The following is a 44378-nucleotide window of genomic DNA, read 5'->3' on the forward strand; positions in this document are numbered from 1 at the left end:
AAGTGCCATATTTTCAAGTAATGTATAATCGATTTTATCTTCACTCACTTTTGGATAGGTAGCCAGATGAACACTTTCAGCAGCAGTTTTTAGAGGTTTTGTGAGATTTTTCCATGTGATTTCAGAGAAAAATGGTACAAAAGGAGCGGTAAGCCTTGAAAGATTAATAAGGCATTCATATAAAGTCCAATATGCATCCGCTTTTTGTTCTGACCAGCCACTTTCCCAAAAACGAGGTCTGCTCCTGCGAACATACCAGTTAGATAGTCCCTCAATAAAATCAAAAATTGCCTTTGCAGAAGGATACGTTTCATAGTTATCCAAAGCATTTCGTACCTGAACGACAGTTTTATATAATTCATTTAGAATCCACCTATCCAATTCACAACGTTCCTCAATAGGACGGTAAGATTGAATGAATTCACTCGGTTGGGAACATTGGTCTTCAGTCACCGTATCTGGAGTTGAAGAAACATCTTTAAGAAGTTTCAATGGGGCACCTTCAGCGGTAAAACCATCCAAATTAGCATATATTACAAAAAAACTGTAGACGTTATACCAGCGAATAAGTAAATCACTTTGAAGTTCTTCAATTAACTTTTCTTGGAATCTGGTTGTCGTCGTAGGCGGATTTTTAGCTACAAAGCTCCAACGTAGGGCATCTGCACTATATTTATCAAATATATATTGTGGTTCTTTATAATTTTTCAGTCGTTTTGATAGTTTATAACCATCTTCACCCTGTATATGTCCCAAACAGACACATGTTTTGAAAGGGTGTGGGTAGGACTTTTTATCACCAAATATAATAGTGCTAATGGCTAATAATGCGTAAAACCAGCCTCTGGTTTGGTCTATTGCTTCGCTAATAAAATCTGCGGGAAAGTTTTGAGTAAATTTTTCTTCTGAACCTTCAACATGAGGATACCCCCATTGAGCAAAGGGCATACAACCTGCGTCAAACCAGCAATCAATAACCTCTGGAACCCGTCTCATTCGTGCGGATGGGTCTTTTGGACTTTGATATGTAATAGCGTCAATATAAGGCTTATGTACTTTTAAGTTGTCGTTAAGTTGTGGATTTTCCTTTTTAGCCTTTTCCCATACATCGAGTCCTTGAACGTCAGGTTTAGAAAGTAGTTCTTGATATGAAGAGATACATTCCATATATCCAGTTTTTTCACAAACCCAAATTGGAAGGGGAGTCCCCCAGAATCGTTCTCTGGAAAGTGCCCAATCGACATTTGTAGCTAAAAAATTACCAAAACGGCCTTCCCGTATATGTTCGGGTTGCCAGTAAATTTTTTGGTTGTTCTTTAAAAATTCTTCAATAAATGCAGATGTCCGAATAAACCAACTCTGTCTCGCATATTGGATTAGTGGGTCATCTTCAGCACGTGGACAGAAAGGATAAGCATGACGGAATTGTTCTTGCTTAAATAACAAACCACGCTCTTTTAGTATGCGGATAATAGATTTATCCCCATCCTTACAAAACATGCCCGCCAATGGTTTTCCTGTATATAAATCCTTATCGGTAACTCGCTCATCGAATGTGCCATCCGATTTTATAAAACAAAGAAAACCAACATTTTGCTCTTTACATACCTTATAGTCATCTTCACCAAACGCTGGTGCTATATGAACCAGTCCTGTTCCTGTCTCAATATCTACAAAATCACCTGGAATTATAAGCCAATACTTATCCGCTGTGCCTTGTCCTTCTATTTTCTGTGGAATATCATACTTAAACAAAGGCTCGTAAGTTAATCCTAATAAATCAGTCCCTTTATATAATTTTATAACTTCAATATCCTCACCCAAAATAGATTTTGCTACAGCACTTGCTATAATGAAATATTCTGAAATCTCATTCTTCTCCATTTTAACCAATGCATACTCAATATCTGGTCCCACACATACTGCACAATTACTTAAAAGTGTCCATGGTGTGGTTGTCCAGATTAAAAAACTGATTTTGTCATTTTCTTTAAATCCTAACTTGCTTTTACTTTCCATTGTGAGGGGAAAACGAACGGTTATTGACGGGTCATCTGTCTCACGGTAACCTTCACCAACTTCACCAGCAGAAAGAGCAGTTCCACCCTGTGCCCACCACCATACTACCTTATAACCACGGTAAAGCAAGCCCCTATCAAAAAGCTGTTTTAATGCCCACCACACACTTTCCACATAAGATTGATGATATGTTACATATGCCTGTTCAAGGTCTACCCAGAAAGCAATACGTTCTGTCATCTCCTCCCATTCTTTCTGATAACGAAAAACAGAGTCTATACAAGCCTTATTAAATGCCTCTATTCCATACGATTCAATTGCAGATTTACCACCATCAAAAATTCCCAACGATTTACAAACTTCTATCTCAACAGGAAGTCCATGAGTATCCCAACCCGCCTTTCGTTCACAGTAATAACCATCCATAGTCTTATATCTCGGGAAAATATCTTTTATTGTCCTTGTGAGACAGTGTCCTGGATGGGGTAATCCGTTTGCCGTAGGGGGACCTTCGTAAAATACAAATCGAGGGGCATTCTTCCTTTGTTCTAAACTTTTATGATATATCTTTCTATCTTTCCAAAATTGAATAATTTCCTGTTCTGCTTTTGAAAAATTAAATTGTGAAGATGGAACAACATTATCAAATGCTTGTTTTTTCATTTTTTCACTCCATAAAAAAATACACTTATATTTATTGTTACTTTTCAGGAAAACTCGGAAATGATATTTATAATACCAAAAAAAATAAATATATATCTATTACATTACATAGGATAATCCAGAAAATATTTATGGAAAATTCAATATACTCGACTATTAGATGCCTTTTTCTTAGTTTCCTTCCTCCTGATACTTTTTGTAAAGTGGGAATATTTCAGGAGGAATTTCTTTTTTCAACTGCTGAATTTCAGGGAGAGAAGGATTTAAATATTCAGCGGTATCGATATAACAAACAGCTGGTTTCCATAACTTTTGATAAATAAAATAACGTGCCTCCTGTATATAAATAGGTGCTAATTGTTGTCTAATATTTGGTTTGTCAAAATGATAAACACCACATAGGTTATACTTTCTAAAAAGTGGTAAAAATTCTGCACGTAACGTTTTGGGGTCAATAAAATCGTTCTCAGTTCCCCAAAGGTCTGTGTAATATAATTTGCCATTATAGCCTGAACTTAAAGCATACCAACCAAGGTTTTTCCAACGTGCGATATTATGCCATCTTTTATTAGTATAGACAGGAAATAATGTCAGAACTACATAAACAACTACGAAAATAATTATAGTAAATATTTTTAAATAATTTTTTACATCTAAAAGTAGTCTATTCTCTTGTTGTTTAAGGTAAAAATTAAACATTCCTAATATAGAGCACCAGAATAACATATTTGTTGTAATATACCTTGATGATAATGCCTGTCCTAATCCTAACCCCGACCTTCCAAATGCGAGAAGAACACCACTTAAAATGGAGAATAAAGCAAGACTTTTCCAAAAAAAGTATTCTTCAATGTTCTGTTTGAGTTCTTGTTTAGTCATTAATTTTTGGATATTATTTTCAAATATACAAAACCTTTTTCTAATAATAATTGTCTTTCTAATCTTAAAAAATAAAAACATCCATAATAAGAGTCCTGCAATACCAAAGAGGTAAGAGCCAATATTGACTTTTACCATATTTATACCATGCCAGGGTGGTATAAAAAATAATCCTGATATCGGACTACCTATATAAAGAATAAAATATAAACATCTTTCTAATACGCTTACTTGTTTTTCAATACTTGTAATTCCTGGCCTATGATAATTGGAGAAGTAAAAAGCTAAAACTCCAACACCAGATAGTATCCAAATTAAAATAAGGAAAGGGTTCTTTTTCTCTTGATTAAAATATTTGTAGATTAAAAGAGGTAGAGCAGTAACCCATATTAGTAGACCATTAGCAAAAGAAAAAGAGGCAAAAATGGCAATTATTATAGAGATGCATAGTGTCAAGAGGTTTAATTTATATATAGTCAAAATACTAAGTAAACAGATATAAAGGAAATTAGTCAAAAACATCATAAGTTGAAGTCCCCAAACCCAATTTTCCATTTGTACCCATGAAAACATTAATAATGAAATAAGAGAAGCAGAAAACACCTGTAAAAGACGAGAAAAGTCACCTGGCTTCCTATTATCCTCACCGTTATAATGTATCCCTTGTTTTTGTGGAAGGATGATGATATAAAAGAGGATTAAAAACGAAAGAATAACAAGGAAAACATTAAAGTATAAGATAGACAACTCGTTCCATGAAGTAATTTTGGCTAAAAATAAGGTAATAATACGAGGTAAGAAAGGTCGATGGTCATTTTGTTGAGCAAATAACTCCCAGAATTTCAATGTTCCTTGGTTTAATTTGTCAAATAACGACAAATATAAAATTTCATCCCAATAAGGAAATCGATACCCATATTTCCAGATGAGAAAACATAAAACTACAATGGGAAATATTACTAATAAAAACAAAATATTGATTTTATTGATTTTCATAAAAGTTGTTTTTAGTTTAAGTTATTCAATGAAATTAATATAGTTTTACTTTCCAAATCAAAACAACCATTATCAGATTATAAAATTAAGTGTTATCGGAATTCCATTATTTGCACTATTTTTTTGTGCTTTGTTATTATTTTTATGCGTTAAAATAATGAATGAAAAAGTAAAATCTTGCCAAGGAGTAAAAAAACTAATGAATGTACATATCACTTGTAAACACATGGAGTCTTCAGAAGCATTAAAATCATACACAGAAAATGCTCTAAAAAAGTTAGAACATTATTTTGACAAAATTATAGAGGCAAACGTAATTATGGATGTGGAGAAACACCGTCATATTTGCGAAATTAATTTAAATGCTAACGGTGTCCGTATTCATAGTAAAGAATCTTCCCCCGATATGTATGCCTCAGTAGATGCTGTTATTGAAAAGTTAGAACGTCAAATACGTAAATTTAAGGAGAAAATAAAAAATCACAAACCACGGAATATAAACGAGACACGAAAATATAAACATGTCATACTCGAACTTAAGGAAGAAACCCCTCAAAAAGAAGAAACTGAAGAAGAACCTGTTATCCCTCATGAAATAGTACATAGAGAACACATCACGTTAAAACCCATGACAGTTGACGAAGCCTTAATGCAAATACAACTTTTAGAGGAGCCTTTCTTAGTATTTATAAATGTAGATACCTCTCAGGTCAACGTACTATATCCGAGGGGAAATAGCACGTATGGATTAATTGAACCTCAATTTTGATTATTATTTTCAAATAATCAAAAGAGGGGTTAAAAATATAATTGTGAGTTAAATAAATGTGGGAAACTGATTTAGAAATAAATTTTCGAAAAAAAACGTCAATACCTGTTGCTTCGTTGTTTCAGGAACCTATTCGTTCCGAATTGGGATTAAAGATTATAGCAGGGTATCAAGGAATAAGGAGAGAAGTATTTACTCCGGATGTTAATCGTCCAGGATTGGCCTTAACAGGTTACCTTGAATATTTTGCAAATGATAGAGTTCAGGTATTAGGAAACACCGAGATTCATTATCTTGAAAGGCTAACCCCATCTGAAATTGAAAATCGTCTACTTTATATGTTTTCCTTTGAAATTCCAGCATTTCTTTTGTCCCGTTCCTTAATCCCTCCACAGGTATTTTTAGACTTGTGCAATCGTCACGGTGTTCCCGTAATACAATCCAGCCTAACAACAGACCAAGTTATCAGTAAAGTTATTTTATTTTTTGCTGAAAAATTTGCACCAGAAACAACAATCCACGGAACGGTTGTCGATTGTTATGGTATTGGTGTAGTAATTGTAGGTGCATCGGGAATAGGAAAAAGTGAAACAGCGTTAGAACTTGTGGAACGTGGACATCGCCTTATCGTAGACGATGTGGTTCTTTTAAGAAAAGGTATTGAGGATATTATTATTGCAGAAAGTGACCCACAAATCGAGCATAACATTCATATACGAGGAATAGGAATGGTAGATGTATTATCCGTTTATGGTGCAGGCAGAATAAGGAGAAGAAAACAAGTAGGATTAATTATAGAATTAGTAACCACAATGGATGATGATATCGACATGCTAATTAATGTCTGGCCTAAAAAGCAAATATTAGGCGTAAACGTTCCATATCTTAAAGTTCCTGTTGGTCCTGGTAGAAATCTTGCAGTTATTGTTGAAGCGGCTGCATTAAAATGCCGTATGATGGAATTGGGTATTGATATAGACCAACAGTTCTCAGAACGTACCAAACAGGCAACAACAAAAAATCTTTATCAAATTAGGTAGGAAGTTGTAATGAAATCCCTAAACCTAATTTTTGCTTTACATTCTCATCAACCCGTTGGAAACTTCGAGTTCGTTTTTGAAGAAGCATATCAAAAAGCATATTTACCTTTTCTCAAAGTTCTTCAACAATTTCCGAACATTAAAGTCACATTACATATAACAGGACCCCTTTGGGATTGGTTTGATGTCAAACATCCTGAATTTTACGAACTTATAAATACGTTAATACAGCGGAAACAAGTAGAACTAATGGGAGGTGCTTTTTACGAACCGTTGGTTTGTGCAATTCCAGAGGAAGATGCTTATGAACAAATTTTATATATGCAAGATTTTATAAAACAAAGGTTTGGGGTAAAACCACGAGGAATGTGGATAGCGGAAAGAGTTTGGGAACCATATTTTCCAAGAATATTAGCCAATGCAGGTATCGAATATACAACCCTTGATGATACCCATTTTCTCAGTGCTGGACTGGATAGAGAAGAACTATTTGGATATTATTTAACTGAACATGAAGGATTTAATATCAAAATATTCCCTATTCTTGAGAAATTGAGATATACAATACCTTTTCGTCCAATAAAAGAAACGTTAGAATTTTTGCGAAAAGTACATGAAACCCATAGTGGTGCATGTGCTGTTTTTCATGATGACGGTGAAAAATTTGGGATTTGGCCTGGGACACACCACAGTGTTTATGAAGAAAAATGGCTTTTTAATTTCTTCACAAGTATCACAGAAGAGCAAGAATGGTTAAGGACAACAACGTATTCTGAGTATCTTGACGAAAATCCACCATTAGGTCGAGTTTACTTACCCTGTGCTTCTTATCATGAAATGATGGAATGGGTATTACCAGTAAACTCGCAGAAAGAATACTTAACCATAAAAAAAGAACTTCAAGAAAACCCAAAAACATGGGAAAGAATATCAATATATTTAAGAGGTGGATTTTGGCGTGGTTTCCTTTCTAAGTATGAAGAAGCAAATAACATGCAAAAAAGAATGCTAAAAACAAGTCGACGGCTTAATACCTTAATAAAGAAAAATAAAAAAAATAATCTGCTGAAAGAGGCACAAAAAAAATTATTTCAAAGTCAATGCAATTGTGCATACTGGCATGGTGTTTTTGGTGGTCTTTACTTAAATCATTTAAGAACTGCGGTGTATTCTAATATTATCGAATGCGAAAAATTAATAGATAATTATGAACACTTTTTTGAGCATTGGAGAAATAACGAAGTCGAAGATTTTAATTGTGATGGAAATGATGAGATTATCTTAAACACAAAGTTAGGGACTTTCATCTTATCCCCGCATGATGGAGGGACATTAATTGAATTAGATTACAAACCTAAGGCATTTAACTGTTTAAATATATTATCAAGAAGGGAAGAAGCCTATCACCAAGATTTATTTAAAGAAAGTATATCCCACGAAATCAATGAATCGGGCCATAAGAGCATACACGAATTAGTAAAAGCAAAAGAGAAAGGATTGGAAAAACTGTTAATTTATGACCCTTATGTACGTTATTCAATGAGGGACCATTTTTTACCATTAAATATTTCAATAAATGCATTACAATCAAATCAATATCAAGAATGGTGGTCTCATTTTAATAAAGAGTATTCATATAAACTTATGGAGAATGAAATTATTCTGGAAGGAATTGGGACAGTCGAAATCTCTCCTTTTTGTTGGAATGTAAATATAGTAAAGTATATGTTATTAAATAGCGAAAAAAGTGAAAATATGCTCTCATTTTTAGTAAAATATGATATTACAAACATGACCAATGGGGAATTTGAAGGCTACTTTGGCTCGGAGTGGTGTTTCAATCTCCTGACAGGTTCTTCAGATGACCGTTTTATATATTCAAAAAATAAAAAACTCTCAATGAGAAAACTTGGTGATGCTGGTGATGAATCGGGTCTCACTCATTTTGCATTGAGAGATGATTGGCAAAAATTAGAAATTGAATTTCAGCTAAATAAAGAAGCTCGATTATTTAATTTTCCAATCGAGACCGTTAGCCAATCAGAAAACGGCCAAGAAAGGGTATATCAGGGAAATGTTTTAATTCCCTGTTGGAAAGGAATATTTAGACATAACGAAGTAGTAAGTATTGAAATGAAAATAAATATCAAATCACTTTGATGTAATACAGAAAATGAACAATAACAAAATAGAAAAAATAATTAAAGTTGTAAACAAATTAGGTGTTCATGCAAGACCTGCAGGTAAGATAGCCCGTGAGATGCAGAAATACGATGCTCACATTTATCTTATCTATAACGGGAACCAACGAAATGCAAAAAGTGTTATACAAATTTTGAGTTTAGGTGCCCCTAAAGATGCAGAAATATTAGCAGTAGCAGAAGGGAAGGATGCACAATCTGCCATTGATGAATTAGAAGAAATATTTAAAACAGGTTTCGGAGAACCATAATGGAACAATCCTTTAGTGGAATACCTGTGTCTCCGGGAATAGTATGGGGGGAAGCATTGGTATATGACCCTGGACCAATTAACATCCCACGATTTAAGATAAAAAATCCGAAAGAAGAATTACAACGGGTAAAAACTGCAATAAATACCACCAGAGAAGAACTTACTGTTCTTCATAAAAAAACATTAGATAATTTTGGTAAAAAACATGCCAGTATTTTCGATGTGCATTTAATGTTATTAGACGATGATACAATTCTAACAGAGTTAGAAAAAAGAATTAGAGACGAGTTAATAAATGCAGAATCGGTATTGTTTGATATTGCACATAAATATACAAAAGAAATAAAGGATTCAGGTAATACTTTTATTGAAGAGAGAAATGCTGATATTGTCGATGTTATTGACCGTATTGTCCGCAATTTAATGGAGCAAAAAAGACCAGACCTCGAAAATATAAAGAAGCCTTGTATTTTACTTTCCAGTGATTTGCCCCCTTCCGAAACAGCACGTTTGCACCCAGAGAAAGTTAGAGCTATTGTCCTTGAAAAGGGAAGTCCTACCTCGCATGTGGCAATTTTAGCACGGTCACTAAAAATACCCACGATTGTCGGCGTTGGAAATCTTTTTGATGTTTATACTCATCCTATTAAAGGGTCTGCTGTAGACGCTATTGATGGAAAAGTATTTATCAATCCTTCATCCGAAACAATACGAAAACTTAGATTAAAGAAAATACAACTTTCAAGAAAATATCATCTTTATGAACAAAAAATTATTTCGCATCCATCTCAAACAAAAGATGGAAAAAATATTTCTGTCCTTGCCAATATTGAACTTCCAAATGAAGTTGATGATAATGTAAAACATGTTTCCGCTGGAATAGGTTTATATAGAACAGAATACCTCTTTCTGAATAAACCAGAACCACCAACTGAAGAAGAACAATATAATGAATATCTTTCAGTTGCCAAGAAAATTTATCCTTTGCCTGTAGTACTAAGAACAATTGACATAGGCGGTGACAAATTAGCAAATTATGCATCATTCTTTAAAGAACAAAATCCACAGTTAGGCTGTCGAGCAGTTCGTTTTTGTCTCGTTCATAAAGACTTTTTTAAAGTACAATTACGAGCTATGTTACGTGCCACATTACAAGGAAACATCAAGATAATGTTTCCAATGATTAGTAGTGTTGAAGAGCTAAACGAGGTTAAAAAAATACTTGGCGAAGTAGAAAATGAACTCACTATAAAAAACATACCCCATAAAAAAAGTCCTGAAATAGGGATTATGGTGGAAGTCCCTTCTGCAGTAATGATGGCTGATGAATTGGCAAAAGAATGTAGTTTTTTTAGCATAGGGACAAATGACTTAATACAATACTCGCTCGCAGTAGACCGCAATAATGAACATATCGCACATCTATATGAACCAGCACATCCTGCCATTTTAAAAATGCTAAAGATGACTATAACGTCTGCGAAAAAAGCAGGAATTCCTTGCAGTATCTGTGGTGAAATGGCAAGTGACCCTCTGTTTACAGAATTACTAATCGGTTTGGGTTTAGATGCGTTTAGTATGTCAAGTGTCTCAATTCCGCAGATACGTGCTTTAATCACAAGCATTAACTCAAAAGATGCTGAAACATTCGCAGAAAATGTATTAAAGTGCAGAACCGCAAAAGAAGTTAAACATATTCTTAAAGAGAACATCAGGTCTAAGTATAAGAATATCATCTCAATTAAATAATAACCCTTATGAAAGAAAAAAAAGAAATAAACACTATTAAAAAGATTACACTTTTGGGCTCAACAGGCTCAATTGGACAGAATGCATTAGATGTTATCCGTTCATTTAAAGATTCTTTTTCTGTTGTGGGTTTAGCAGCACATTCAAATATTGAATTATTAAAAAAACAAATTAATGAGTTTAAGCCTAAATATGTAGCAGTTTATGATGTTACTTTTGCAAATAAGTTAAAGAAAGAATTTAAAGATTTGACTATTTTTGTTGGTAAAGAAGGATTAAAAGAAATTACATCAATCAAGGTAGATATAATCCTTTCCGCCATAGTAGGGGCTGTTGGTTTGGAACCTCTGTTGGCAGGGATTGCACATTGTAATACAGTCGCCATTGCAAATAAAGAACCTTTGGTTATGGCTGGTGGCATTATTGTTGACAAAGCTAAAAAGGAATCCGTTGAACTTATTCCTGTGGATAGTGAGCATAGCGCAATATTCCAGTGTTTGCTTGGCCAAAAACCAGAGACAATAGAAAAAATATATCTAACTGCATCAGGTGGGCCATTTTACAAAAGCACATTTACTGAACTTGATTCTGTAACACCTGACGATGCAATAAAACATCCGACATGGAACATGGGGAAAAAAATAAGTGTTGACTCGGCAACGTTAATGAACAAAGGCTTGGAAATTATCGAGGCAATGTGGTTGTTTCATTTAGATGTAGAAAAAATAGACGTTGTAATCCATCCACAAAGTATCATCCATGGACTTGTTGAATTCACAGATGGAAACATATTGGCTCATCTTGGACCAACAGACATGAAATTACCAATTTTATTTTCATTTACATACCCAGAACGAGCGAAAAAGCATATTAAACGGCTTAATCTTTTTGAATTATCACATTTGAGTTTTGATGTGCCCGATACTAAAAAATTTCCATGTCTTGACCTTGCAAGGACATCTGCAAAACAAGGTGGAGTAATTCCAGCAGTTCTAAATGCTGCCAATGAAGTTGCAGTTCATGCGTTTTGTAATAAAAAAATCACATTTAAACAAATTCCTCTTGTTATAGAAAAGACCCTTAACAGAATGAGTCATCAGAATAGACCTTATACATTAGAATCGATACTCCAAACAGATGAAGAAACTCGCATCAAAACAAATGAAATTATAAATCAATTAACTTAAATTAGGAATGAAAAATGATTTTTAGCATAGTAGTCTTTGTAATTGTATTAAGTATACTCGTTTTTGTTCATGAATTAGGGCATTTCATATCAGCAAAATTATGTAATGTTTACGTTGACCAATTTAGTATTGGTATGCCACCCAGAGTTATCGGAGTAAAAATAGGGGAGACGGATTATTGTATCGGTGCTCTTCCTATTGGCGGATATGTAAAAATGGCTGGACAAGAAGATGTGCCATTAGACGAAAAAGAAAGAGAAGAAACTTATGGTCACGTCCCACAGGAACGTTGGTTTAAATTCAGACCTCTTTGGCAAAGATACATTATTATCGTAAGTGGACCGCTAATGAATTTTGTTTTGGCTATATTTATATATATTATTCTCGTGTCAAAAGGTACACTGGTTCCTGAGATGGAGGTAGATTCAAAGATAGGTAAAGTGGAGGAGAAAAGCCCAGCACAATCCGCACCACTTTACATCTATGATGAACATAAAAATGAAAAGAAGGATTATCCCGAAACACCAGACACTATTGGTTGGCAAACAGGTGACCGCATTTTATCGATTAACGGTACCAAGGTTCATAAATTTAGCGATTTATTTGTTAATGCAACATTAGGAGGTTCATCCGAAGAACATAAAGTGATTCTTGAAAGAACTGAATTAGACGGTTCCATTAAGAAATACATCTCATTTGTAAAACCCCAGGTTATTGAAGGTAGCGAACTTCCAAGGTATGGCGTAGCACCATTTTCATCAGCTCTTATTAAGGAAGTAATCAAGGACATGCCCGCTGAAAAAGCGGGGTTAAAGGAAGGAGATATTATTTTATCTGCAAACGGGAAATGGGTAGACAGAACTACTTTTGTGGAATTTACAGAAAAGACACAAAAAGACGAACCTATAACCTTAATGATCAATAGAAATGAAGAAAAGCAAACTATTCAGGTATACCCAACAACTGTTGGAAGATTAAGGGGAATGACATTAACCGAAACAGGTCTAAAGGATAAACAAAAAGGATTATTAGTTGTTGATATTGAGCCCGAAATACAGGAAAAAACAGGATTACGAAGGAAAGACATTATTACAAAGATTAATGGAGAAGAATTTACCCTCGAAAGATTATACAAGTACGAGAGAGAGCATCCAGGTGAAGAAATAGAAGTTGATGTTTATCGACCTCCTGTCCTCATGGGATTATTAGAAAAGTCCGCAACACTGAAATTAAAAGTAACATTGGACTCTGTTCAGGCAATAGGGGTCGCTTTAGGAGAACGACAAATTAAAGTGAAATATCCACCACACCAGTGGCTAACAGAAGCATTAAAAAAGAGTTATAGTGACCTCCGACAAACTGTACTTGTCCTTAAAGGTTTAATTATGGGTGCAGTTAGCCCTAAAGTCTTAGGTGGTCCTATTATGATTTTTGATGCAACATCAAAAGCGGCAAGCATGGGCATCGATTGGCTTTTAGGTCTAATGGCATTAGTAAGTGTTAACCTCGCTGTGGTTAATCTTTTGCCTATTCCTATTTTAGATGGAAGTTTAGTATTTATTTTAACAGTAGAAGCATTAAGAAAAAAACCACTAAGCCCAAAATTTCAAGAACGTTTCCAGCAAGTGGGACTTGTTATAATCCTATTACTTCTAATTTTAGTAAGCTGGAACGATATCAGACGAATACTTATAGATATAATTCCATAAATAAATTAATTTCTATTTTAACGCAATATTAACAAAGGAGACATGGTATGGGTGCAATTACATGTAAATTTGGTGGAACCTCACTCGCTGATGCCAATTGTATTAAGAAAGTAGCAGAAATTATTTATTCATCACATGATAGAAAATATATCGTCCCTTCTGCCCCAGGAAAAAGAACTGCAAACGATAAGAAAATTACAGACCTTCTATACTTATGGTATAACATCGCCCGAGAAGGATTAGACCCATCAGAACCCGAAAAAATTATCAGAGAACGTTTTTCAACTATAGTCTCGGAATTAGGTCTTAAATTAAATATAAACTCAGAGATAGATAATATTGCAAAAAATGCAGACAAATATGACACCCCTGATTATATGGCTTCACGTGGTGAATATCTCAACGGTAAGATTATTGCAGAATATCTAAATGCAACATTTGTTGACCCAGCCAGTTATATATTCTTTGACGAAACAGGTTCTTTAGATACAAAAACATACAATATCTTAGGAGAGAGATTACAAGGTTCAGGATTATTTGTTGTTCCAGGATTTTATGGGTCAATGCCCGACGGAACCATTAAAACATTTCCTCGAGGAGGAAGTGATATTACAGGTGCCATTGTTGCACGTGCTACTAAATCAATTCTATACGAGAACTGGACCGATGTCGATGGCTTTTGTATGGCTGACCCGAGAATTGTTCCCAATGCAAAAAGAATCGAAGAAATCACATATCAGGAGTTAAGGGAATTATCGTATATGGGTGCAACTGTTTTGCACGACGAATCAATTTACCCTGTACTGGAACCAGGAATTCCAATTCATATTAAAAACACAAAAAATCCCGATAACCCAGGAACATTAATAGTCCGAAGTAGAGTTCCGAAAGGACCTGTTTGTGGGGTTGCTGGCTTGGCGGGGTTCAGTATGATTAATATCGAAAAAACATTCATGAATAAAGAAAGGGGATTTGGATTAAAAGTACTATCAGTACTCGATGAATATGATATTCGTTGGGAACATATGCCCACAGGTATAGACACAATGTCTATCATCATACGAAACAGTGAATTAGGGAATAAAGGACCATTAATTGTTGAGGCAATAAAAAAACGGTGTGAAACAGATGATGTCACCTTAACCAAAGGACTTGCTATGATTGCCACAGTGGGCATGGGTATGAATCATCATATTGGGGTAGCCGCAAGGTTATGCACTGCATTAGCAAACGCCAAAGTAAATATCAGGGTTATTGACCAAGGTTCATCAGAAATGAATATCCTTGTCGGTGTTAACGAAAATGACCTGAACACTGCTATCGAAGCAATTTATAAAGCATTCGAAAATTGGGATTAAGCAAAGGTATTACCCATTTAATTTCAATAAAGATTAAAAAGGAAAAATCTTCTATGCGTGGAACAAAAATAATTTGCACCATGGGACCTGCAATAGAGAACAAAGAGATGATTCAGTCCTTAATCTCAGCAGGAATGGATATTGCCCGTCTCAACTTCTCCCATGGAACCCATGAAAGTCATAAAAATATGTTCCATGCCATACGAGAAGTAAGTAATACATTAGATAAAAAAATTGGAATCATTATTGACTTACAAGGTCCTAAAATTAGAACTGGTTTGCTTGAAAATCATAAATTGATTGAATTAATTAGGGGTAAATATATAACAATAACCACGGAGAACGTTGTAGGGAATTCAAACATAATATCAACTGATTATAAATTTCTTCCCGAAGAAATCCATATTGGGGATCGGATACTTCTTGCTGATGGGACAATGGAATTAAAAGTCGTTGAAATAACCCCACCAGAAGTTAAATGCGAAATTATCCGTGGAGGACTTTTAGGTGAACGGAAGGGAATGAACCTACCAGATATACCCATTAAAATTCCGTCTATGACAGAGAAAGATTGGGATGATCTTGATTTCGGGATATCTTTGGGTACTGATTATTTTGCACTATCTTTTGTTCGCTCTGCTAATGATATTTTACAAGTTAAAAAAAGACTCCAAGACAAAAGTAGTTCTGCAAAAATAATAGCCAAAATAGAACGTCCAGAAGCCTTAAAATGCATCGATGAAATCATAGAAGTTACAGACGCCTTACTTATTGCAAGAGGCGACCTTGCAGTTGAAACAACACTTGAAGAAGTACCTTTAGTTCAAAAAAGAATCATTCGAAAATGTAATCAGGCTGGAATTCCTGTTATAACTGCTACACAAATGTTGGAATCTATGACTGAACATCCTATCCCAACACGAGCAGAGATGACAGACGTTGCGAATGCAGTTCTTGATGGAACAGATGCAGTAATGCTATCTGCTGAAACAGCCACAGGCAAAAATCCAATTACAGTGGTAGAAGTTATGTCGAAAATAATCCAATGCGTCGAAAATGACCAAAAATATTTTGAATGCCCTTTTGATAACTTATGCAAATCATTTTCAGAACGAACAAAAATTTCACCAGAAATTCAAAAAATTGAAGATAGCGCCTCTGCTGTTGGTAAAGCAGTAAAACAACTCACCAATATATTAAATATCAAAGGAATTGCCTGCTTCACATTTTCAGGTTATTCAGCATTAGCCATATCAAATACAAAACCAAAAGTACCTATATATGCTTTAACACCAAATGATAATGTAGCAAGACAATGTTCCCTTTATTGGGGGGTTCAAGCAATTCTGATACCACCCGTCCAAACAATTGAGGAGATGTTACATATGGTTGAAAAGACATTAATTACACAAAAATATGTTGAACGAGGTGATATAATAGTCATTGTGGCTGGGTACCCTTTGTCTGTTGCTTGTCCAACAAATTTTATCAAGGTTCATGTTGTATAACATGGATAAAAAACAAAACACAGATTGGTATATTCAGGCTTTCGATAAATGGTATCCCATTGTTTATCAACAGCGGAACGAACAAGAAGCAAAAGAACAAGTCAATTTTGTGCTTTCCGAATTAGATTTATCTCCACATCACAAGGTCTTAGACCTATGTTGTGGTTATGGAAGACATATTCAATATATAAAAGAAAAAATACCCACTACCATAGGAATTGACATTTCTACATATCTCCTAAGAAAGGCACAGGAATCATTAAAAAATACAGTGATTATAGTTAGGGGTGACATTCGTTGTCTTCCCTTCAAACACAACACTTTCGATGCAGTGCTAAGTTTCTTTACAAGCTTCGGCTACTTTGCTAATGAAAAGGATAATATTAAACAAATAAAAAATGTATATAATGTATTAAAAGGAAATGGACTTTTCTTCCTCGATTATTTAAACCCTGAACAAGCAATAAATATTAAAATGAATAGAACAAAAAGAATTATTAATAACTACACTGTTATTGAAACACGTTGGTATGATGACAAAACAAAAATACTAAAGAAAAAAGTAGAAATATTTTCAGATGAAAATACAATAATGACAACTTATGTTGAACATGTTCGTATCTACATGTGTAGTGAATTAGAAACCATGTTAAAACAAAATAATTTTGCCATTATGAAAACATTTGGTGATTACAAAAAGAATAAATACACAGAACTCAGCCCAAGATTAATAATAGTTAGCAAAAAAAATGAATAAACTATACTTCGATTATTTAAATGGAAAAAATGATTTAAGAGAATTTTATTCTTGGCTCCCTGGTGATTCCATTGAAAACTTCCTTAATCAATACCTTAATCAAAGGGAAAAAGTGAGAGGAAATGAAAAAGAGGAAAACAAACAACATATCAATATCATTTCTGGACAACAACCTGCACTTTTAGGTGGTCCTTTTTATACCTTTTACAAGTTAGCTACATTAATAAACATATCAAATCACTATGGGAAAATAGTTGACCACCACTTAAAACCTATCTTCTGGGTTCATTCTTGGGATCATGATTGGGAAGAAGCATGTAATATCCATTTCCTAACGTATGATTATCAAATATATAAAATGAATTACAAAATTGAGGAAGAACAAAAAGGAAAATCACTTTATAAAATAGATATAAACGCAGAAAATATAATAAATGAGATAGAAACATTAATCTCAAAAGTAAAAGGTTCAGAATATACAAAAGAGATAAAGGAATTCCTATGCACATCTGTTGTGAAAAATAAAAACATTGCAGACTGGTCAACCGATATTTTGAAAGAATTTTTTAATGATGAAGAAATAATATGGTTTGAGCCACATAAAATAACAGAACATACAAAATTACAAAATGTAATTAACACTGCAATCGAAAATCATGAGGAACTACACGACTGCTTCCAAAGAACAAATGAAAAATTAAAACAATTAGGCTATAAACTTCAGGTTCATAAGCTCCCTATAGATGTCTTTTTTTTCCTTGAAGAAAATGGATATAGAAGAAAATTAATATATGATAAAAAAGAATTTTTATCCGTTGCTTCAGGACATAGATATACAATAAAAGAATTAAAGGAAATATTAAAATACGAACCTGAACGATTCTCTCCAAACCTTATATTACGGTGTCTCTTTCAACAATTATTATTCCCCTGTGTAATGTATATAGGCGGTCCCGCTGAAATAGCATATTGGGCACAACTAAAAGATTTGTTTACTTATTTTAACCTTTCGCTACCAATAATATATCCAAGGAAAAGATCAATTATAGTACCACCAAAAATAAAAAAATGGATGGACGAGTTTGGAATTTATTCTCAACTTAAAGAGAACAAAAGTCTCAAAATTAAAAAAGATAGTTATATTAATTTAAATGTAGAAACGGAAATAGAAATCGTAAAAAATGAGTTGATACAATCAATTCATTTATACGCAAATAAAATGAAAAAAACATTTCATACAGATATCGAGATATTCCAAAATCAAGAAGTACAATTCCTTAAAAAGATTGAATATGAGATAGAACGATACAAAAACGAACTTATAAAAATGTATATCAATAAAAACAAACAGATGCAAAACCGCATTAACGCTATTGAAAATACTATTTTACCCTTAGAAAAAGAGCAAGAACGAGTATTCTCACCTATATCTTTCATTTCTGAATATGGAAAACAATTCGTAATAAATATATTAAAAAATATAAATATTAGCTCATTTGACATAGAGGTAATTGAATTATGAATAAAATAGATGTTTTAGCTTTTGGTGCACATCCAGATGACGTTGAATTGGGGATAGGTGGGACATTGGCAAAACTTATAAAACAAGGGCTTAATGTTGGCATCATTGACCTTACAAGAGGGGAGATGGGCTCCCGTGGAACCGTTGAAGAACGATTAGAAGAGGCAAAAAATTCTGCGTCTATTTTAGGTGTATCTATACGTGAGACCTTAGCATTACCAGATACAGATATTCGGATAAACAAAGAGCAAAAACTTCCACTCATCAAAATAATCAGAAAGTACAAGCCAAAGATGATACTTGCCACAATGCCCGATGACAGACATCCAGACCATCATAATGCTCACTTTCTTATTCGTGAAGCTAATTATTTTGCTGGGGTACATAGTATCAATACGGCTCAACAACCATACCGATGTCCTTTACTATTATATTACTATCCTTACTATGAAATAAATACCCCTGATTTTATAATTGACATATCAGATTACTATGAAACAAAAATTGAGGCTTTAAATGCATACCGTTCTCAGTTCTTTAATCCCAACTATGTAGGTCCTGAAACCTTTATTTCCACAGAACGTTTTTTGAAAAGTATTCAAGACCGCTGTCTCTATTGGGGAAGCAAAATTAATGTGATGTACGGAGAAACCCTCTATAAGAAAGAACCTATACCAATAAATTTAGAATATTTGCTAAAATAAAACAATGAGAAAAAAAACACAAAAACTCAAAATAGGAATCAGTTGCTACGCATCCACAGGAGGAAGTGGCATTGTCGCAACCGAATTGGGTTTAGCGCTTGCCCAAAGAGGTCACGAAGTACACTTTGTTGTTGAACAAATCCCATTCCGATTAAGAGATAATTCTGAAGGTGTATTTTGTCATGTCGTTGAACCTATTAACTATCCAGTTCTTAAACAACCCCCATCATTTTTAACAATGGCTTCTCGAATTGCAGAAGTTGTTGAAGAAAATTCAATACAATTATGGCATGCCCATTATGCAATTCCCCATGCAAGTATTGCACTCCTCGCTAAAGAAATGCTACCACCGCCATTAAGATTTTGTCTCATAACAACCCTACATGGAACAGATATTACCATTGTAGGTGCAGACCCATCTTTATACAGGGTAACAAAACATGCAATGGAGAATAGTTGTGCAATTACTGCGGTCTCCGATTGGCTCAAAAAAGAGACTGAACGCGAATTTAACCTTTCCAAACCCATCCACAGAATTTATAATTTCATCAAACCTTCACGTTTTCAAAAAATAAAAAAAATAAACACTCCATGGCTTGATAAAAACAAAAAAACAATTATGCACATTTCTAATTTTCGAGCCGTAAAAAGAGTAACTGATGTAATCCGTGTTTTTGCTAAAGTCGTTGAACGAATAGATGCACAATTAGTCATGGTTGGTGAAGGTCCCGAACGAATTTCTTCTGTTGGCGTTGCCCGTCAATTAGGTATATTAAATAAAATAAAATATATTGGGAATTATCCACGCATAGAAGAACTACTTACCTCTGCTGATTTAGTAATTCAGCCGAGCGAACATGAAAGTTTTGGCATGGTCGCACTGGAAGCAATGTCAGCAGGTGTCCCAGTAATTGCAACTCGAAGCGGAGGAATACAAGAATTGATAGTCGATGGTGTTACAGGGTTTTTATGTGAAGTAGGGGATATTGAAACCATGGCAGATTGGGCTATACAAATTTTATTTGATGATAAATTAAAAAAAGAGATGGGCAAACATGCAAAACAAAGAGTACGAGAACAATTTAGCGATGATAAAATAATACCTCAATATGAAGAACTATATATAAACACATTAAACAAATATAAATCATAAGAAGAATAACTATGAACAAAAAAGACATAATAAGAATTGGCATTTTTTACGATGGTAATTTCTTTTTCCACGTGAGTTCATATTACCGTTACGTTCACCCTCCTAAAAAACGAATTTCTATAAGTGGATTGCATAATTTCATAAAAAATAAAATTGCAGAGTTTGAAAAGGTTGAATCTAACCTTGTTCATATAGTTACATCCCATTTCTTCCGTGGCAGATTATCTGCAAAAGATGCAGAGCTTGAAGATAGACTTTATTCCGAGCGTGTTTTTGAAGATATATTAATGAACGAAGGTGTAATAACCCATTACCTGCCAATAAAAGTAAAGAGCGACAAAAGACATGAGAGAGGCATAGATGTATGGCTTGCATTAGAAGCATACGATACTGTTATTCAGAAAAAACTCGATGTACTCGTGCTTATCACTGGTGATGCCGATTTTATTCCATTAGTAAAAAAAGCTCAATCAGCCAATGCAAAGGTAATGCTCTTAGGATGGGACTTTAAATATACAGATGAGTCAGGAGTAGATTGTTCCACAATTACCTCTGCAGAGTTATTAGAGTCCTCTACATATCCATTAAATATGCACAACTTGATTGAAAAAGGACTACAAGAGGAAGACAATGACATATTAAATCTGTTCTATGATATTAAGGAAGAACAACAAGAATCACAAACCAAAATAAAAGAATATTTTCAAGGTAAAATACACTCCTTAAAAGAAGGTTATGGTTTTATTTCATGCCAGAAATTTCCAAAAAATGTTTTCTTCCATTATTCCGCCTTAAAAAATCAAAACTTTCAAGATTTAGTAGTTGGTCAAAAAGTTGAATTTTTAGTTCATGAAGCTGACAAAGGTATTGTTGCTCAACCCGTAATTGTTATAAATAATCCAACAAATAATGATTAATTAAAATTACATTTATTAATACATTTGATTTACTCTTTAGGAAGTTCGTTGTACCAGGGCAATTCCTCTTTTTTCTCTATCTGAACACCTTTTTCAGGATACCATCTCTTATTATCAGGTGTAATTGAGACCCATTCATATTCACCTGTATCTGGATATAAGGCATATAACTTCCCTCCTTTAGGAACAAAATCACTTCCATAACCACCTAATCCTGTGGCTCTTCCATATATAAGGTCCACACCCTCAATAATGCCCGAATAATCATTTACATGGTCATGACCACATATACACGCTTTTAACCCTGGTATCTTCTTAAGATAGGCAAGCGATTCACCACGTTCTGCTTCATAACATACATTCTCAAATTTAACACCAGAAGCCACTTTACTTTCCCAAATAGTATGATATTGATATATTGGAATATGGCACACCATAAAAGTAGGAATGGAAATGTTTGCGTTGGCTTCAGCCCATTGTGAAACCCATTGTCGCTGTTCGTCTCGCAAACCAACATTATTTGAATTGAGACAAACAAATCTCCAGAGACTCTCGCCACTTGTTTTTGCAACAATTACCTCGTAATTACCCTCTGCTATCCCTCCGCGATACATCGAATTCTTCCCTTTTGCCAGAATGTCATGCCCCTTCGTATAATCTGACAATTTATCATGATTACCCCAAGTATACAACCATGGCACTCCAAGCGACCCAAAAAATTCAACAGCTGTTTCAAGATATGAAAGCCCCCTACCAAAAGCATTCTCATTCCAAACATCGCCTGTTATAGCAATTAAATGAGGTTGTGTAAGGTCAATCAGTTTTTTAATTATCTCTTCTGTCGTTTTATCTATGTTCTTATCTTTTCTATATGGATTAAAATGAATATCCGTAAATTGAAGCAATTTGATACTCTTCTCATTACCAGATATAGTTAATGTATACTTATTTTCACTAACCGTATTTGATTTTTCCATCCCGACAGGTGATTTTGAAGTTTCATTTCTTGCAGATGCTTTGGAACTACTCACTATTGCAGTACCAGCTGACACTGAACTTACAATAAAAAAACGTCGTGTTATCTTCATACTACTCATAGCAAAACTTCCTTCTTGTTTGTAATTATTGAATAAAGTTTAACAAAATATAGAACTAAATATGGAATTGTAAAAAACAATAAATTAACAATGAAACAACACTTCTTAAAAGTTGATTCAAATATAAGACTATCAATTTACGACTTTGGTGGCATAGGACCTCCATTAATTTTCTGCCATTTCACAGGTGGATTAGGAATGCTATGGCAACCAATTGCAGAAAAACTGCTCACCAAATTTCATTGTTTTGCTTATGATGCAAGAGGCCATGGAAATTCCAGTAAACCCGATAATATTAACTTTTACGATTGGAATAAACACTTAAGAGACCTAATCGCTATAACTGAATATATCAAAAATACAACAAATAAACATCACTTTTATGGTGTAGGTCATTCATTTGGTGCTGCCTGTCTAAGTCAGGCAACCTTATTTAATAAGAATATTCAATGGAAAAAAATAATTCTTATTGAACCTATTATTGGTCCCGATATATTTGATTTTAGACAAGAAATAATGTCTGAAATAGCCAGAAAACGGCGACCTATGTTTAGCAAAGAACAATTAGATAATCAGTTAAGGAACAAACATCCTTACAAAAGCTGGGACATGAACATGTGGGAGATATATAAAAAACATGGATTCATAGTAAATGAAAATAATGATTATTTATTAAAGTGCAGTCCAGAAATAGAGTCATATCAGTATTTATTTGGAAACCCTAAAGGATGGTTTAATAAACTGAAGAAAATCCATGTACCTACCTTAATCATCTACGGCGAAAAAAGTGAACTATTACCCATCGCATATTATCAATTAGAACAAATACCAAAGGCATTTCTTGTAAAAATTCCTAAGGCAACTCATTTTATCACACAAGAACATCCCCAGACCATAGTTAACTGGATAAAAAACTGGTTCTAAAAATTTGACTCCAACTATTAAAATATGTAGAATATAGATAATTATTTACACTTCTAATAAAAACAATAAATATAATTAAATTTTTTTATATGTTTAAGATTAATTGTTTACAAAAATACAATATAATATTAATTGTTTTATTTCTTGTCGGAATATCTATTACCTCAACTACTTCTTCAGAAGAAATAAAAGAGGAACAACCCAAAAATCTTCGAATTCGTTTAGGCTTTGAAAATATGTTCCATGCAGGGGAAGCATCAGACAAAGCAGATGAAATATTTTTCAATCCTACAATTGATATTGAGAAAAAGGTTTCGCCAAGAACAGCACTTTCATTAAGATGTATCCCTGCATTTTTTTATATTCAAGATAAAAATATAGAGGAAGTGTTTGGAGCAGGCGTTGGGGGCACAATAAGAATTTATATCAAAAAAGAAGAACGTGGTTTTTTCTCAGAAATCCATGAAGTTATTTTGTTTCATAAGAACAAATTTGAAGGTAATAGCTCAAATATAAATTTTTATTCATCATTAGGTATTGGCTATCAATTCAATAAAGAATGGGATATCCTTTTTCAATTAGGACACATTTCAAACGCTGATCTAAAAGAGAACAATAAAGGCACCGACCTGATGGGGATAGGTATCGGCTATACTTTCTAACACTTAATTAAATACGCATTGTATGAAGGTTGGAAATGAACTCATTTAGCATATTAACGCTATGTGTATAAGGAAATGTTCCAGAATACCCTGGCTTCAGATTTACCGTCTTAGAATTTATATCTTCAACAAGAATATAGATAGGGGTTTCATTTGGACTCTGTAAAAAATACCGAAATTCAAACACATCATCTGTTGATAACTTAAACGTTTTTTCATAATCAATAAGAACAACATCAACGTTATTTTTTAATAATGTCTCTCTCAAAAGGTCTATATCATTTAAAAGAATTACCTCATGCCCCAAAGCTTCTATTTCATGTATTATTGGATAGACCTTGAAGCTATCACTTACAATTAAAATTTTTAACATGTTTTCTGCCTAACATTCTATTACATTATACAACTTTATAATAGAAATATAACACTTTTGACAATGAATATATTTCATATATAAAATATAATTAATGAAGTACTTCATAAAAAGGAGTTTTATATGACATTTAGATTATTTACTATTCTTAGTTTATTTATTTGTCTTTCACACTCAAATATGAGTTTATATGCACAGGATAAAACTGAAGATAACTCCGTCGAGAAAAATCAGGAAGTTACTCCAGACCAACAAGAAAATATATCTCCACCACAAAATGAAGAAGACATTAACATTCCAGGCGATGTTATTTATTTGAAATCAGGTAAAAAGATGAAAGGGGTACAAGTATTAAGAGAACTTCCAGATAAAATTGAAGTGCAAATAAGTGAAAATATCGAGCCTCTCATTCTCCCGAGAAGACTTGTTCAAAGTATCGAATATGACAATATAGACCCCTTGAAAGAAAAGAGACTCAAAGAAGAATTAGCAAAGACACAGTCAAATACAGAAAATATTATTCCAGGAGAAGAGTTATCAAAGGAATTTAACCAAAAAATGATAGCACCACTTTCTGACCAACCTATTGTATATGAAAATGAAGGTTTGTTAAAAATCTTGAATGATTTGACTAATAAAATAGGGGTTAAACTTGAAGTTGATGAATCTATCAAAACAATACCTTTAGAGCAAAGAAAAAAAAGTTTTAATATTTCTCCAGGAACTTCATTATATAAATTTTTACAGACTGATTTTGCTACTGCCTATCCTATGATTTCCGTAATATATAAATATGATAAAGTCAATATATCATTAAAGACCGCTCCTACCCTTTCACAACCACCAACTGAAACCGCACCACCTCAACAATAAATCTATTACAATTTTCGCTATTTTTGCATAGATAATTGAAAGTTATATTTACCACTTAGAATTTTAAAATGAATGTTATTGTCAATAATTTTTATCTCTTTAATATCGCTACATGTATCTAACTCGTTATTATCGATTAATATTTTTTCAAACTGTTTTGGAACAATTACTGTCCCTTCACAATTGGGTGGTAACAACAATTCCCATGAAATACAGCCATCATGCTTCACCCAAACAGAAAGGTACTTACCACGGGCACTTTCATAACTACAATTCACCTTTTCAATAGGAAGTAAAAACATAGGGTTCAAAATAACTTTATTAAAAGCACAAGCATCGGGTGTCGGTCTTATACCACCTAAATACTTATAAAACCACTCACTCACAGAACCAAACATAGGATGATTATGTGAAAAAGTATTGTCACTAAAATCCCAATGCTCCCAAAGTGTTGTTGCACCATTTTCAATCATATGAACCCAACCTGGAAATTCTTTCTGTTCTACTATGCCAAGAGCAAGTTCTGATTTTCCTAAATCAGACAAAACTCCCAATAGATATTTTGTTCCAAATATACCAGTTGTAAGCTTTTGACCTCTAAAAACAACATCATCAACTAATATTTTCCCTGCCTGTTGTAACTGGTTGGTATCGCCCATACAAAACGCTATATACAATGCTTGATTTGCTTGTGAACCAATACCAATTTTACCATCGCTGGCATAGAATTTCTCGTTAAATTTTTGTTTAATTTGTTGTGATAATAATTCATAATATTTTATATCTTCTTCTATACCTAAAATACCCGCCAATTTCTGCATTATAACTGCATTTAAATAATAATAGGCAGTAGCAGTTACTTCTTCTTGTTTCGGTACTATGCTTTCATGGTCACCGATACACTGTGTTTGAATACCATCCTTCGCACTTTTAACTAATAACTCAAGCCATTTCTTCGCATGCGGGTATTGTTCGTCGATAAGAGCGTTATCTCCATAATATTGGTATAAATTCCAAAGTAGAAATGGGTGTACTGTTCCCCATGCAATAGGACCAGAACCATCACCTAATCCCATATCTGCAATTCCAACAAATGGCGCTGTTTCGGTAAAACCACCATTAGGTCTTATCTCATCAGCAAAGTCACGCACCACTTTGCGATAAAAAGCACTCATATCATAATTAAACATGGCATACTCACTGGCAGAAACAATATCGCCTCCATAACCAAATTTTTCACGATGCGGACAGTCTGTTTCTACGCTATGTAAATTACTTAGAAGCGTCTCTGTGCATAACTTTTGGATCTGATTAATATAGGTTTCCGATGTCTCCAATGAACCAACATTCTCAACAGCGGTATGAAGCCTTTCTGACCAGATATTATTTTCTGTTATCTTTTCCAATCCCTCTATCTCAATATAACGAAAACCATGGTATGTAAAATGAGTTGTTAATTCCTCATTATCCACTCCTTTTAATATAAATACATCTTTTTGCTCAGCAGTAAATGGCCTATCACTTACTTCTGGCACATCATGATTTTTAATTTGCCCACAAACAGAGGTCATGGGATTTAAACTCCCATCTGGATATAACAATTCACCATACCTAACCTGAATTTTTTGCCCACGTGTTCCTGTTGTAATGATATGTATCCTACACGCACTATTTTGCCCAAAATCAACGAGCCACTTTTGCTTATCAATTTCTTTTATACTGACTGGTCGATATTTCTTCCCTACCTTTATAGGTGGAATAGGTTGAGCAATCATATTCCCTAAGTTAGGTTTTAAATTAACAATTGCATTAAACCAACCAGATTCATCAATATTAGGATTATCGTTCCACCCTTCTATATCTTTTGTCCCATCATATTCTTCACCCAAATATATATTGTTTTTGACAATAGGGGATAAGGTCACTTTCCATGTTTCATCTGTGCCAATAATTGTTTTTGTTCCATCCTTGTATGAAATTTCTATATCCGTTCTTAATTTTGGTATGCCAATGGTTAAATGTTCCCTGAGATTGTATCTTTTCCACATTTTTAATGGGAGTGGATTATACCAGCCAGAACCTACGTATGCACCAATAATATTTATATCTTTTTTTAAATAATCAGTTATATCATAAACACTATAAAATACTTTTTTGGAATAATTAGTCCATCCAGGGTCCAATTCATGGTCACCTACTTTCTTACCATTGATAAAACATTCATAATAACCTAAACCACTTATATACATTCTTGCTTCTTCTATTTCTTTTTCGACAGGTAATGTCTTTCGGAAAATTAATGCTGGATTGAAGTGATATATCTCTTTATCACTCATATTCCGTGGATATAGAGTTTCTGGTGGCTCTATCCATTCACCCTTCCAATTTTCATTTTCAAGCAAACCTGTTTCCCACCATGAAGGCTCACTATAATTAGATACCCTTCCTTTCTGGTCCCAAATTCTAACCTTCCACCATATTTTTGTCTTAGGAAGCAACGGTTTCCCTTCATACTTTACCTGAAAATTATCGCTATCTACCTTCCCCGTATCCCATAAATCACCAATATCATTTTTAATATCATCAAATGTCGATGAAACTAAAATTTGATATGACTTTTGAAATAAGCCTCTTTCATTCGTGATAGCCTCTAATTTCCATGTTAAACATGGATTTTTCACATCCAGCCCTAATGGACATTCTAAATATTCACATCGAAGGTCATAAATGTGGATAGGGGAGAGGCTATCTGCTCTTGCCTGAATAAATAAGGAAACACAAATAATCATCTCAAATAAAAATATTCTAAACATAAGTATCCCTTTCCTTTCTATTTTTAATGTTTATTCTAAGTGCCAATTGCTGAGCTAAGAGTTAGCATCGGTAAAAGCATAGCAATAACTAAAAAACCAATGATAACGCCCATAATAACAATTAATAAAGGTTCGAACAAAGTAACCATCGCTTTCACTGCCCGATCTACCTCAATATCATAAGCATCAGCAATCCTTTTAGCAATAATACCGATTCTACCACTCTCTTCACCTACAGCGAACATACTTATAACAATAGGTGGAAAATGTGGACATCGCTTCAAACTATCGCTTATACTTTCCCCTTCCTTTACCGAATCATGTGTGGTTGCTACTTCTCCTTTAACTATTTCATTAGTCATCGTATCTGCGGTAATCTTCAATGCTGTTAATACAGGAACTCCGTTATCCATAAGAGTTCCAAAAGTTCGGGCAAACTTCGCCATTTCATAACGTTGAATAACACCCCCAATAACAGGAAATCCCAATAAAAAACGGTCTTTTTGTTTCCTCCCTTCTGGTGTCCGAAAGAAATACGAATACATCACTGTAAAAAATAAAATAAACCCTAAAATTACAGCCCACCACCAATCACCCATAAAACCACAAAATTTCATTACAATAACAGTTGGCAAGGGAAGTTGTGCATTAAAATCTTCAAACACAGCTATAAATTTAGGAAACACAAATGAAACAAGTATAAATATTGCAATGCTACCAACAATAAGCAAGAATAACGGATATATAAGTGCCGATATAACCTTGCCCCTTAATTCTTCTTCTTGCTCGCTAAATGCTACAATTCTCCACAATACCTCATCTAACATGCCTCCCGTTTCACCTGCCCGTATCATACTACAATACATTGGCGAAAAAATCTTAGGATGCTTTTCAAACGCATCCGCAAGGTTACTCCCTTTCTGGACATCATCATAAATCTGTTCAATAACTTTAGCCATCGCTTTATTTGGTGTTTGCTCAATAATTGTCCTGAGTGCACGAGTTAACACCATCCCAGACTCAAATAAATTAGCTAATTGTCTCAAAAATATATTTCTATCTTTTAGGCGAATACGTTCCCATTGAGGAAATTTTATTTTGTATTTAGACTTTTTATCATCAGATGCACCTACACTTGTTTCTTCTACCCTTAATGGAAAATATCCTAATTCCCGTAGACGACTTATAACAGCCTTCTTAGATTCCGCTTCCATTTTGCCCTTAATAATCTCTGAAGGTCCCTTTTTTACCTCATATTCAAATACTGGCATGCATACCCTCCATTATTTCAGCATCCGCTGTAACACGAAGTACCTCTTCTATAGTAGTTAAACCCTCGCATATCCTTTGCCAGCCAGAAGCACGTAATGTTTTCATCCCTTCACTTATAGCCTGCTTTTTAATTGCCACAGATGTTGCCCTTTGAACAGTCATCTCTTTAATTGTTGGGGTGAAAGGCATAATCTCACAAATAGCCATTCTTCCACGGTATCCCGTATATCTACAATGTTCACAGCCTTTCCCTTTATAAAACACTCGATTCTGTTCATCCCTTTTCACACCAAACTCCGCCTCTAAAAGATATGCATCAGGTGTATCTTCTATTTTGCATTCAACACATATTTTACGTACAAGTCGTTGAGCCATTGATGCTATCATCGTACTTGAAATTAAAAAGGGTTCTATACCCATATCAATAAGTCGCGTAACCGCACCAGGAGCATCGTTCGTATGAAGTGTACTTAAAACGAGGTGCCCTGTTAGACTTGAACGTATAGCCATTTCTGCTGTTTCATAATCACGAATCTCACCTACTAACATAATATCAGGGTCATGACGTAACATCGAACGGAGTCCAGTAGCAAAATCAAAACCGATTCGTGGGTGCACCTGCATCTGCGTAATACCAGGCATTTGGTATTCAATCGGGTCTTCAATAGTTATGATTTTACGGTCTGTCTTATTTAATTTATCCAGAGCAGCATAAAGAGTTGTTGTTTTTCCACTACCTGTTGGACCTGTAACCAAAATAATGCCGTATGGTTTTGTGATAAAAGAATTAAATAATTTTATATCATCAGAAGAAAATCCCAATTTGTCCAATGATAAAAACATCGAAGTCCGTGATAGTATTCGTATATTGATAGTCTCACCATGTGGAGTAGGTAATATAGATACACGAAGGTCATATTTCCCATCTCCTAAATTAGCAAGTATTTTCCCATCTTGAGGCAACCTTTTTTCGGCAATATTAAGATTTGCCATGATTTTTATTCGTGAGACAATTGAAGAGTGGAAATTGCGAATTGAAGGAGGAACTGGAACTGGATGTAAGATACCATCTATACGAAATCGAACACGAAGATAATCGTCAAATGGTTCTATATGAATATCTGTTGCCTCTGCACGAATGGCCTCTGCAATTAACTCATTTACGAATTTAATAATCGAAGCATCAATTGTCTCATCACCTAAATTTGCACTTACGGATACCGCCTCTAAACTAACCTCTTCAACCTGATGCTCTTCACTAACCAGAATCCGTTCAACTGTATCTGCACCAACTCCATAATAATCTTTAATTGCTTTTTGTATTTCTTTCGGCGTCGTAACAACTGGCTCTATTTTCCGCTTTAATACGAGCCGTATATCATCAAGCAAACTTGCATTTAACGGGTCTGATATTGCAATCACCAACGTGTTATTCTTTTCTTTGATAGGTATAAATTCATAATGTGTAGCAAAACGTGCAGGAATTGATTTTATTAAATCTTTAGGTATTTCTATTTTCGAAACAATAACAAAATTTAATCCACAATAATTTGCAAGAACAGTATATATATTTTCTTCTGAGACAAATCCCTTTTGGATTAGAATCTGACTAATAGAAATACCTTTTTCATTTGCCTCTTCACGAACTTTTTTTGCCTGTTCTTCCGTAATAATACCTTCTTTTACGAAAAACTTTTCAAAGCCTTTAGGCTCTATCATAAATAATTTTATCCTTTATATGAATATCCAAAAAATATAGATATATTATAAACAAATGACAATATAAGATTGCATTGGTGGGCTATTCAGAATAGGATACTAATTGGGTTAGTGCATCGTATGCAAGATTATGAAGAGGTCTGGATTCAGAATGGGCTACAGATTGAAAATAGGTTTTTGCCTTCTCCACATCTCTCATCTGATTCCAGTAAATATTCCCTATGGCATAATTTAATTGTGCTACTGCAGATGGTTCTGTTAAATATCCTCGAAGATTCTCAAGTGCTCGAATTTGCTTTTCTGGTGTCTGATTTGTAGGCTCAATAACACAATCTATCATGGATGCTATTGCTAAATTGGCAACCATAGTTCCTGGATATTTGGATACAATCATTTCTAATTCACGAATAGGATTTTCCTTGTTAGAAAGCGCTGAGTTCAATGCATACAGAGGTTTAAAGTTTTCATTCTTCGTCTCTTCTAATAAATTATAACGATAAATTGCTTCTTGCGATGAGGAAAAGATACGAGGATAATTTTGCCGTAACTGAGAGTAAAGACGATGTGCTTCATCATAACGTTCAGAAGAAGTATATTCAAGGTCTGCCAACATGAGAAGTGCTTGTCCAGCAATTGTTTCACCTGGATGTGATTTGATAATCTCCTTCAATTTCTCTTTTTGATTTTCTAATGGACCCTCATAACTCATATTTTTTGCATTCTCATTTCCAATATGCAATGCAACATTGTTGTTTCTTATATTTGAAATTTCATAAAGAAAATACGAACCAAGCACAACTGTTGCCATAACTATTATTACTGCCATACCCAACGCTAAACTTCTTGCTGGACGAAATGTAATAAGAACATTACTCTTTGAATCAGTAACTTTGCTCATCACTTGTGGCAAAAGATTTATATTATTTACATCAATTTCACCATACAATACCTCTTGGATTTGCATTATTTGGTTTGCAAAACCGATCATTTGGTGATACTGTTCTTTACATCTCTGACATTTACCAATGTGCGTTTGAAGTTTCTTTTTCTCTACATCATCAATCTCTTCATAACAAGCAGTAATAATTAACTTTTCGTAATAACTGCATGAATGAAAAAGGCAGTAAAACCATGAAGATAAATCTTTAATCATAAGTCAATATTCCCTAATTCTTTACGAAGTTTTTGCAATGCTCTAAAAAGATGAACTTTTACACTACCGACGGTGCATCCTAAATGCTCCGCTATTTCATTCAATGAATATCCTTGATAATGCCTTAACATAAATACAGTTTGTTGAGTTTTTGATAATCGGGTTAGTGCCATACGAATTCGCTCATCAATTTCTTTGGCACGTGCTAAATCTAAAGGACTTTCAGGAGAAGGTATATGCCTAATTTCATCTTCGCTAACTCTGGCAATATTTTCATTCAGACTTTCATGGTCTGTTCTTTTTCTCTTCCGCAAATAATCTATCGAGCGATTTACTGCTAACCTTAACAACCACGGGAGAAATGTGCCTCGTGGTTCCCATTGATTTATCTTTTCGTATGCTTTTAATAAGACCTCTTGCGTCACATCTAAAGCGTCCTCTCGGTTACCAGTTACTCGATATGCAGTTGCATAAACTTTTCCTTGATACCTACGAACAATTTCTTCAAAGGCTTGTAAATTGCCTTCTTTCCAAAGAATTGCTAAGTCTTCATCACTGCAATTATTAAAATTTATGTTATTTTCTTTACTTTTCATTTATTAAACGCTTTTTTCTTACTTAATGTTAACTATGATTTTTCAAATTATTTATCTTTATATTTATATCCTTTAAATCCTTTGCGGTTCTATAAATCGACATTATTTTCAAAGGGTCAATCTCCGCAAGGATATTATGAATCGCACAAAAAACATAACCACTATCTTCTGCTAATATTGGAACTACTTCAGAAACCTGTGTTTTTACATCATCTACCGTACCTAACGGCAATACCTTCTGGGTATCTATTCCACCTCCCCAAAGTACTAATTTCCCTTTACATTTCTCTTTCCACTCACGAACACTATAGTTGCCCGCTGTCCACTGGACAGGGTTCAGCACATCAAATTCTGATTCAATAACCAAGTCTATTATATCGTAAATAGCCCCACAACTATGAAAAAAGGTTTTTATCCCTGACGATATACTGTGAATATACCTATTAAATTCTCGATAATAAGGGAGAAACAACTTTTTAAATATATCTGGCGAAGCAATAAGATTATTCTGTGTCCCCCAATCATCAGCATTACACATATATACATGTATATACGGTGCTACCTTTGGTAGAAATCGTTCCAATTCAGAAATTGCATGATTTAGCATCAACTCATGTAGTTCCTTTACCTTTTCCTCATCCACAAGACAAAGCAAAGGGAAATAACCTAATCCTCCAAAATTCCCTATTCCAATCCCTAACATAGGTCCATTAAGGAACAAAGCCCTATCAGTTTCTTTATAAACCTTTTCGCAGATATTTATTGTCTTTTGAATAATCTCATCCGAAAATCTATTAGCCAATAAGTCTTCTTTTATTTTTCCTAAATCCAATTCAGGTAACTCTCCCTCAAAGTATACAGGCTGTCCACCATGCTCAGAGTCAAACACATAGGAATTTTTAGGCATTCTTAAATGATAGTCTGGCTGAGTAACAGTTCCATCTTCAAGAACATAAAACCGTTTAGCATTAATAACTTTTGCATCCAAACGACCACCAAAATCATAATTTTCCCATGTAACATCATTAGTGTACCCATTAGCAAACCCCATTCTTACTGTAATAACATCACAATCCAAAGAATTAAGCACATCCAAGTCTGGTAAAGCAAGCATTTGGTTTGTATCATGGACATAAGGTAATCTTGGAGATAAACTCAAACTCTGAACTAATTTCGGGTATGCAAAAGCACTTATTCCTGTGGAGTCCATCCCCCCTAAATCCATAGGAACTCGATCAACATCCTGAAAATTTAATGCACGAATTACCCGTTCTCTGTGTGTCATTATTATTGCCTCTTATAAATAAATTATTTAATAAATGAAAACCAATAATAACAGATTCTTGCTTAGATTTTCATAGAACAAAGATTGCAGTAAAAATGAGTTAGATGGGTTTGTTATTTTCATCAACATGGACAATCACAGGTTTCCAACTTTTTGCCTGTTCCTCATCAACCTGTATAAATGCAACAATAATCAGCAAATCTCCACGTTGACCTAATCGTGCTGCAGCTCCATTTAAACAAATATCACCACTCCCCCTTTTCCCTTCTATTGCATACGTAACAAAACGGTCACCTGTATTAATATTAAAAACATGAACCGCCTCATAAGGAAGAATACCTGCCTTTGACATTAAGTCAGGGTCAATCGTAATGCTCCCTTCATAATTAAGATTAGCATCTGTTATCTTGGCTCGATGAATTTTGCTTTTTAACATTGTTAAAAACATTTTTTAACCTCCATTCAACTATATCTGAACTTTAATGTTATCAATTAACCGTGCCCTTCCTACCCACACAGCAACAGCAATTAACACATTACCAGAAAGCTCATTCAATGGTTCCATGGTATCTCCATTCACTATTTCTATGTAATCAATATCCAATTCCGACATCTCAGAAGATAGTACATCCTTAATTTTATCAATAGAACGTTCTCCTTGTTTTATCATGTCATTTACTTTAAACAAACCACGGGAGATACAAAGAGCTTGTTTTCTTTGGGTTGGTGTTAAATATTGATTTCGCGAACTCATTGCCAAACCATCTTCTTCACGAACAATAGGCATCTCTACAATTTCAATTCCCATATCCAAATCACGAACCATTCTTTTAATAACAGCACATTGTTGGGCATCTTTTTGCCCAAAATAAGCACGGTCTGGTAAAACCGCATTAAATAATTTTGTAACCACTGTTGCTACACCACGGAAAAAATGAGGCCGTGACTTACCACACAACCCCTCAGACACGTTCTCAACCACCACATAAGTTGAAAAATCGTTCGGATACATCATTTCTGCAGTTGGATTATAGATAACGTCTACACCTACTGAAAAACACATTTTCCTGTCCTTTTCAAATGAGCGTGGATACGACTCATAATCTTCGTTCGGTGCAAATTGAGTAGGATTGACAAAGATGCTAACAACCGTTACATCATTTTCCGCAACAGAGGCTCGCATTAGGCTTAAATGTCCTTCATGAAGTGCCCCCATAGTCGGAACAAAACCTATCGTTTTCCCCTCTTTCTTTTGAATAAGCGACCAATTACGCATCTCGGCAGGAGTTGTAATAATTTCCATAATGACATCTCCTTTTTAGGTATAACTATGTTTGTCTTCTGGATACTTTTTCGTTTTTACCTCTGTAACAAAACTCTCAAATGCCTTCTTCATTTCATCACGCACATCCGAATAGGTTTTCGCAAATCGTGCCTTTCCCCAGCCCAATATGTCATAACACACAAGTATTTGACCATCACAGTCAGGACCAGCACCAATTCCAATCGTTGGTATGTCCAAATTTTCTGTAATTTCCTTAGCCAAATCCATAGGAATACATTCAAGAACAATAGAAAAACATCCTACGTCCTGTAATTCTTTGGCTTCACGCTTTAACCGTTTCCTACATGCCTCAGAGCGTCCTTGAACTTTGTAACCACCTAATTCAAGAACAGACTGAGGTGTTAATCCGATATGTCCCATCACTGGAATGCCTGTCTTGATAATTTTTTCAATGGCAGACCCATATTTTCCAACAGGTCCTTCTAATTTAACTGCATGGACCCCTCCTTCTGAGACAAGCCTACCTGCATTTCTCAAAGCTTCTTCTGGCGATATTTGGTACGACAAAAATGGCATATCCGCAATAACCAGAGTATTTTTTACAGCACGGGAAACAATAGAGGTATGATATAGCATTATATCCATCGAGACACTCAGGGTATTTTCTCTGCCCATAACTACCATACCCAGAGAATCACCAACCAAAATACCATCAACCCCAGCCTCTTCTTCTAACTGCGCAATTAAAAAATCATACGCCGTCAATAAGACTAACTTTTCATTTTTTTTCTTTTGTTCTAAGAAATGAACTACTGTATTTTTACTCATCTTTGCCTCCTGAACCGTGACTTCATCATACTGAATCCGTCCCGGTCCCGTTTGGGCTCCAAGCGGAGCGGTTCAAGGAGTTACCATTAAGTTTGTTCTTACCACTTTACCTTCGACGTCTGGGCTTAACAAAAGTTCTTCAATTGTCTTACCCGTAATTGGGTCAATTTTACTGCCACATAAATCTGCAAGAGGTTGCAATACGAAACGTCGTTTACGGAACTCTGCATGTGGAAGAACCAATTGCTTATCATTGATACATACATCATCATAAAAAATAATGTCAATATCAATTACGCGTGGTCCCCATCGTTCTTGGGAAGTCCTTCCTAATTCATATTCAATTTTCTTAATTTCACGTAGGAGTTCAAGCGGATTTAACTCCGTCTCAATCTCCACAGCGATATTCAGAAATATAGGTTGATATACATTACCTACTGGCTCCGTTTCATATATATCCGAAGCCCTTTTTATCTTCGTATTTAAGATTGTACCTAACTTTTTTAAGGCTTCGGCGATATTATCAAGCCGGTTGCCTAAATTACTACCAATACTTAAATACACTATCATATCTAACTCTCTAAATCATATTATACCATTTTAGAAAATATAAATAAAATCAACATAACTCGATGTTTGATTTTACATTCGCTTTTATCATATCGTATTTCAATCACCTAAAACATATATGAAGGAGACCAAATATGAGCAAAATCTATCAAACAACATTCTTTTATTTCATCGTAACTATATTTACAATTACAATACTCTCGTTAACAGCGATAGCACAAGATTACACAAAAGAATCCAAAGAACAAAAAGACCAGAGAATGAAATGGTGGAGAGAAGCACGGTTTGGCTTATTCATTCACTGGGGATTGTATGCCATACCCGCTGGAAAATGGGGAGACAAAACACATTATGGTGAATGGATTCGACATGAAGCACAAATTCCTTTACCCGAGTATGAAAAACTGCTTACTCAATTTAACCCTGTCAAATTCAATGCTAAGGAATGGGTGAAAATGGCAAAAAATGCAGGCATGAAATATATTGTTATTACCTCAAAACATCACGATGGTTTTTGTCTATTCGATTCCAAAGTAACTGATTGGGATGTTATGTCAACACCATTTAAAAGAGATATCTTAAAAGAATTATCTGATGCATGCAAAGAAGAAGGTATTAAAATGTGCTTTTATTACTCGATTATGGATTGGCACCATCCAGATTACCTTCCACGAAGAGAATGGGAAAAGGAACAACGACCAGAAGGAGATGCCAATTACGACCGTTATGTTGAATATATGAAAGCACAATTGAAAGAACTCGTAAATAATTACGGCCCTTTAGGTATTTTATGGTTTGACGGAGAATGGGAAAATACTTGGACATTTGAGAGAGGTGTAGATATGTACAACTATGTCCGTTCTTTACAGCCAGATATTATTATTAATAATCGTGTTGACGGAAGTCGTTCAGGTATGGCTGGCTTGTCCGAAGGTAAAAGTGTCGGGGACTACGGAACACCCGAACAGGAAGTACCTGCTAAAGGTTTACCTGGTGTAGACTGGGAAACATGCATGACTATGAATAAACATTGGGGCTACAACGAATATGATAAATTCTTTAAAACAACAAAAACATTAGTCCAATTATTAGTGGATATAGTTTCTAAAGGTGGAAATTTCCTATTGAATGTAGGTCCAATGGCAAATGGTGAATTTCCACCCGAATCGGTAGAAAGACTAAAAGAAATAGGAGAATGGATGAAAGTTAATAGTGAATCAATCTACGGTACTGTAGCGAGTCCATTTGACAAACCATCTTGGGGTAGATATACACAAAAAAAGGCAGAAAATGGTAATACTATCCTGTATGCTCATGTGTTTCAGTATGAACCTAAAAGTAAAATTAAAATTCCAACAGATAAAAAACCTCTCAAAGTATGGTTATTAAAGAACCCTTCCGAGACGGTTAAAACCACAAATAAGAAGGGAAATCTTATCGTTCATCTACCTCAAATAGAACCTGACCCCAATGATACAGTTATTGGATTAGAGTTTGAAGGAAACCTATAAATAAACATAAAAATGGCGCGCCTGGTGCGACTCGAACGCACGACCCACGGCTTAGAAGGCCGTTGCTCTATCCACCTGAGCTACAGGCGCGCTTCTTCATTAAATTATACGAAAAAAAGCCGATAAATTAAAAATTGGGGGTCTGCTCAAAGGTATGATGTGATTTTATACCTATAAATACATCCATATTCTTTTTGAGATTTAGTTGATGATACTCATCTATAGAAATAAAGGCTAATAAAGAATTCCCTTTTGTATCCATTAGTTCTATCTTTACCATAGGTCCCGCTGTGTTAATATATTGAACTGTCGCAGGTATAGGATTCTCTTTGGATAGGTTTAGTGCTATAGAAATTTGATTAGGCCTCACAAAAACTCGTTTCTCTACTCCTCTTGATTCATCAGGTAAAAACACAATTTCCCCATTGCTCAACTCACGAGCATGAAATAGATTAACATCACCTAAAAATTGAAAAACAAACGGCGTTTTAGGAGAAAAATATACCTCTTCAGGTGAACCTATCTGTTCAATTTTGCCTTGATTCATAATCACAACACGGTCCGAAACTTCAAGGGCTTCTTCCTGGTCATGAGTAACAAAAACACTTGTAACATGTATTTCATCATGTAATTTTCGAAGCCATCTCCGCAACTCCTTACGCACACGGGCATCTAATGAACCAAAAGGCTCATCCAAAAGTAAAATAGACGGTTGAATTGCCAAAGCCCGTGCCAATGCTACTCTCTGTCTTTGACCACCAGAAAGTTGCATGGGATAGTGATTGGCTAAAAAGTCCAACTGTACCAGCGAAAGCAAATCCATCACCCTCTTTCGTATTTCTGGTTCATTAGGTCTGATTCTACGAGGTTTTACCCGCAATCCAAATGCCACATTTTCAAATACGGTCATGTGTCGGAAAAGAGCATAATGTTGAAATACAAAACCAATACCTCTATCCCGTGGGTCTTCCTTTGTAACATCTCTGCCCTCTAAAATAACATTTCCCGAATCTGCTCGCTCCAATCCCGCAATTATTCGCAAAATAGTCGTCTTACCTGAACCAGAGGGACCTAATAATGCTAATAATTCGCCTCGATTTATGGAAAAACTTACATTATCTACAGCCACAAAAGAACCAAATTTCTTCGAAACGCCAATTAGTTCAATACTCATTTTGGTATTCAATCTCCATATTTGTGAGTTTTCATATATAGATAAATGGGGTCTCTTTTCTCTATCCATTTACGGAAAATTAAACTGATAATACCAACTATACAGAGCAAACTCGCTACACAAAAAGCCCCCACAAGGTTATATTCGTTATACAAAATCTCAACTTCAAGAGGAACCGTTATTGTCTTACCTCGTATGTGTCCTGAAACAACAGATACCGCCCCAAATTCTCCTACACAACGGGCAGAACATAAAACCATCCCATAAAATAAAGCCCACCGAATATTAGGCAACGTAATCTTTAATAGAATTTGCCATGTATTTGCACCTAACATTCTTCCTGCTTCTTCCATTTCTTGCCCCTGCTCTTCCATTATAGGTATTAGTTCTCTTGCGACAAACGGAAATGTAACAAACAAAGTTGCAAGAACCATCCCAGGAAACGCAAATATTATCTGGATATCCCATCTCTCTATAAACGTGCCCAACAAACCGTTTACAGAAAATAAAAGAATAAAAACAGTGCCCGCAACCACAGGAGACACAGTAAAAGGCAAATCTAAAAAGGTAAGCAATATCTTTTTACCTCTAAATGTATATCTGGTAACATACCATCCACAGGCAATTCCAAAAATCGTATTCACAGGCAAAACAATACATAATATTTTTATAGTTAATAATATAGATTCGAGTGTTTCCTTCCGTGTGATATTATTTGCATAAACGAATAACCCCTGACTAAACGCATTATAAAAAACCACAAATAAAGGAATAACAAGAAACAAAAGTAGAAAACAAAACGCAATTATTGTTAACAAAAAACGAAAACAGAATATAAACACTTTCCTTGATTTCATAAACTAAAAAGTACCTGTATAACGTTTATTCCAGAATTGAAGAAAATTCAAACATAAAAGCAATATAAATGATACAGTTAAAAGAAATACCGCTATAGATGCAGAACCATAATAATCATATTCCTCTAACCGCATTACTATCAGTAATGGAGCTATTTCTGTTTTTAATGGCTGATTCCCTGCAATAAAAATAACCGAACCATACTCACCCATTGCTCGGGCAAAACTTAATGTAAAACCTGTTAACATGGAAGGCAGAAGAGTAGGAAATATAATTTTCAGAAAAATATTCCAGCGGGAAGCACCTAAACAACGGGCTGATTCTTCAACCTCAGGGTCTAAATCTCGTAATACAGGCTCAATTGTCCTCACTGCAAATGGAAAACTAACAAAAATCATTGCAATAGCAATACCAATAGGCGTAAAAACAACCTTAAATCCATGTGCCTCTAAAAATGAACCTATCCAACCTCGTGGTCCATACAACCATGTCAGTGAAATACCTGCAACTGCAGTTGGCAACGCAAAAGGCAAATCAATTAACGCATCCCAAAACCCCTTAAACGGTAGTTTATATCGCACTATTACCCATGCAACAAGAAACCCAAATATAGAATTAACACAGGCAGATAATAAGGACAAACCAAAAGATATTTGATACGCCCTTATTGCCCTAACCGAAAAAACTGCAGAAATAAAATCATTTAATGAACCACTAAATACCTTTATATACAGTGTAGATAAAGGAAGAAGAACAATAAAACTTAAATACAACCATGTTATACCCAATGAGAGCCCATATCCAGGTAAAATAAATTTTCGTTTAAATATCTTTTCCATTATCATTACTTTCTTTCTAACATAATCTGGTCAAAAATACCCCCATCTGAAAAATGAATCTTATGAGCCTCGTCCCAGCCTCCAGGATATAACTCTTCAAGTCGAAATAATTTAACCTCAGGAAACTGGTCTTTATACTTATCAAATATCGTGGAATTGCTACAACGGTAGTAATGTTTAACAATTATATTTTGAGCCTCATCAGAATAAAGAAATTCAAGGTATGCACGAGCAACATCTTTCGTTTTATGTTTTTCTGCATATTTATCAACCACAGCAACAGGGGGTTCCGCTAATATACTCTCACCAGGCGAGATAAGTTCAAGGCTATTTTGTGTCTCCTTTATAGCAAGAAAAGCCTCATTCTCCCAACTTAAAAGAACATCTCCTATCCCTTGAAGAAACGTATTTGTAGAACCTCTTGCACCTGTATCTAATACAGGAACATTCTTATATACCCTCTTAACAAATTCACGTGCTTTTTCTAAACCACCTCTCCGATATGCATACCCCCAACATGCTAAATAACACCAACGTGCACCACCTGAAGTTTTAGGATTGGAGGTTATAACCTGAACATCAGGACGGATTAAATCTTCCCAACTCCTAATATTCTTAGGATTCCCTTTTCGAACAAGAAACACAATTGTCGAAGTATAAGGACAACTATTATTCGGTAATCGTTTTTGCCAATCCTGAGGCAAAAAACCTCTTATTTTTGAAATCATATCAATGTCATAAGCCAACGCTAACGTTACTACATCCGCTTCTAAGCCTTCCATTACTGACCTTGCTTGTTTCCCCGAACCTCCATGTGACATCTGGATATTAATAATATCTCCATGTTCTCTACTCCATTTTTCAATAAATATTTTATTAATATCTTTATACAATTCTCGGGTCGGGTCGTATGAAACATTCGTCAAATTTATAGTCTCTGCAAAACAAGTAAATAAACAGAAAAATAATACAAATAACAGTAATAAATATGTTTTCATAACTACAGAATCTCCTTATATTTATTTAAATTGGATAGCAATTAAAATGCCATATATAAGAACATAAAATCTTATCATAAAAACCAAGAAAATACAGACGTTTTACTTACTATTATAAAAATGATATAATAACTTCTGAAATATATATCAATTTAATCACGATATATCGTGGAGAAATAAGATGAATAAAGAAATGTTATTCCAAATTTGGAAAGAAGTGGCAAACCATAACCGATTAGACTACTTCCTGCTACATACTGTTACTGATATAAAAAAAATGTTACCTTCCTTAGAGTTTATTGATATTTGTATTTTCAATAAACACTTGAAAACGATAGAGATATTAACAACCCCAGATAATAATATACCCCATCGAACCAATCACATTAAATCAAATGATGACTTATTAAAAACAGTTCATAAATGTTTTGAACATAAAAAAGTAATAAACGCTATAAATAAACAAATAAAAATACATATAAATAAAATGTTGATGGAATTCTATGAAGAAGATATCTTTCCTTATATTTTTTTAGGTCCTCTCTATTATGAAAAATCTTTAGAAGGTATATTAATTGCAATATTCAGAAAAAACTATCCAATTGAACCAAGAGCGGAATTCATCCTTGAACAATTATTAGAGCCATTTTCCGTAGCATTAGCAAACCATAACAGGATTATTGAGTTAGATACATATAAAAGAGCGGAAGAAGCCGAAAAAATAAAACTATTACGTAAATTAGGAAGGGATATTTTTATCGACCGTATTATTGGTGAAGACACTGGACTAAAAGTAGTTATGGAACGTGTAAATATTGTAGCCAAATCCGATTTGCCTGTGTTATTGTTAGGTGAAACAGGAACTGGAAAAGAACTCATAGCAAGAGCCATTCACCAAAGGTCAAATCGAGTTCAGGGTCCAATTATTCGCGTTAATTGTGGTGCCATTCCCCCAGAGTTAATCGACTCACAGCTTTTTGGCCACGAAAAAGGTGCCTTTACTGGAGCAATAGAACGACACATAGGTTGGTTCGAACGGGCAGATGGTGGAACATTGTTTTTAGATGAGATTGGTGAGCTACCAATGCACGCTCAGGTTCGCTTACTACGCATTTTACAAGATGGTTGGTTAGAACGAATTGGCGGAAAAGAGCCTATTCATGTGGATGTCAGATTAATTACCGCAACCAATAGCGATTTATCACAAAAAGTAGCAAAAAAAGAATTTCGGGAAGACCTCTTCTATCGCATTGCCACCTTCCCAATAGTTCTACCACCACTTCGTGAAAGGAAAGAGGATATCGATGAAATGGCAAGATACTTCTCAGAAAAATCCGCTCAACGTTTCAGTTTACCAATTGTTTACCCATCCGAAGAAGACATCAATTTATTAAAACAATACTCCTGGCCTGGCAACGTTCGCGAATTAGGTGCCGTGATTGACCGTGCAGTTATCCTCGGAAACGGTAAAAAATTAGAAATAGCCCGTGCATTAGGCTTATCAAACATCGAATATCCCACACAAATCCCAACAGATAATACTACTAACTCAGAGATATTACCATTAAACGATTACATAAAAAAATACATAGAAGCTGTGCTAATTAGAACTAAAGGCAAAATCGACGGTAAAGATGGCTGTGCAGAAATCCTGAAAATAAATTCCAACACACTACGTGCTAAAATGAAAAAACTCGGTATAAACTGGAAACAATACAAAAACAAATAACTTATCTAAAACGGCTCCATACTATTAATAATAAGAATATCGCTAAATCGGTATATTAATTTAAATAAACATTAATCTTAATATAACCAGTACATTCCTCTTAAACTACTTACTTCTGAAAAATAGAAGCAGACTACCTATCCGTCTATCCAAAAGAATGAACATATATGACGTTCGAATCCCTGCTCCCGAACAGATAGACTATTTCTTCAACAGATGAAAAAGATTTAACCACAGAGGACACGGAGATAGAGGAGGGAATGATAAGAATTGGCTCTGTGGTTCTCTGTGTACTCTGTGGTTAGATTTTCTTTACCGTATGTAATTGCGAAGTAAAAGACACAGGTAGGAGTGGCTGGGATGCTATAAATATTTTTTTATGAGGTTGAAAAAAATTAATTAAAAAAGATGATATTAAAGTTGAATTTCAATTTT

General features: G+C 34.5%; 37 protein-coding genes and 1 tRNA gene (1 of these 38 cut by a window edge). 19 read left to right on the top strand and 19 right to left on the bottom strand.

Annotation, left to right across the window (positions count from 1 at the left end; genetic code table 11):
- Nucleotides 1–2682: the 5' portion of an isoleucine--tRNA ligase gene (gene ileS / locus PLJ10_01145; protein HOK08248.1), read on the bottom strand. It extends 726 nt beyond the left edge of the window; the window shows 2682 of its 3408 coding nt (coding positions 1–2682); its start codon is at nt 2680–2682; the stop codon falls past the left edge of the window.
- A gap of 171 nt (nt 2683–2853) precedes the next feature.
- Complete coding sequence (locus PLJ10_01150) at nt 2854–4557, bottom strand: hypothetical protein (protein ID HOK08249.1); 1704 nt, start codon at nt 4555–4557, stop codon at nt 2854–2856.
- A 199-nt stretch (nt 4558–4756) separates the two neighbouring features.
- Between PLJ10_01150 and raiA the strand changes: the two genes are divergently transcribed.
- The 14 genes from raiA to PLJ10_01220 are packed head-to-tail and all read left to right on the top strand — an operon-like array spanning nt 4757 to nt 21384.
- Nucleotides 4757–5326: a ribosome-associated translation inhibitor RaiA gene (gene raiA, locus PLJ10_01155; GenBank protein HOK08250.1), complete on the top strand. Its 570-nt coding sequence runs from the start codon at nt 4757–4759 to the stop codon at nt 5324–5326.
- 56 nt (nt 5327–5382) lie between these two features.
- Nucleotides 5383–6366, top strand: a complete 984-nt coding sequence (gene hprK, locus PLJ10_01160) for an HPr(Ser) kinase/phosphatase (protein ID HOK08251.1) — start codon at nt 5383–5385, stop codon at nt 6364–6366.
- 9 nt (nt 6367–6375) lie between these two features.
- Nucleotides 6376–8526, top strand: coding sequence for a DUF1926 domain-containing protein (locus tag PLJ10_01165; protein HOK08252.1), 2151 nt, complete (start codon nt 6376–6378; stop codon nt 8524–8526).
- 13 nt (nt 8527–8539) lie between these two features.
- Entirely contained in the window at nt 8540–8818 is a 279-nt protein-coding gene (locus PLJ10_01170; protein HOK08253.1) for an HPr family phosphocarrier protein, read from the top strand.
- Nucleotides 8818–10569 carry a phosphoenolpyruvate--protein phosphotransferase gene (gene ptsP, locus PLJ10_01175; GenBank protein ID HOK08254.1) on the top strand — a complete coding sequence of 584 codons (1752 nt, stop codon included), beginning with the start codon at nt 8818–8820 and terminating at the stop codon, nt 10567–10569. Before PLJ10_01170 ends, ptsP begins: the two co-directional genes overlap by 1 nt.
- Nucleotides 10570–10577: 8 nt before the next feature.
- Complete coding sequence (locus tag PLJ10_01180) at nt 10578–11756, top strand: 1-deoxy-D-xylulose-5-phosphate reductoisomerase (protein HOK08255.1); 1179 nt, start codon at nt 10578–10580, stop codon at nt 11754–11756.
- A gap of 14 nt (nt 11757–11770) precedes the next feature.
- Entirely contained in the window at nt 11771–13465 is a 1695-nt protein-coding gene (locus PLJ10_01185; GenBank protein ID HOK08256.1) for a site-2 protease family protein, read from the top strand.
- A gap of 47 nt (nt 13466–13512) precedes the next feature.
- A complete protein-coding gene (locus PLJ10_01190; protein ID HOK08257.1) occupies nt 13513–14823 on the top strand; it encodes an aspartate kinase in 1311 nt (436 codons plus the stop codon).
- 53 nt (nt 14824–14876) lie between these two features.
- Nucleotides 14877–16331 carry a pyruvate kinase gene (gene pyk / locus PLJ10_01195; GenBank protein HOK08258.1) on the top strand — a complete coding sequence of 485 codons (1455 nt, stop codon included), beginning with the start codon at nt 14877–14879 and terminating at the stop codon, nt 16329–16331.
- A gap of 1 nt (nt 16332) precedes the next feature.
- On the top strand, nt 16333–17088 hold the full coding sequence (locus tag PLJ10_01200) for a class I SAM-dependent methyltransferase (GenBank protein ID HOK08259.1): 756 nt from the start codon (nt 16333–16335) through the stop codon (nt 17086–17088).
- A complete protein-coding gene (gene bshC / locus PLJ10_01205; protein HOK08260.1) occupies nt 17081–18610 on the top strand; it encodes a bacillithiol biosynthesis cysteine-adding enzyme BshC in 1530 nt (509 codons plus the stop codon). The genes PLJ10_01200 and bshC overlap by 8 nt, the downstream gene beginning before the upstream one ends.
- Nucleotides 18607–19314 (top strand): bacillithiol biosynthesis deacetylase BshB1, encoded by a 708-nt coding sequence (gene bshB1, locus PLJ10_01210; GenBank protein ID HOK08261.1) that lies wholly within the window; start codon nt 18607–18609, stop codon nt 19312–19314. Before bshC ends, bshB1 begins: the two co-directional genes overlap by 4 nt.
- 4 nt (nt 19315–19318) lie before the next feature.
- Nucleotides 19319–20467, top strand: a complete 1149-nt coding sequence (gene bshA, locus PLJ10_01215; protein ID HOK08262.1) for an N-acetyl-alpha-D-glucosaminyl L-malate synthase BshA — start codon at nt 19319–19321, stop codon at nt 20465–20467.
- 11 nt (nt 20468–20478) lie between these two features.
- Nucleotides 20479–21384 (top strand): NYN domain-containing protein, encoded by a 906-nt coding sequence (locus PLJ10_01220; GenBank protein ID HOK08263.1) that lies wholly within the window; start codon nt 20479–20481, stop codon nt 21382–21384.
- A gap of 29 nt (nt 21385–21413) precedes the next feature.
- Here the strand turns inward: PLJ10_01220 and PLJ10_01225 are convergent, their stop codons facing one another.
- Nucleotides 21414–22481 (bottom strand): metallophosphoesterase, encoded by a 1068-nt coding sequence (locus PLJ10_01225; protein ID HOK08264.1) that lies wholly within the window; start codon nt 22479–22481, stop codon nt 21414–21416.
- A gap of 90 nt (nt 22482–22571) precedes the next feature.
- Between PLJ10_01225 and PLJ10_01230 the strand changes: the two genes are divergently transcribed.
- A complete protein-coding gene (locus PLJ10_01230; GenBank protein HOK08265.1) occupies nt 22572–23405 on the top strand; it encodes an alpha/beta hydrolase in 834 nt (277 codons plus the stop codon).
- 89 nt (nt 23406–23494) lie between these two features.
- A complete protein-coding gene (locus PLJ10_01235) occupies nt 23495–24067 on the top strand; it encodes an acyloxyacyl hydrolase (protein HOK08266.1) in 573 nt (190 codons plus the stop codon).
- A 7-nt stretch (nt 24068–24074) separates the two neighbouring features.
- On the opposite strand, the gene PLJ10_01240 is transcribed toward PLJ10_01235, so the two are convergent.
- Nucleotides 24075–24440 (bottom strand): hypothetical protein, encoded by a 366-nt coding sequence (locus tag PLJ10_01240; protein ID HOK08267.1) that lies wholly within the window; start codon nt 24438–24440, stop codon nt 24075–24077.
- A 123-nt stretch (nt 24441–24563) separates the two neighbouring features.
- On the opposite strand from PLJ10_01240, the gene PLJ10_01245 reads away from it, so the two are divergent.
- Nucleotides 24564–25313 (top strand): hypothetical protein, encoded by a 750-nt coding sequence (locus PLJ10_01245; protein ID HOK08268.1) that lies wholly within the window; start codon nt 24564–24566, stop codon nt 25311–25313.
- A 17-nt stretch (nt 25314–25330) separates the two neighbouring features.
- Here the strand turns inward: PLJ10_01245 and PLJ10_01250 are convergent, their stop codons facing one another.
- From PLJ10_01250 to folK, 10 genes are all read right to left on the bottom strand, one after another.
- The gene (locus PLJ10_01250) at nt 25331–28126 is read right to left on the bottom strand and encodes a family 78 glycoside hydrolase catalytic domain (protein HOK08269.1); all 2796 of its coding nucleotides are present in this window, start codon (nt 28124–28126) and stop codon (nt 25331–25333) included.
- A 35-nt stretch (nt 28127–28161) separates the two neighbouring features.
- The gene (locus PLJ10_01255) at nt 28162–29397 is read right to left on the bottom strand and encodes a type II secretion system F family protein (protein ID HOK08270.1); all 1236 of its coding nucleotides are present in this window, start codon (nt 29395–29397) and stop codon (nt 28162–28164) included.
- On the bottom strand, nt 29384–31117 hold the full coding sequence (locus PLJ10_01260) for a GspE/PulE family protein (protein ID HOK08271.1): 1734 nt from the start codon (nt 31115–31117) through the stop codon (nt 29384–29386). Before PLJ10_01260 ends, PLJ10_01255 begins: the two co-directional genes overlap by 14 nt.
- Nucleotides 31118–31199: 82 nt before the next feature.
- Nucleotides 31200–32270, bottom strand: a complete 1071-nt coding sequence (locus PLJ10_01265; GenBank protein HOK08272.1) for a hypothetical protein — start codon at nt 32268–32270, stop codon at nt 31200–31202.
- Nucleotides 32267–32866 (bottom strand): RNA polymerase sigma factor, encoded by a 600-nt coding sequence (locus PLJ10_01270; GenBank protein HOK08273.1) that lies wholly within the window; start codon nt 32864–32866, stop codon nt 32267–32269. Before PLJ10_01270 ends, PLJ10_01265 begins: the two co-directional genes overlap by 4 nt.
- Nucleotides 32867–32894: 28 nt before the next feature.
- Entirely contained in the window at nt 32895–34151 is a 1257-nt protein-coding gene (locus PLJ10_01275) for a uroporphyrinogen decarboxylase family protein (protein HOK08274.1), read from the bottom strand.
- 100 nt (nt 34152–34251) lie between these two features.
- Nucleotides 34252–34599, bottom strand: coding sequence for an aspartate 1-decarboxylase (locus tag PLJ10_01280; GenBank protein HOK08275.1), 348 nt, complete (start codon nt 34597–34599; stop codon nt 34252–34254).
- A gap of 18 nt (nt 34600–34617) precedes the next feature.
- The gene (gene panC / locus PLJ10_01285) at nt 34618–35454 is read right to left on the bottom strand and encodes a pantoate--beta-alanine ligase (GenBank protein HOK08276.1); all 837 of its coding nucleotides are present in this window, start codon (nt 35452–35454) and stop codon (nt 34618–34620) included.
- A gap of 15 nt (nt 35455–35469) precedes the next feature.
- Nucleotides 35470–36264 carry a 3-methyl-2-oxobutanoate hydroxymethyltransferase gene (gene panB, locus PLJ10_01290; GenBank protein HOK08277.1) on the bottom strand — a complete coding sequence of 265 codons (795 nt, stop codon included), beginning with the start codon at nt 36262–36264 and terminating at the stop codon, nt 35470–35472.
- Between the two features lie 72 nt (nt 36265–36336).
- Complete coding sequence (gene folK / locus PLJ10_01295) at nt 36337–36834, bottom strand: 2-amino-4-hydroxy-6-hydroxymethyldihydropteridine diphosphokinase (protein ID HOK08278.1); 498 nt, start codon at nt 36832–36834, stop codon at nt 36337–36339.
- Nucleotides 36835–36968: 134 nt separating this feature from the next.
- On the opposite strand from folK, the gene PLJ10_01300 reads away from it, so the two are divergent.
- On the top strand, nt 36969–38345 hold the full coding sequence (locus PLJ10_01300) for an alpha-L-fucosidase (protein ID HOK08279.1): 1377 nt from the start codon (nt 36969–36971) through the stop codon (nt 38343–38345).
- 13 nt (nt 38346–38358) lie between these two features.
- On the opposite strand, the gene PLJ10_01305 is transcribed toward PLJ10_01300, so the two are convergent.
- From PLJ10_01305 to PLJ10_01325, 5 genes are all read right to left on the bottom strand, one after another.
- Nucleotides 38359–38435 (bottom strand) — tRNA-Arg (locus PLJ10_01305).
- A 37-nt stretch (nt 38436–38472) separates the two neighbouring features.
- Nucleotides 38473–39519 carry a sulfate ABC transporter ATP-binding protein gene (gene cysA, locus PLJ10_01310; protein ID HOK08280.1) on the bottom strand — a complete coding sequence of 349 codons (1047 nt, stop codon included), beginning with the start codon at nt 39517–39519 and terminating at the stop codon, nt 38473–38475.
- Between the two features lie 8 nt (nt 39520–39527).
- Nucleotides 39528–40376 (bottom strand): sulfate ABC transporter permease subunit CysW, encoded by an 849-nt coding sequence (gene cysW, locus PLJ10_01315; GenBank protein ID HOK08281.1) that lies wholly within the window; start codon nt 40374–40376, stop codon nt 39528–39530.
- A gap of 3 nt (nt 40377–40379) precedes the next feature.
- Nucleotides 40380–41216: a sulfate ABC transporter permease subunit CysT gene (gene cysT, locus PLJ10_01320; GenBank protein HOK08282.1), complete on the bottom strand. Its 837-nt coding sequence runs from the start codon at nt 41214–41216 to the stop codon at nt 40380–40382.
- A 5-nt stretch (nt 41217–41221) separates the two neighbouring features.
- The gene (locus PLJ10_01325) at nt 41222–42214 is read right to left on the bottom strand and encodes a sulfate ABC transporter substrate-binding protein (GenBank protein ID HOK08283.1); all 993 of its coding nucleotides are present in this window, start codon (nt 42212–42214) and stop codon (nt 41222–41224) included.
- A 181-nt stretch (nt 42215–42395) separates the two neighbouring features.
- On the opposite strand from PLJ10_01325, the gene PLJ10_01330 reads away from it, so the two are divergent.
- On the top strand, nt 42396–43943 hold the full coding sequence (locus PLJ10_01330; protein HOK08284.1) for a sigma-54 dependent transcriptional regulator: 1548 nt from the start codon (nt 42396–42398) through the stop codon (nt 43941–43943).
- Nucleotides 43944–44378: the final 435 nt, after the last annotated feature.

The organism is Candidatus Hydrogenedens sp. (assembly GCA_035361075.1).
Classification (GTDB): domain Bacteria; phylum Hydrogenedentota; class Hydrogenedentia; order Hydrogenedentales; family Hydrogenedentaceae; genus Hydrogenedens.

Bases quoted from the DNA above. Each gene is read 5' to 3' on its own strand.
- PLJ10_01235 (HOK08266.1), top strand. From the start codon at position 23,495: ATGTTTAAGATTAATTGTTTACAAAAATACAATATAATATTAATTGTT.
- cysT (HOK08282.1), bottom strand. From the start codon at position 41,216: ATGGAAAAGATATTTAAACGAAAATTTATTTTACCTGGATATGGGCTC.
- cysW (HOK08281.1), bottom strand. From the start codon at position 40,376: ATGAAATCAAGGAAAGTGTTTATATTCTGTTTTCGTTTTTTGTTAACA.
- PLJ10_01270 (HOK08273.1), bottom strand. From the start codon at position 32,866: ATGAAAAGTAAAGAAAATAACATAAATTTTAATAATTGCAGTGATGAA.
- PLJ10_01150 (HOK08249.1), bottom strand. From the start codon at position 4,557: ATGAAAATCAATAAAATCAATATTTTGTTTTTATTAGTAATATTTCCC.
- pyk (HOK08258.1), top strand. From the start codon at position 14,877: ATGCGTGGAACAAAAATAATTTGCACCATGGGACCTGCAATAGAGAAC.
- PLJ10_01185 (HOK08256.1), top strand. From the start codon at position 11,771: ATGATTTTTAGCATAGTAGTCTTTGTAATTGTATTAAGTATACTCGTT.
- PLJ10_01200 (HOK08259.1), top strand. From the start codon at position 16,333: ATGGATAAAAAACAAAACACAGATTGGTATATTCAGGCTTTCGATAAA.
- folK (HOK08278.1), bottom strand. From the start codon at position 36,834: ATGATAGTGTATTTAAGTATTGGTAGTAATTTAGGCAACCGGCTTGAT.
- PLJ10_01255 (HOK08270.1), bottom strand. From the start codon at position 29,397: ATGCCAGTATTTGAATATGAGGTAAAAAAGGGACCTTCAGAGATTATT.
- PLJ10_01220 (HOK08263.1), top strand. From the start codon at position 20,479: ATGAACAAAAAAGACATAATAAGAATTGGCATTTTTTACGATGGTAAT.
- bshC (HOK08260.1), top strand. From the start codon at position 17,081: ATGAATAAACTATACTTCGATTATTTAAATGGAAAAAATGATTTAAGA.
- PLJ10_01190 (HOK08257.1), top strand. From the start codon at position 13,513: ATGGGTGCAATTACATGTAAATTTGGTGGAACCTCACTCGCTGATGCC.
- raiA (HOK08250.1), top strand. From the start codon at position 4,757: ATGAATGTACATATCACTTGTAAACACATGGAGTCTTCAGAAGCATTA.
- hprK (HOK08251.1), top strand. From the start codon at position 5,383: ATGTGGGAAACTGATTTAGAAATAAATTTTCGAAAAAAAACGTCAATA.
- PLJ10_01275 (HOK08274.1), bottom strand. From the start codon at position 34,151: ATGACACACAGAGAACGGGTAATTCGTGCATTAAATTTTCAGGATGTT.
- PLJ10_01300 (HOK08279.1), top strand. From the start codon at position 36,969: ATGAGCAAAATCTATCAAACAACATTCTTTTATTTCATCGTAACTATA.
- PLJ10_01280 (HOK08275.1), bottom strand. From the start codon at position 34,599: ATGTTTTTAACAATGTTAAAAAGCAAAATTCATCGAGCCAAGATAACA.
- PLJ10_01265 (HOK08272.1), bottom strand. From the start codon at position 32,270: ATGATTAAAGATTTATCTTCATGGTTTTACTGCCTTTTTCATTCATGC.
- cysA (HOK08280.1), bottom strand. From the start codon at position 39,519: ATGAGTATTGAACTAATTGGCGTTTCGAAGAAATTTGGTTCTTTTGTG.
- PLJ10_01245 (HOK08268.1), top strand. From the start codon at position 24,564: ATGACATTTAGATTATTTACTATTCTTAGTTTATTTATTTGTCTTTCA.
- PLJ10_01225 (HOK08264.1), bottom strand. From the start codon at position 22,481: ATGAGTAGTATGAAGATAACACGACGTTTTTTTATTGTAAGTTCAGTG.
- PLJ10_01250 (HOK08269.1), bottom strand. From the start codon at position 28,126: ATGTTTAGAATATTTTTATTTGAGATGATTATTTGTGTTTCCTTATTT.
- bshA (HOK08262.1), top strand. From the start codon at position 19,319: ATGAGAAAAAAAACACAAAAACTCAAAATAGGAATCAGTTGCTACGCA.
- PLJ10_01180 (HOK08255.1), top strand. From the start codon at position 10,578: ATGAAAGAAAAAAAAGAAATAAACACTATTAAAAAGATTACACTTTTG.
- PLJ10_01240 (HOK08267.1), bottom strand. From the start codon at position 24,440: ATGTTAAAAATTTTAATTGTAAGTGATAGCTTCAAGGTCTATCCAATA.
- PLJ10_01260 (HOK08271.1), bottom strand. From the start codon at position 31,117: ATGATAGAGCCTAAAGGCTTTGAAAAGTTTTTCGTAAAAGAAGGTATT.
- panC (HOK08276.1), bottom strand. From the start codon at position 35,454: ATGGAAATTATTACAACTCCTGCCGAGATGCGTAATTGGTCGCTTATT.
- bshB1 (HOK08261.1), top strand. From the start codon at position 18,607: ATGAATAAAATAGATGTTTTAGCTTTTGGTGCACATCCAGATGACGTT.
- PLJ10_01325 (HOK08283.1), bottom strand. From the start codon at position 42,214: ATGAAAACATATTTATTACTGTTATTTGTATTATTTTTCTGTTTATTT.
- PLJ10_01165 (HOK08252.1), top strand. From the start codon at position 6,376: ATGAAATCCCTAAACCTAATTTTTGCTTTACATTCTCATCAACCCGTT.
- panB (HOK08277.1), bottom strand. From the start codon at position 36,264: ATGAGTAAAAATACAGTAGTTCATTTCTTAGAACAAAAGAAAAAAAAT.
- PLJ10_01330 (HOK08284.1), top strand. From the start codon at position 42,396: ATGAATAAAGAAATGTTATTCCAAATTTGGAAAGAAGTGGCAAACCAT.
- PLJ10_01230 (HOK08265.1), top strand. From the start codon at position 22,572: ATGAAACAACACTTCTTAAAAGTTGATTCAAATATAAGACTATCAATT.
- PLJ10_01170 (HOK08253.1), top strand. From the start codon at position 8,540: ATGAACAATAACAAAATAGAAAAAATAATTAAAGTTGTAAACAAATTA.
- ptsP (HOK08254.1), top strand. From the start codon at position 8,818: ATGGAACAATCCTTTAGTGGAATACCTGTGTCTCCGGGAATAGTATGG.